This window comes from Bradyrhizobium sp. CAR08 (genome assembly GCF_052871955.1).
The window spans coordinates 675565-726822 of sequence record NZ_JBIXJX010000002.1 but is presented as its reverse complement, the minus strand read 5'-3'; the positions used below and the strand labels follow the sequence as shown (position 1 = coordinate 726822).

Below are 51258 nucleotides of genomic sequence, written 5' to 3'. Positions count from 1 at the left end.
GTCAGCGTTGCCTTCGGCGCGTTGCCTTCACTGGCAAGCGACACCAGCGCTGCGGCATCGCGGAGCTGCGAGCCGTAGTCGGTGCGGCCGAACTCCAGCACCGGCTTTGGGGCGAGACTGTCGAGGGCTGCGCCATAGACCCGCTCCGCGCGGTTGCGGTCACCGACCAGCGCGAGCGCCGCGGCGAGCTGCGATTTCGCGATGGGAGTGGCGAGGTTGCTCAGCTTGGTGTCGGCGAGATAGCGGAGGTCGCCGATCGGCGCCGCGCCGTTGCGCGCCAGCACATAGAGGCCGTAGGCGAGATCGCGGCCGCCGTCCTTCTCCGGCTCGTTGCCGTTGACGACCGAGTTGCGGATGCGGTCGAGCGCGGTCTTGAACAGCACATCCGGCACCACAAAGCCCTTTTCGCGGGCGCGAGTCAGGAAGTCCGTCACATACGCGTCCAGCCAGGAATCGTCACCGCCTGCCGACCACAGCCCGAACGAGCCGTTCGAGCCCTGGCGGGCCAGCAGCCGCTCGATGGCGTCGCGGATGCGCTGGTCGACCTCGGTGTCCATGGCCAGGTGCGCACCGGCCGCGAGCTCGTTGACATAGAGCAACGGCATGGCGCGGCTGGTGATCTGCTCCGAGCAGCCATAGGGATAGCGGTCAAGTGCTTTGAGGATCGTCGCCGCATCGAGCGCAGTGGACAGGCTGGCCGAGACCGAGACGCTACCGGTGCCCGGCACGAGATCGGCGAACATATCCGAGGTCAACGTCAGGCTCTCACCCTTCGCCAGCGTCCGGATCGAGCGCCGCGCCAGCACTTGCGTCGCCGCCTTGACGTCGAGCGCATAATGGCGCGCCAGCGCCAGGCCATTCGGCCCCTTGATGTCGACGTCGAGTGTCGCCTGCCCCGCCGCCGTCGCGTCGATGGCGAGCGTGAACGAATTCCGCTGCTTGGCGGCAAGCTTGACCGTGGTCGCGGGATTGCCGGTCATTCTCACCGGCCCGCCGGTCTTCACGTTGATGACGTAATCGCCGGCCTGCCCCTCGACATTGTCGATCTCGAGATTGACCGTGCCGTGGTCGCCGTTGAGCAGGAAGCGCGGCAAGGTCATGGTCAGCACGACAGGGTCGCGGATCACCACGTCCGTGTTGGCGCGACCGAGCTTGGTCGCGGTCCACGCCACCGCCATCACGCGCGCGGTGCCGGCGAACTCCGGAACGTCGAAGCTCACTTCGGCCGTGCCGTCGGCGGCAACGGTGACGATGCCCGAATAGAGCGCGAGCGGCTTTTGCGCGGGCGGCGAGCCCTGGAGCTCGGCGGCACCGGCGTCGCCGCCGGACTTGATCTGCCCGCGCGTGCCCGACATGCCGTCGATGAGTTGCCCATAGAGATCGCGGATCTCCGCGCTCAGGCGGCGCTGGCCGAGATAATAGTCGTCTGGCGCCGGCGGCTTGTAATTAGTGAGGTTGAGGATGCCGACGTCGACCGCGGCGATCACGATCTTGGCGTCCTCGCCCGGATTGAGCCCGTCGAGCTTGACGGGGATCTTCAGCAACCCATTCGGCCGGATCAGAGCCGGCGGCGTCAGCTTCACCTGCAATGTACGGGTCTGCTTGTCGATACCGAACCATTTGAGTCCGATCGCCCGGCCCGGCATGCGTTGCGCGGCCGCATCGAGCGGACGGCGCAGCGTTGCCACAACATAGGCGCCGGCGCCCCAGTCCTTGCCGACCGGGAGCTTCACCTGGGCGGTGCCTTCCTTGACGTCGATGGTCTGCGTCGTCAGCAGGCGATCGCCGAGCACGTTGACCGTCAGTTTGCCGGCGCTGCGGACGTTGACCGACACGGTCATCGTGTCGCCCGAGGCGTATTGCGGCTTGTCGATCGAGGTCTCCAGGAGGTCCGGCGTGTCGGCGCTCCCGTCGGAATACCAGCCGACGTCGAACTGTACCGAGGTCACGGGCCCGTCGGCGTCGTTCGACTTCACGTCCAACCGGTAGCGGCCGGGCTGTGGGGTCAGCGAAATCCGCGACGGCTTGTCCGCGGCAACTGTCACGTCGCCGTCGGAGACGCGCGAGGTCGATTTGACCGGCTCGTACTCCCAGTAATTGCTCTGGCGATACCATTGGTAGCGCGACTCCATCTTCAGGAGCTCGTAGCGCAGGCCGTCGCGGCGAAGCCTCTCACCCTCGGGCGAGACGAACACAACATCGAACTCGGCCTTGTCGCCCTCGGCGACGTTCTTGTCGCCGAATAGCGGCTTGATGCCGATCATCGCGGCAGCAGGCGCGACCGCCAGCACGATCTTGCGCTCGACGGCGCGGCCGCCGGTCTCGACCATGCGGACGAAGATCTGCGCCTCCTGCGGCCGCGTCGAGGCCGGCTGCTTGTCGAGCGTGACCGGGAAGGTCGCAACGCCGTTGGCGTCGGCTTCCGGCAGGTTCTCCAGCGGCGTGCGCTCGTTCGAGGTGGTCTCCTCGTCGGCGACGCCGAACTGGTAGCCGGCGAAGCCCGGCCGCTCGGACGCGGGCGCGACCAGCATGTCGCCTTCGAGCGCTAGCCCCGAGGCCGGCGCGCCATAGAGGAAATGACCGTCCGCCTTAAGCTCCACTGGAGCGTTAGCTTTGATCAGCTTGTCCTTGGCAGACAAGTCGAATTCGATCCGATCGGGGACGTAGTCCTCGACCATGAAAGTGGTCTCGCCGACCGAAGAGCCCTTCGGATCGGTGAAGGCGCGCACCCGCCAGGTCCCGGTCGGGACGGCCGAGTTGAGCGGCACCGACAAGGTGCGCCCGCCCGCGCCCTGGTCGGACAGCACGGCGCGGCGGAATTCGACGCCATCAGGACGCTCGATCACCAGGGTCATCGGCCCGCCGGTGACGGCGTTGCCCTGCCCGTCGCGCAACAGCGCGGTGAGATAGACGGTCTCGCTGGAGCGGTAGACGCCGCGCTCGGCATAGACGAAAGCGTCGGCGCCCGCAGGCACGGCCCTGCCCGAAACGCCGCGGTCCGACAGGTCGAAGGCGGAGGACTTGAGGCTGAGGAAGGCATAGTCAGCCTTCTCGCCGGTCACGGTGAGCATCGCCGGCGACAGGCCGCCCTCGCCGCGCGCAAGCCCCGCCTCGAACAGCACATGGCCGCTCTCATCGGTCTTGCGGGTGGCCAGGATCTCGTTGTTGCGCGCGACCAGCCGCACCTCGGCTTTGCCGACCGGATCGGTCGAGGCCAGCGAATTCACGAAGACATGGACGCCGTCATTGCCGGAATAGGCCGTGACGCCGAGATCGGAGACGATGAACCATTGGGTGGCGAGCTGATAGTCGTCGTCCGAGCCCGGCCCCTTGGCCGCGGCCGTCATCACATAGACGCCGGGCTGGAGTTCACCAAGCGCCTGGTCGACCGGGAATGCCGTGGTGACGTCCTGGTTGAGCGTCATCGCGGTGGCAAGCTCGCCGGTCCAGACTTTCACGCCGCGCTCGCCGCCGAGATCGCTGAGCTGGTATTTCGACAGGGTCTTCTGGAAATCGCTGTCGACCACCGTGTTGATCAAATTGCGGTCGCCGATCCGGAACACGTTGATGTTGACGGCTGGCGTGTTGACGCTGACGACGGGAATGCCGCGCTGGCCCGTCCTCGGCAGCACATAGGCGCGGCTGGTGAAGCGCACGAAGGGCTTGCGGTCGCGCACATAGACGTTGAACTCGGCCGATTTCGGAAGGCCTTCCTTCACGGTGGACGGCAGGCCGGCGCGCAAATTGATGTTGTAGCGCTCGCCATGCTTCAGCCCGTCGACGCAGAGCTGCTTGGCCTCGGCCGACAGGGCCGGCTTGTCCTGGCCGGCCAGTGCGAGGTACGGCGCGAAATCGGTGCGTTTTGCCAACTCCTCCGAGAACTGGAAGCAGGCGCGCGGACTGGCGGAGTCCGAGTCCACGGTGTAGTCGAGCAGCCGAAAACCGTGCTCGTCGCGCATCTTCTCATATTGGCCGCGGACGTCGGCGACCTCGCGCATGTCGAGCGACAGCCGCAGAGCATCCAGCGCCGGCCGCCACAGCTTGCGTTCGGAAAGAGACTTGCCGAGCACCGCGAGCGCGTCGGCCTCCTCGCCCGCATTCCCGGCGCGCTGGTAGGCGATGTAGGCGGCGGTCGAGGCGCGCTCCAGCAGGAACGTCTGCTCGCTCGAGCTCTTCGGCGATATCTGGAAGATGACCTTTGCCAGCCGCAACCAGTTGCCGGCGTCCTCCGGCGTGGTCGCCGCGATCTGGCCGAGCACCGACAGGCCGGTGCGATAGTCGTTGCGCCGGAAGGCAGCATCGGCGTCGGTGCGCAAGCTCGCGCCGGTCTTGGCGACCGGCCCCGCCTCGCCCTTGATCTGCGCCTCCAGCTTGATCGCGGAATCGGCGAGGTCGTCCCGCTTGAAGGCTTTGTCGGCGGCCTGCGCGACGCTAAGGCCGAACGCCAGCGTGGCGCAGAGTGTGACGGCGCGAACAAGACCGATCATGGATGGACTCCCGGAAATCACGGACGAACGCCGCTTGTCGCATGAAATGCGCGGAAAGGTGACGGACTCAAGGCGATGGAACCAAAGGTGCAAACCGTCGCATTCGCCATGACAAGGCACGCCCAGAGGAGACCGATCAAGCTACCGCCGCGCACGCCGTCCTGATGGCGCAGCAATATCCGACCAGTCGTCCGGCGGCCGTGTCCCGGAAGCTGATCAGCATTCCCGGCGATGTGATCCATCGTCCAGTCTGCTGCCGCTCAACCCGGCACCCTGACACCCCACCGTTCCGCTTTGTCGCGGCTTCGACGAAAACGGTTCGGTTCAGGCTTGGCGAAAGACGATATTTTTCATAATGGCATGGTAGATGAACAGCGGCCCCCAACCAGGGCGGCTCAAGACGGTCCCGTAGCTCAACTGGATAGAGCATCAGATTTCTACTCTGAGGGTTGCAGGTTCGATTCCTGCCGGGATCGCCAATTTCGGTCTCATCCGTTCATCGTGAGCCCGATCTACGGCGCGCACCTGCAGAATCCGTCCTTCACGAACGCGTGGGCCGCCTCGCTCCGGCCTTTGATCCGGGCAAACGAGCCCTATCTATTCGCCGAGCGACGTGCGCCCGATAAGGACTTCGATGCCACTATCCGACTTGACGAGAATGGCGATCGCGTCGGCGGTGGCGGTTGTAGCAATATCGTTTTTGGCAGTTGACGCGGGAGTCGTGAACTCCGGTGTGGTCACAAAGCCGATCGCGACGGCCCGGGCCACCATCGCGGACGCGGCAGCGAGTCAGCACCAACTCGCCTTCGCCGTTCAAGCGTGGGCGCGTCGCGGCCACCAGAAGCCGGCCGTGGAAGAATGCCTGGCGATCGATTGAAACAGCGCAGTTTGTCGCCCCTCTCGTCTGGCGGATGTATGCGCAACGTAACAATCATGTTTGTTATAGGCCGTTATTCCCCCGGATGAAGATCGTCCAAATCCAGCCGAACAGTGCGCTCAAGGCGGCGACCGATGCGGCGATTGCCGCGGTCCGAGTCCACCAGATCTGCCGCTCGTGCCGTTCGATATCCGCCTCGGATTTTTGATTATCTTTCCAGTTCAGCCATTCCTGGGCGAACCCGATCGTCATGACGGGCGCGGTTCCGATCGCGATCGCTCCTGCGGATGCCGCGTCGGTCTGGGCAAGGCGCGCTCGGACGTTGGCTGCACCCGTCTTTTCAAGCACCGCAAGCCATTGCCGGGACTGTTCGTCTGAAACATGCCACGTGCATTCCCTGTAAGGAAACGCTTTCGGTCGCTCTGTCATGGCCTTGCACCGCACTCACCCTTCAGTGTCGCCTTGATGTCGCGCCCACCACCCGGCAATCGCCGCTGCTAGATCCTTCCACAACTCAGTCGGCAAATCCGGCACCGCCACCCGGACGCTGTACCGATCCGTCGTCGCGTCGTGAAACCACTCGGTCGCCGCGAAATCGAAACCAAAACTGCCGGCGTGGCGAATGGGGAACCCTTTGCCGCTCAGGTCGCGGCTCATGTCCTCGGCGGCCTGCCGCGCGGTCGCCTCATCGAGGGCGCGCCTGCCGCGAAGCGTGACATAGAGGCCGTGGGTGAAATGCAGCTCGGCCGAGAGCGAAGCGAGCTCGGCGGCGAAATATCGCGCCGCGTGGCGACCGTTGCGCAGAATCGCAGCGACGCGCCTTTTCGTCAGGGCCCAATAGGCCACAGAGCCCACGAATGGCGGGAAGTGCGCCGGCAACGCCGCGCCACCGAGAAGCCGGACGGCATTGCGGGTTTCCGCCGCCAGGCTTTCGGACAGCAGCTGGCCCGCCTTGAGGTCCTTCCGGCTCCAATGCACGAACACGGCAGAGCCGAGCCGGCCGTATTCCACCCCGAGCGAATCCAGCTTGTTATGGCTTCGCACCAACACGACTGCAATGTCCCATCGCGCGGCCCATCTCAGGACGCGCCGGATGCGCCCCGATCTGCCAGCGAAACATGTCGTGTCGAAAATCAAGAGATCGAGCCCCGAACCGTCGCAACGCAGAGCCGCTTCGAACGCCCCGGCAGGGGCGCATGAATCGAGCAGGAGAAAGCGTGGCAAGGCTGCCGCAGCGAACGCTTCGCCCAGCGGGAGGCTGGCGGTGACAAGCCGCAAATGGGGAACGAGGCTCTCGATCAGCTCCAGTGTCTCGCCGTAAGTGCCCGGCAGCACCACGACGTCTGCTTTGCCGATGATCCGTGCGGACGCGAGCAGCAGCGCGGAGATCGCGGCCATGCCGGAGGCGGTATAGATCGCCTCGCCCCTGCAGCCCCGCTCGAGTTCATAGAACGAGGGACCACTCACCTTGAGGTCCGCGCGCTGATAGTCGTAGCTGAACACGAACGGACCGCTGCGGGGAGACGCCGCATGCGACCAGGCCGTCTCCGTCGCTCTCCAGTCCTGCAGCGCATGTTCCGCGCGTAGTGCGGCGGCGAGCTGAAACTTGGAGACCACAACCTCGTCGACCGATTGCGGCCGAGCCAAATGCAGCGGGCTCCTCAGGCAATCGTTCAGCAGCCCGATTTCCCTGTGCTTTCGATCGAGATAGGCCTCGGAGGTCTCCATGCGGATCTTGATGAGCGTCTTGATGCGGATCTTGGCAATTGCGACTGCCATTCAACGTTCGGCGAGCGCATTGGCTCCAACAGCCGGGCCCGCCTATCCTTGCAACGAAGACCGGTCCTCGCCGTTGACACGGCACAAGGAGAACATCATGAGCGAGATCAGAGAGCACATGAAGATCGTCGGCAAGGACGGCGCACATGTCGGCACCGTCGACCGCGTCGAGGGCAACCGTATCAAGCTGACGCGGAAGGACAACCCGGAAGGTCACAAGGACCATCATCATTACATCGACACGAAATATGTCGGTGCCGTCGAAGGCGATGTCGTCAAGCTTTCGGTCAATGCCGACGCGGTGCCGAAGTCGGAAGCTGCCTGACACAGTGCAGCCCTTCGGGGACTTTTTGTTTGTTCACGGTCCTGCTCCGCTTCGTTGCCCGAAACGAATCGCGATCGGAAAATCGTCGTCCGAACGAGTCTTAACGTAGCGTTTCGGCGGCTCGCGTCAGGCGTCGAGTGTCACGAGCATAGGCGCCGATGGCGGCGTTCTCGCGCGAAATGAATTGAAGGGGGCGCGGAACGAACTTGCGATCGGCGCGTTCGAAATCCAGTGGTGCCGATTTGCCAGCCCCGATCGGCTCTCGAGAACCCCGTGCTTGTCCCCCGAGCACGGGGTTTTTCTGTGAATACCAGTTCTCTCGTAACAGAGAGAGCTCAGTCCGTCCGCTCTTCGCGCCGGTCGCGGGCGAGTTGATGCCAGGCCAGGGCCAGCTCGATGAGACGTTGCCGGTCAGGACCTTCGGCCGCCACGGCGCGCTTCATCGCCGTCTCGGCTTCATGCTGTGGATCGTACTTGGTACACATGAAGCCAATTCTAGCCGGACGATCTGGACAAGCGCGTGGCAATTTCGTCCGTATGATTGCGGGGTAATGCCGTCCTCGCGGATTTGCGACGCAATCCAATTCACGCATCTGTCGAACGACCCGCCCCGATTGGGGGCTTGATGCGTACCGATCTGTGAAGTGCGTCACAGCCGGCGCACGGCGCCTCCGCTAAACAGTCCTCAGCGCTCCCAGAGAGCGAGAAGGCTTGGGAGATATTCCCGTCATGACGCAAGAAGCCGCAGCCGAAATTCCCGTCTCGACGCGAGGCGAAAGATCCGACCCGCTCGGCATCGCTTATCTTGCGACCATCGGCATCGTGATGCTGGCCTGGATCGCAGGCCTGGTCTGGGCCGCGATCGCGTTCTTCAGCTGGCTAGTGTCCTGACGCGCGGGGCGATCCCCTTGAATCAATTCCCGGCCAGCTGAGGGCCAGCGCCAAAACGAAAAGAGGCGGCTTTTCGCCGCCTCTTCGCTTCAGCCCTCGCCTGGCGTGCTCAGTAACAACCCCGTGGATCAGCCTGCACGTACTGGCCGCTCGGATAGCGGTAGTAGCAGTTGCCTTGGGCCAGATAGTAGCCCGGGCGCGAAGCAGCCGTCGCGCCGGCGATCGCGCCGGTGGCACCGCCGATCACCGCGCCGGCGGCCGCACCCGAGGCGTTGCCCGAGATCAGGCCGCCCAGCACGCCGCCGACGATAGCGCCGCCAAGCGCGCTCGCGCCGGGATCGGCCGGTGGCGGCGGCGGCGGCGGTTCGTAGGCGACGGGCGGAGCATAGGCCACGGGGACGTCGTCGTAATAATCCTCCGAGATATAGGCCGGAGGCCCGTCCATCCGCTGCGGATAATAATACCGCGCGCCGCCCACATCCCACCACCAGCCAGAGCGGCCGTTGTGGACTTCGTGGCGCCAGCGTCCGCCATCCCAGGCGAGATGGCCGCGATAGGTGTGTCCGCCCCAGTCGCGCGCCGGTGCGGGACCCCTGGCGTAATTGCGTCCGGGCGGCGGACCGCCGGCATTGCGAGGGCCAGGACCTGGACTCGCGAGAGCAGGATTTGGACCCGGACCAGCATGACCAAGACCGCCGGCGTAGGGCTGGACGCCGGCCTGTGGCGCCGGCCGGGCAGCCTGCTGCGGCGGCGGCCCCTTTCGCATGTTCTGCGGCGGCGCGCCGGCGCCTGGCCCGGCCGATGGCTGGGCGGCGTCTCTAGGCGGTCTGGCGTCCTGAGCCTGCGCCGGGACGGCGAGCAATGACATCGCCGAAACCAAGGGAATGATGATCTTGATGCGACTGGACACACTCATGCGTGCTTGCCCCCTACTCTTTCGATTGCCGTCAACCGCCGTGATGCCTGGCGCGATAGACGATTCGGCTCGCGCTGAGCTGATGCCGGCTGACATGACTGACCTGCTTTGGTCGGCTAAGTCCCGTTACAAATGATTAAGATCACGACATTTTTTCGTCCGCGCGGGTCGCTCTGGCATGCCTCTAGTGGGCCGGCTCGATCACATTGCAGTTGCTTCGCCCGGACATCAGGCAGTCCTGCATCTTGCTCGCGGAGGTGAGATCGCGGGCGAGCCACCAGCCGACGCCGAGGATCAGGATCGCGATGATCAAGCCAGCGATGGCGCCGCGGCGGTTGTCACCGGATTGAGGTTTTGGAGTGGATTTCGGCTTCGCGCCCGGTTCGGGCTTAGCTTCGGAGTTGGCTTCGGAACTGGCTTCGGGCTTGGACATGGCTGACCGATCACGGGGGCGAGCGGGCTTTATCACCTCTGCGGCGTGGCGTCACATCCCGTCCAGCTTCTCCCGGTTAGCCTCGGGTCGGCCGGATCGCTTCCTTGCGGGAGGTTTCGGCCGCCGGGATCGCCTGCTGGACGCGCGGAGCGCAGGTCGTAAGCACAAACGCGGTCTGGGTGCATTCCCAATCCGTGCCCAGGACGGCACTTTCGATTGGTTGCGGACGGGCGAGCAGCAGCGCGGCAGTGGTCAAGGCTGCCACCACAACGGCGATTGCGAGCGCCTTCAGGCTCAGTCGTGAGATCGTCATACCCGTGCTCCGCGTCTCATACCAGGCGGACGCTAGGCACCGCCCTGGTGCCCCCTTATGAGGGACATCACAATTCGGCAGTTTTTCCGGGCTACGAGAGATCGTCGGGGGCGGCGATTTTCGTCTACCTGATCGGCTGCGATTATAGGTGGCATCACGGCGCGCGCCGATGTACACGCATCTGCGTCGCGCGGCGCCCGCTATGCCCAGCCGACGTACCAACAGGCAGTGATGTAGGATCGAAAGCGAGGATGACAAGGTTCGCCGATGAGTGGATTTAGGGAACCAGGCTTCTCCGACCGGCAAAAGGCGGCACAGGAAGCACGCAAGAACCTTTTGAACAAATTCAAGTCGCAGCCGGGGCCGGATGATCCCGCGGTTGTGGCGAAGCGTGCGGAGCGCGAGGCCCTTGCGGCCAAGCGCGCCGAAGCAAAGGCTGCGCGCGACACGGAAAAGGCCGAGCAGAAGCGCCTTCAAGAAGAAGCTTCCGCGCTCGAGGCCGCGCGGATCGCCCGCGAGGCCGAAGAAGCCGTCGCGAAGGCGGCCGAAGCCGAGGCCGAGCAAAAAGCCAAGCGGGACGCCCGCTACGCCGCCCGCAAGGCGAAGCGCAAGTAACGTTTGCAAGTCTAACGCGCGCAAGTCACGTTCAATTGAATTTGGACTGAAACAAATGCTCTGGGGGCGGTCTACGTGACCGCCCCCGGATTTTTGGCGCGCGTCTGCCTGTCGCAAGCGCCTCCTCGACGTTGGAAGATCAGTGCTTCTTCATCACCCCGTCGTCTTTCTTCATCCCGTCCTTCGACATCGTGTCCTTCTTCATGCCGTCGTCCTTGGACATGGTGTCCTTCTTCATGCCGTCCTTGGACATCGTGTCCTTTTTCATCATGCCGTCATCCTTGCCCATCTTGTCCTGGGCAAAGGCGGCAGGCGACAGCGCGAGGCCGAGCGAGAGAACGGCCGCCGAAACGCCGAGCGCGATGCGGGTACGAATGGTCATGACTGGTCTTCCCTTCGAGATGGATGTTGGTCAGCGACGGACGCCGCTATCTGATCTCGACGGATTGCCACGGGGCGTTGTTACGCGGCCGCTGATAAATTTCCGCGAGCCCGCCGCCATCCTTGGTTCTGCGGATGTAGGAGATCAGGAGTGTGCAATGCAGCATCACCGACGCTTGCCGCGGCATTCGGTCTCGAACTATCAGACTAGAGAACATTGTCTGAAAGACCGGCTAGGATGGGCCTCAGCGCGGTCTCCAAGACCGGCCCAAAATCACGGCAAAGCAAACAAGACCTTCCAAGAACCGTCCAAGGGAATCACGCCATGTTCACGCGCCGCCACCTGATCGCGACCGCCGTCGCCGCACCCGCCATTCTCCGTTTCAGCACCGGCACCGCGCATGCCGCGACCACGCTGAAGATCTCGCATCAATTCCCGGGCGGCACCGTCGACAAGGGCGATTTCCGCGACCGGCTCTGTCGCGTGTTCGCCGCCGAAGTCAGCAAGCGCAGCAACGGCGACATCGCCGCCGAGATCTATCCGAACTCCTCGCTGATCAAGACCAACGCGCAGTTCTCCGCGATGCGCAAGGGCGCGCTCGACATCAGCCTCTATCCGATGCCCTATGCCGGCGGCGAATTGCCGGAAACCAATATCGGCCTGATGCCGGGCCTCGTCACCACCTACGACCAGGGCATGCGCTGGAAGAAGGAGCCGGTCGGCAAGGCCTTGACCGACTTCCTCGCCGACAAGGGCATCATCCTGCTCAGCTGGGTGTGGCAGGCCGGCGGCGTCGCCAGCCGCTCCAAGCCGATCGTGGCCCCCGAAGATGCCAAGGGTCTCAAGGTGCGCGGCGGCTCGCGCGAGATGGACATGGTGCTGCAGACTGCCGGCGCATCCGTGCTGTCGGTGCCCTCGAACGAAATCTACGCAGCGATGCAGACGGGGGCGTGTGATGCCGGCATCACCTCCTCGACCAGCCTGATCTCGTTCCGGCTTGAGGAGGTCGCGAAATCGCTGACCTCGGGCGCAGGCGCGTCCTATTGGTTCATGCTCGAGCCGCTGATGATGTCGAAGGCGATCTTCGACAAGCTGCCGAAGAACCAGCAGGACGTCCTGCTCGCGGTCGGCACCGAGCTCGAAGCCTTCGGCCGCAAGGGCGCGCAGGACGACGACGTCGAGGTCGCCAAGGTCTACGAGAAGGCCGGCGCCAAGGTCTCGGCGCTTGATGCCGCGACCGTCGGCAAGTGGCGTGACATCGCCCGCGACACCGCATGGAAGGACTACGGCGCCAAGACCGCGACATCTGCCAACCTGCTCAAGCTCGCGACCGACGTCGCCGCATGAGCCACGGTCCGCTTCCGGATCGTGACAGCCAGGTAAACGCTGCCGCAAGGACCGGCCTTGCGGCAGCGATCGATCGCGGTCTCGCCATCCTCAACAACATCATCGTCGTGTTCGCCGCGATTGCGCTGATCGCCGCCTGCGCCATCCTGAGCTACAGCGTGCTCAGCCGCGCCTTGTTCAAGGCTGCCAATTACTGGCAGGACGAGGCCGCGGTGTTCCTGCTGGTCGGAGCGACCTTCATGACGGCCGCCTACGTGCAGCAGAACCGCGGTCACATCGGCATCGAGGCCTTCGTCGGCCTGCTCTCACCACTGGCGAACCGGATCAGGCTCTGGCTGGTCGATGCCGTGACGCTTCTGTTCTGCGCTTTCTTCGCCTGGAAGTCCTGGACACTGGCGCATGAAGCCTATGTCGATGGCCAGGTCTCGAACTCGATGTGGTCGCCGCCGCTGGCCATCCCCTATTCGCTAATGGCGTTCGGCATGAGTCTGCTCTGCGTCCAGATCCTCGTGCAGCTTGCGCTGCCTTTCGCTGGAGCCAGGCGTTCATGAGCGTTTTCGGTATCGGCCTCGCCTACGGGATCGCGACGCTCGTCGTGATGTTTTCGGGCATGCCGATCGCGTTCGCGCTCGGCGCGGTCGCAGTCGTGTTCATGGGCATCTACATGCCCGCCGCCTCTCTCGACACGGTGACGCAGAATGTCTACGAGGAAATGGCCTCGATCACGCTGCTGTCGATCCCGCTCTTCATCCTGAAGGGCGCCGCGATCGGCAAGTCGCGCGCCGGCCAGGATCTCTACTCGGCCCTGCACGCCTGGCTGCACCGCGTCCCCGGCGGGCTCGGCGTCGCCAATGTGTTCGCCTGCGCGCTGTTTGCGGCGATGGCGGGGTCCTCGCCCGCGACCTGCTCGGCAATCGGCTCGGCCGGCATCCCCGAGATGCGCAAGCGCGGCTATTCCGGCGGCTTTGCCGCGGGGATCATCGCCGCCGGCGGCACGCTCGGCATTCTGCTACCGCCGTCGATCACCATGATCCTGTTTGCGGTCGCCGCCGAAAAATCGCTAGGACGGCTGTTCCTCGCCGGTATCGGGCCCGGCCTGCTGCTGGTCTCGCTGTTCGGCGTTTACGCCGTGATCCGCTTCCGCCAGGAATACGCCGCGGCCGAAGCGATCTACAAGAACGGCGGCCCGGAAGCTGCGATCCTCGCCCGCGACGAGTACACGCTCGCGGAACGCTTCAGCGTGCTGCCGCGCGTGATCCCCTTCGTGCTGCTGCTCACCGGCGTCATGATCGCGCTCTATGGCGGCTACGCCACGCCGTCGGAGACCGCCGGCCTCGGCGGCCTCTTGGCGCTGGCATTGATCGCGGCGATCTACAGCGTGTGGCGGCCGAGCGACCTTGCCCCGATCCTGAAATCGACGATCCGGGAATCGACCATGCTGATGATGATCATCGGCATGTCGCTGCTCTATTCCTACGTGATGAGCTATCTGCACATCTCGCAATCGGCCGCCGAATCCGTCGTCGCGATGCATTTGCCGCGCTGGGGGCTCTTGTTCGCGGTCCTCGTCATGGTCGTCGTGCTCGGTTTCTTCCTGCCGCCGGTCTCGATTATTCTCATGACCGCGCCGATCATCCTGCCGCCGCTCCGCGCCGCCAATTTCGACATCATCTGGTTCGGCGTCGTCATGACCATCGTGATGGAGATGGGACTGATCCATCCGCCTGTCGGCCTCAACATCTTCGTCATCCGCAACGTCGCGCCGGATATTCCCCTGCGCGAGGTGATCTGGGGCACGCTGCCGTTCGTGCTTTTGATGATGCTCGCGGTGCTGCTGCTCTGCTTCGTGCCGGGCATCTCGACCGCACTGCCGGACCTGGTGATGGGGCCGGACGGGAGCAGGTAGCTGCGTCCACCATCATTGCTCGCTGCGCTCGCAATAATGGAGAACTAGGAGCTGGCGCGCTTCCTCTTCGCGTTCAGTGCGGAGGCCACGCGGCTCACCGGCGGCTTGCCCAGCACGCCGCTCATCTCGTTGGTTGCCGCCAGCAACCGGTCCATATCGACACCCGTCCTAATCCCCATGCCCCCGAGCATATAGACGACGTCCTCGGTCGCGACGTTGCCGGTCGCGCCCGGCGCGTAGGGGCAGCCGCCGAGGCCGCCGGCGGCGGCGTCGATGACGCGGACGCCTTCCTCCAGCCCCGCATAGAGATTGGCGAGCCCCTGGCCGTAGGTGTCGTGAAAATGCATCGCGAGATTGGCGGGAGGGATGTTGGCGCTGACCGCCCGCAGCATCTCCTTGGCCTTATCAGGCGTACCGACACCGATCGTGTCGCCGAGCGAGATCTCGTAGCAGCCGAGATCCCACAGCGTGGTGGCGAGATCGGCAACTGCCTTCGGCTTGATCTCGCCGTCGAACGGACAGCCCAGCACGCAGGAGATATAGCCGCGGACCTTGACACCATCGACCCTGGCGCGCGCCAGCACCGGCTTAAACCGTTCGATGGACTCCGCGACCGTGCAATTGATGTTGGCCCGCGAAAAGCCCTCGGAGGCCGCGGCGAACACCGAGACGATCTTTGCGCCGGCCGCGCACGCGGCGTCATAGCCCTTCTCGTTCGGCACTAGCACGTGGAATTCGGCACTGGTCAAATGGCGAACGCCGCGCAGCACGGCGTCCGAGCTCGCCATCTGCGGGATCGCCTTGGGCGAGACGAAGGCGCCGACCTCGACTGTATTGAGGCCGGCCGCGACCAGCGCCTCGATGAAGGCGATCCGGGCCTCGACACTGACCGCCGTTTTCTCGTTCTGGAGGCCGTCACGCGGCCCCATTTCGATGATGCGGACCTTATCGCTCATCTCATTCTCCGGAAGGCTCGACCACGGCGAGCTCGACGCCCTCCTGGACGATGTCGCCGACCTTGCATTTGATGGATTTCAGCACGCCGGCATAGGGCGCACGCAGCGTCTGCTCCATCTTCATCACTTCCAGGGTGAGGATCGGCGCCCCCTTCTCGAGCTTGGCGCCCTCCTCCGCCAGCACGGCGACGACCGTGCCCGGCAAGGGCGCTGCGATCTTGTCCGCGCCGACCTGCTCCTCCATCTCGCCGCCGAACGGATCAACCCAATGCAGATCGAAGCGGCCGTTGCGCGTGCGCAAATACAGCTCATGGCCGTCGATCACGGCCGCGACCGACGTTTTGACGCCGTCGAGGGTCAGATCGAAGCCGCCGTCCTTCGCTACCATCGTAAACGCCAGCTCGCGCTCGCCGATCACGAGCGTCGACGGGCCGCTGCCATAGTTCAGCACAACCTTCTGCTCCGGCCCGTGTCCAACGCGGAAAGCAAAGCCGCGCTGACGGCGGCCGACCGGCATCCAGCCAAAGGTCTGCCAGGGCGAATTCGCGTCCGCCTGTGCAGCCTGCCGCTCGTTGTTGATCACAGCGGCGACCGCGGCACACAGCTCGAGCTCGCCTGGTGCCGGCGACGCCTGCGTCAGGACCGCCAGCTCGCGCTCGATGAAGCCGGTGTCGATCGCGTTCGCCCTCACCTTCGGATGCGTCATCAGCGCCGACAGGAACGGGATGTTGGTGACGATGCCGCGGACGTCGGACTCTTCCAGCCCGCGGTTCAGCCGCTCGATCGCGACATCCCGCGTCGGCGCCCATGCGATCATTTTTGCCAGCATCGCATCGTAGTATGGCGAGACCGTATCGCCTTCCCGATAGCCGGAGTCGATGCGCAGCCCCCCGGTTTCCGCGGGCAGACGCCAGGTTGATATCTTGCCCACCGACGGCATGAAGTTCTTGGTCGGGTTCTCCGCATAGACCCGCGCCTCCACGGCGTGGCCATGAAGCTTGATCTCGTCCTGCTTCAGCGGCAACGCCTCGCCGAAAGCGACGCGCAACTGCCACTCGACCAGGTCGATCCCCGTGATCAGCTCGGTCACGGGATGCTCGACCTGGAGACGAGTGTTCATCTCGATGAAGAACACGTCCTTGCCGTCGGAGACGAACTCGATGGTGCCGGCGCCGACATAGTTGACGGCCCCCGCGGCCTTTCGCGCGGCGGCACAGACCGCCTCGCGCTGGGCGGGATTGAGCGTCGGCGACGGTGCCTCCTCGATCACCTTCTGGTGGCGGCGCTGCAGGGTGCATTCGCGCTCGAACAGCGAGAGCAGATTGCCGTGGCTGTCGCCGATCACCTGCACCTCGATATGCCGGGGGTTATCGACATATTTTTCGATCAGCATGCGGTCGTCGCCGAACGCGGCCTTGGCCTCGCGCTTCGCGCTGACGATCGCAGGCGCAAGTTCATCCGCGGAGCGAACGATGCGCATACCACGGCCGCCGCCGCCGGCGGACGCCTTCACCAGAATCGGGAAACCGACCTTCTCGGCCGCCTTCGCCAACGTCGCATCGTCCTGCGCCTCGCCGTGATAGCCGGGCACCAGCGGGACGCCGGCCTTCTCCATCAGCGCCTTGGAGCCGGACTTCGAGCCCATGGCAGTCATCATTGCCGCTGTCGGGCCGACGAAGACCAGGCCGGCGTCGAAACACGCCTGGGCGAATTCGGCATTCTCCGACAGGAAGCCATAGCCGGGATGGATCGCCTCCGCGCCGGTCTTGCGCGCGGCCTCGATCAGCCGTTCGGGATTGAGATAGCTGTCGCGGGCACGCGCAGGCCCAAGCAGCACGGCCTCGTCGGCGAGCGCGACATGCATTGCGTCGCGATCCGCCTCGGAATAGACCGCGACCGTGCGCAGGCCCATGGCGCGCGCGGTGCGGATCACGCGGCAGGCGATCTCGCCGCGGTTGGCGATCAGGAGGGTGCGAAAACGGCGGTAGAGCTTTGAGCGGTCCATCGCATCACATCCTGAACAGGCCGAATTTCGTCGGCTCGATCGGCGCATTCGACGCCACCGAGAGGCCGAGGCCGAGCACCAGCCTTGTATCGGCCGGGTCGATCACGCCGTCGTCCCAAAGCCGCGCCGTCGCGTAATACGGGTGCCCCTGGCTCTCATATTGCGCGCGGATCGGCTCGCGGAATTTATCTTCGTCTTCTTTCGACCAGCTGTCGCCCTTGGCCTCGATATTGTCGCGGCGGACCTGGCTCAGCACCATCGAGGCCTGCTCGCCGCCCATCACCGAGATGCGCGCGTTAGGCCACATCCACAGGAAGCGCGGGGAGTAGGCGCGGCCGCACATGCCGTAATTGCCGGCGCCGTAGGACCCGCCGATCACCACGGTGAATTTCGGCACCGACGCGGTCGCGACCGCCGTCACCAGCTTGGCGCCGTCACGCGCAATGCCGCCGGCTTCGTATTTCTTGCCGACCATGAAGCCGGTGATGTTCTGCAGGAACACCAGCGGAATGCCGCGCTGGCAGCACAGCTCGATGAAATGCGCCCCCTTCAGCGAGCTCTCGCTGAACAGGATGCCGTTGTTGGCAATGATGCCGACCGGAAAACCCCAGATGTGGGCGAAGCCGCACACCAGCGTCGTGCCGTACAGCTTCTTGAACTCGTCGAACTCGGAACCATCAACCACGCGCGCAATGATGTCGCGCACGTCGAACGGCTTGCGCCCGTCGACGGGCACCACGCCATAGATCTCCTCGGCCGCAAACAAGGGATCACGCGGCGGATGCATGTTGAGGTTTGGCCGTACCGATGGCTTCAGCGTGCCGACGATGCGGCGGGCGATGCCGATCGCGTGCGCGTCGTTCTGGGCGTAATGATCGGTCACGCCTGATTGTCGCGAATGCACGTCGGCGCCACCGAGCTCCTCGGCGGTCACCACCTCGCCCGTCGCCGCCTTCACCAGCGGCGGCCCGCCCAGGAAGATGGTGCCTTGATTGCGCACGATGATGCTCTCGTCCGACATCGCGGGGACATAGGCGCCGCCGGCCGTGCAGGAGCCCATCACGATGGCGATCTGCGGGATGCCTTGCGACGACATCTGCGCCTGGTTGTAGAAGATGCGGCCGAAATGCCGCTCGTCCGGAAAGATCTCGTCCTGCAGCGGCAAAAAGGCGCCGCCGGAATCGACCATGTAGACGCAGGGAAGATTGTTCTGCCGCGCCACGTCCTGCGCGCGCAGATGCTTCTTCACGGTCATGGGATAATAGGTGCCGCCCTTGATGGTGGCGTCGTTGGCGACGATCACGCATTCGCGGCCCGCGATGCGCCCGACCCCGGTGACGACGCTCGCCGAATGGACGTCGCCGCCGTAAAGGCCATAGGCCGCGAGCGGCGACAGCTCCATGAACGCGGTGCCGGGATCGACCAGCAGGTCGACGCGCTCGCGCGCCAGCATCTTGCCACGCGAGGTGTGGCGGTTGCGCGAGACCTCGCCGCCGCCGCCCGCAACCTGGCTCAGCTTTTCGCGCAGATCCGCGACGAGGGTGCGCATGGCCTCGGAATTGCGCGCAAAGTCCGAAGAAGACGTATCGATGCTGGAATGGAGCGGCATGTTGGTTCCAATTGCGTGAAGGTTTTAAGCCGTCTCAGCCATCAATTCGCGACCGATCAGCATGCGCCGGACCTCCGAGGTGCCGGCGCCGATCTCGTAGAGCTTTGCATCGCGCCACAGGCGTCCGACCGGAAATTCGGAGGTGTAGCCGACCCCGCCAAGCGCCTGGATCGCCTCACCCGCCATCCACGTCGCTTTCTCGGCGGAATAGAGGATCGCAGCGGCGGCGTCCTTGCGCAAGCTGCGCGCGTGATCGGCGCGGTCGCAGGCACGCCCCACCGCATAGACATAGGCGCGCGTGGCCTGCCAGGTCGCGTACATGTCGGCGAGCTTGCCCTGCATGAGCTGGAAGTCGCCGATCGGCTGCCCGAACTGCTTGCGCTCGTGCATATAGGGCACCACCGCGTCCATGCAGGCCGCCATGATCCCGAGTGGTCCACCCGAGAGGACCGTACGCTCATAGTCGAGGCCGGACATCAGCACCTTGACGCCCTCCCCGACCTTCCCAAGCACGTTCTCCTCCGGCACCTCGCATTCGTCGAAGAACAGCGGATACGTGTTGGAGCCGCGCATGCCGAGCTTGTCGAGATGCTGGCCGTGGCTGAAGCCCTTCGTGCCCTTCTCGACCAGGAAGGCGGTCATGCCGCGCGGGCCCGCTTCCGGATCGGTCTTGGCATAGACCACCAGCACGTCGGCATCGCCGCCATTGGTGATCCACATCTTCGAGCCGTTGAGCACGTAGCGGTCGCCGCGTTTGTCGGCGCGCAGTTTCATCGAGACGACGTCTGAGCCGGCGCCGGGCTCGGACATCGCGAGCGCGCCGACATACTCGCCGGAGATCAACTTTGGCAGATAGCGCTCGCGCTGCGCATCATTGCCGTTGCGGCGGATCTGGTTGACGCAGAGATTTGAGTGGGCGCCATAGGAGAGCCCGACCGCGGCCGAGCCGCGCGAAATCTCCTCCATCGCGACGATATGGGCGAGATAGCCCATGTTGGAGCCGCCATATTGCTCCGGCGCGGTCATGCCGAGCAGGCCGAGGTCGCCAAGGCGCTTCCAGAGGTCCGCCGGGAATAGATTGGCCTTCTCGATATCGGCGGCACGCGGGGCGATCTCCGCCTCCACGAAGGCGCGCAGCGTGTCGCGCAGCATGCTGATGTCTTCGCCCAGATCGAAATCGATGCTCGGGATATTCAAGGCGATTCCTCCCTATTTTGGGGACCGAACCTAGCGGCATCGGGGCCCTTCTGCGGTCGAAAAGGTTGCATTTTCCGCCAAACTTGGCGAGGATTTTCCCAGAGGATTTTCCGATGCCTTTTCAAGTCGCAACCGCGATCCCGCGCCGTGCCGTGACCCCTGCCGCCTTCGTCCGCGGCGTCGTTGCCGCTTACGACCGCTACGGCCGCGATCCGACCGAGGCGCTGAGCCGGGGTCAGGTAACGCCGGACCTTGTCAATTCTCCGGATGGGCGGGTCACGGCCGGCCAGTTCGAGGCGCTGGCGGGCCATGCCATGCGCGAACTCGATGACGAGGCGCTCGGCTGGTTCTCGCGGCGGCTGCCCTTTGGCACCTACGGCATGCTGTGCCGCGCCTCGATCACCGCCCCGACGCTGGAGGTCGCGCTCAAGCGCTGGTGCCGGCACCATCGTCTGCTCACCGAGGACGTGCTGCTCGATCTCGCCGTCGGCGAGGAGACCGCGGTCGTGTCCATCCGCGAACTGGCCGACCTCGGACCTCTACGCGAATTCTGCCTGGTCACCCTGCTCCGCTATGTTCTCGGCTTCTCCTGCTGGGCGGTGGATTCGCAAATCGCGCTCCGCGCCGCGGAATTTCCGTACCCCGAGCCCGGCCACGTCTCGGTCTATCCGACCATCTTTTGCCGAAACATCCGCTTCGGTGCGGACCGCGCTTCCATCACCTTCGACAAGCATTACCTGTTGCTGCCGCTCACCCGGAGCGCGGCGGACCTCGACAACATGCTCAAGGGCGCGCTGCGGCTGACCGTACTGCCCTATCGGCGCGACCGGCTGCTGGTCGAGCGCGTTCGCCGCGTACTCCGCAATGCGCGCGGACGCAGTCTCGGCGCCGAGGATGTCGCAAGCGAGCTGGCACTCTCCACCCGCACCATGCATCGGCGCCTGCGCGATGAAGCGACCTCACTGCGGGATCTCAAGGAAGAGGCCAAATTCGAGCTCGCCAAGCAGGAGTTGATGCGCGGTCGCAGCCCGATCAAGCGGATCGCGGAGATCGCCGGCTTCCGCAACGAGAAGAGCTTTTCTCGCGCCTTCCGCACCTGGGCCGGCGCCTCCCCGCGCGAGTTTCGCGGCAGGTATCGCTGAAGCGCGGGTTGTCATGCTGTTGCGGCCTCCGAGATCCAACTCGGAGGCCGCAACATTTCCAAACGGTCTCGCTCAGTTCGAGTTGGTCTGCCCGCCCGGGCGCAGCTTGGTGCGCGAGTGCGTCTGCTTCGGCTGGAAGGCCAGCGCGTCGGCCGACGTCTTCGCGCCGCCGCTCTGTGAGCACGAGCCGCCGATGCCGCCGGCCGCGGCCCGGCAGGCCTCCATCGTCGGATAGCCGCAGCCATGCGCGGCCTGGGCACCATTGGTGATGCAGTAGTCTTCTGCCTGGGCAGCCGGCGCGGTCATCATGAGAAACGCAGATGCAAACAGCGTCGCAGCGGATGCGACGAACGTCTTCGAGATCGAGGTCATGTTGTCTTTTCCTGCTTCAGGGTCCCACAAAAGAGGCCTCGGCATGCGAGGCAGGCTGAGGTTCACACCTCGCATGTAGGCCAGCACCAGGAACCGGCAATCACGCTTCGGCGCATTGCAGAACTTCGCAAATCACATGTCACAGTTAGGTGAGTTACTTATGTTTATATCCGCCTTATCCGAACCTGTATCCCGGTAAGGGAGTCACTCCCGCGCCTTCGGATGTCTGGACGTCGTTACGCGAGCTACGTTTTGGGACCCGTCGCCGCCGAACTATCCTGCCGCCGCGATCTCCTGCAATGGCAGCGGCACGTCCTTTGCCACGCCCAGCACCGGAAAGCTGCGGACGTTCTTCACGTTCGGCATCGCGGCGAAATGCAGGAGCTGCTGGCGCATGCTCTCGACGCTCGGCGCCACGCATTTGAGAAGATAGTCGGTGTCTCCCGAAATCCGCCAGCACTGCTGGATGCGCGGGATCGCGGCGATCGAGCTCTCGAATGCCGCCAGCACCGGCTGGGCTTGGCTGCCGAGCTGGATCGAGACGAACGACACCACCTCGTAGCCGAGCAGCCGCTCGTCGATAACGGCGCGCACCGCCCGGATCACGCCGCGGCTGAACAGCGATTTCAGCCGCCTCACGCAGTTGGGCCCGGACACCCCGACGCGCAGCGCCAGCTCGTTATTGCGAACCCGCCCGTCCTGCTGCAACTCGGAGAGTATTTTCAGATCGACGCCGTCGAGCTGGTCACGCCCCGCCATAGCCCACCTCGTCATGGTCGCATCATGCGAGACAGCGAAGCACGGGGCGGAATGGCTGCCAAGGGCAGGACGATGGGAAGAACCGGCGTGGTTGGCCGAGCTTGTCCCGGCAAACCGCGGGCTTTTTACGTGGACGCTAAAACGTGGATGCCCGGGACAAGCCCGGGCATGACGAGAGTTTCGTTGCCCGCCCTCAATGCGTCCACGGCTCGCCGCGGCGGAACGAGAAATTGTCCGCATAGGCGACCGGACGGCGCACCGATTCCTTTGGCTCGATCACCTGGTAGGCGATGCCCTTGCGCTCGCAATAGGCGACCGCCTCTTCCTTGCTGTGGAAGTGCAGCGTGATCTGCTGCTTCATGTCGCCGGACGAGGTCCAGCCCATCAGCGGCTCGACCGCGCGCGGCTGCTCGGGCTCGTAGTCGAGCTGCCATTCCTTGGTCTTCGACCGGCCGGATTGCATCGCGTTCTTGGCGGGCTTGAAAATGCGTGCGGTCATGGACGGTCCGGGCCTCTTGTTCGTCTTTTCGTTCGATTTCGATGCGTCACGGTAGCAGTTGGTGGAAACCGCGGGCATAGTATAGAGACACCTTTAGGGAACTGATCGGTGATTCCGGCCCCCCGGGATGGCTCGCCGATGGGTATAATCATTATGCTGCATCGTGACAATTGCGTACCCGCCTTCCGCGCCGGGGTCTCGCCCGGTGGCCCTGCTTCGTTGACATCTACCTGTCCGTCCCCTCCGAAAGCTCCCGTCGCATGTCCTTCCTGAACATCAACGCCACGCTCCCCGAGAAGGGCCGTGACCTCAGGCTCGACCTGTTTCGCGGCATTGCGAACTGGGCGATCTTCCTCGACCATATCCCCGACAACGTGGTGAACTGGATCACCACCCGCAACTACGGCTTTTCCGACGCCGCGGATTTGTTCGTCTTCATCTCCGGCTACACCGCCTCCTTCGTCTATGCGCGGATGATGCTCGAGCGCGGCTTCCTGGTCGGTGCTACGAGGCTGACCAAGCGGGTCTGGCAGCTCTACGTCGCCCACATCATCCTGTTCGTGATCTACATCGCCTCGATCAGCTATCTGGCGCTGCGCTTCGGCGATTCCGAGATGATCAACGAGTTCAACGTCGCCGGCCTGGTGGACAACGCCACCGAGACGCTGCGCCAGGGCCTGTTCCTGCGCTTCAAGCCGCTCAATCTCGACGTGCTGCCGCTCTACATCGTGCTGATGGGGCTGTTTCCGCCCGTGCTCTGGTTCATGCTGCGCAAGCCGGACCTGACGATGGCATTGTCCATCGTGCTGTGGCTGACCGCGCGCCATTTCGGCCTGAACCTGAACGCCTATCCGGCCGGACAGTGGTACTTCAACCCGTATTGCTGGCAGGTGCTGTTCGTGTTCGGCGCCTGGTGCGCCATGGGCGGCGCGCGGCGCTCGATGACGCTGATCAACGCACCGGTCACGCTGTGGCTCTGTCTTGGTTACATGCTGTTTGCGCTGGTCATGACCATGGCCGGCCGCTTCCCGACCCTCGGCGGCATGTTCCCGGAATGGCTGTTCTCGGCGTTCAACCCGAACGACAAGACCAACCTCGCGCCCTACCGCTTTATCCACTTCGTCGTGATCGTGATCCTGGTGATCCGCTTCGTGCCCAAGGACTGGCCGGGCCTGGAATGGAAAGGGTTCGACCCCATCATCGTGTGCGGCCAGCAGTCGCTCGCCGTGTTCTGCGTCGGCGTGTTCCTGTCCTTCGTCGGTCATTTCGAGCTGTCGATGAGCTCGGGCTCGCTGTTCGCGCAGATCTTCGTCAGCGTCGCCGGGATCGCGATCATGACGACGGTGGCCTATTACATCTCCTGGTCGAAGAAGCAGGACAAGCCGCTGAAGCCGCCGCCGCCCAAGACTGCGGCCGCAAAGGCCGCTTGAACGGGCAGCTCCGATCCCGCCGGACGACAGCGCCGCCGCTTCAGGCCGCCGCTTCGCTGTCGTACTCGGTAAACTTCTTGTAGATCCAGTCACGGCCGTCGTGGCGGCGCCAGACCTTGCCGTAAACGAGCTGCCCGTTGATCGAGCGGCGCGGCACGAACACGGTCCAGAGGTGCCAGATCTCGGTCCAGCTCGCCTGCGGACCGACGGTTCGGACGTTGCGATCGAGAGACATGATACAGAACTCACAGGATACGAGCGCTGCGACGAACTGTGATGTCGTGTGAGCACGAATTTCAGGCAGACCGTCGCAAGCCGAACCGATCTGATAACAGTCGCGAAGGCGCCCGCAACAACCGCTCGCTCTTAACCTAACCGATCAACCTTACCTCCTGTGAGCGCGTGGCGAGACCGGTTGAAAGCGGCCGCCGATTTTCCTAGACTGTGTGCGATTTGAGAATGAGCGCGTCGTTTTGAGGACGCGCATTGATTTCCAGGCTGACGCGAATTTTTGAAAACGATTGATGGGCGGGGGCCACCACGATGAATTTGCAATGTGCATGTCTGCGCTTGGCGCTGCATTCGACGCCGCCTGCTCTGCCCGCGAAGACGCCGGAGCAGGAGCCGCGGAAGGTCGCCAACGACAATCAGCTGGCCTGGCCATTCCTGCCGTTTCCGTTCGGCTGGTACGCGACGAACTGATGGTTTGGAAAAGCGTAACGCCGCGCAAGCGGAATATCATCGCTTGGTGGCGTCCGCTAGGCATTGGGCGCTGAAATCCCCAACACCAATATGTCTAGGACGACGCCTAAAGGTTCGACAAAGTTTTACGCATTCCGCGCCACCCGACCCGCCCCAATGCCTTGAAATGTCGCGCGGAAAGTCGCGTTGCGCAGGGAATGAGCGCCGAGGGTTAGGAAGGCTTTGGCGGCTGCGGGCATCGGCATCGAACGCGCGCCATGCACGGCTGGAGCTGCGCTCGCCTGGCGCCTCGCCGATTGGCTATTGTTCTGAGGCGCGGGTCTGGCCCACCTCGGACTGGTCGGGGCAGCTGGATTCGAACCAACGACCTGCAGTACCCAAAACTGCCGCGCTACCAGGCTGCGCTATACCCCGAATGTCCGGCGAGCCCCGTCGATACACGCTTCCCAAAGCGCCAGCAAGCCTTCCAAAGGCGCGAGCAAGCTTCCCAAAAGACCGCCAGGACGGGGCAATAAGCCCTCCCGCCTACTTGCTGCCGAACAGCGGGTGGCCCACGCGGTCGCCGGCGCGGATGCCATATTTCTGCGCCGTGCCTGCCACCACCTCCAGAACAGCCCGCGCGGGCCCCCTGGATGAGATGATCTTTGTCGACATCGGCTCGGTATTTTCGGCGATGCGCAGAATTCGGCCGTCGGCGCGAATGAAGATCATGTCGAGCGAGACGTAGGTGTTCTTCATCCACATCGACACCTCCTGCTCGGGATTAAAGTCGAACAGCATGCCTTTGCCGTCCGCCAGTTCCTTACGGTACATCAGGCCAGTCTGCTTCTCTTCCTCCGTCGTCGCGACCTCGACCGAGAACACCTGCACGCCGTTCCTGGTGACGATCTCGAGGGGCTGGAAGCTGGCGGCGCGCACGGGTGCGCTCGCGACGGCACAGCCGGCGATGACAAGGATGGCGGCAAGCCAGCCCTTCGCAAGGGCGAAGACGGCCTTTCGATCGAAATTCATGGATGGCTCTCGAGGCGTGGGACTGGACCAGTCCTTACGTGGCGGTCACCGGAAAAGCCAGAGGCGCGCCGGCCAGCCAGCGCGCCTCTGCTCACGATCGCGGGAATGGAATTAGTGGGACGAAACCGGCGATCCCGTCTCGGGATGGATCTCGGCCGCCATCATGCCCTTGGAGCCGGGCCCGAACCGGACCAGGACATACTGGCCGGGCCGCAACTCGGTCATGCCGAAGCGGCGCAGCGTCTCCATGTGCACGAAGATGTCGGGGGTGCCCTCGCCGCAGGTCAGGAAACCGAAACCGCGCAGCCGGTTGAACCATTTGACCTGAGCCCGCTCCAGCCCGCTGGTCGCCGTCACCGTGACATGGGTGCGCGGCGGCAGCATCTGCGCCGGATGGATCGCAGTCGACTCGTCCATCGAGACCACGCGGAACGCCTGGTAGCCCTTGGCGCGCTGGATGCACTCGACGACGATGCGGGCGCCCTCGTAGGCGGTCTGGAAGCCGTCGCGCCTAAGCACGGTGACGTGCAGGAGCACGTCGGGCCAGCCATTGTCGGGAACGATGAAGCCGTAGCCTTTTGAGGCGTCGAACCATTTGATGACGCCGTGAACCTCGACGAGGTTGGCGCTGCTCTCACCAAGTCCGGTGAACGGACTGAGTGCACTGTCGCGACCGCCACCGCCGTGTTCGCCCACCGCGGGAACTCCGACCTTCTTGGACTCAAATCCGTCCGACGACCCCATAACCCCGGACCCCACACATGCCATGCAACCCGCCTGAATGGCGGCGCCGAATCACGCGTCTTTAGAGAATCTTCTCAACTCGACGCGACGCGAATCTTTCGACTCAAAAGATAACACTCCCGGTTGCGACGCATAGACAAAAAAGAGATTCGGCGGAACCTATGAACAGCTTGCACAGCCGCGAATCAAATTGCTGCCTCAATTACCGACAAAGGGCCCCAGCGTTTCGCCGATGTCGTGGCGGATCACAAGGTCGGCGATGTCGTCCTGCTCGGTTGGCTCGCGATTGACGATCACCAGGCGTGCACCTGATTCCTTCGCCATCATCGGAAAGCCCGCGGCCGGCCATACCACCAGCGAGGAACCGATCGCGATGAAGAGATCGCAGGCTTGCGACAGCGCCGTCGCGCGCTGCATCTCGTCCTCGGGCATTGTCTGGCCGAAGGAGATCGTGGCGGTCTTCACCGGCTCGTCGCACACGGTACAGTTGGGCGCGGCGCCCTCCTCGTCGAAGCGGCGCTTCACCCAATCAAGCGGATAGGCCTGCCCGCATCCAATGCAGCGCGCATACGTGGTGTTGCCGTGAAGTTCGATCACGTGATCGCTTGCGACGCCGGAGGCCTGATGCAGATTGTCGATGTTCTGGGTGATGATCGCGGGAACCTTGCCGGCGCGGTAGAGTGAGGCGAGCGCGCGATGGCCGCGGCCGGGCTTGGCCGCCGCAAAGACCTCCTTCATGGCGAAGCGCCGGCGCCAAGATTCGTCGCGCGCCTCCTGGCTGGCGACGAACTCGTCGAACGGGATCGGGCGGTTGCGCGTCCAAATTCCGCCCGGCGAGCGAAAGTCGGGGATGCCGCATTCGGTCGAGATGCCGGCGCCGGTGAACGGCACGATCCGTTTGGCTTCGGCGATCATGTCGCCAAGACGCTCGACGCCGCTGCGAAGATCCGATGCAATCAACGCCGCCTCCCGTTTTGCTTTTGTTTTACTGATTTGTTTTTGCGCTAGCTGCAACATGCGCAAGCGACAAGATTATTGACGCTGTTCTCCACCGCCACGCAAGACATGGTCGGCAATTTTTTCCGACCCTCGCTTATCACAATCCTGCAATGCCTCCTCCCCATTGACGCCCCAATCAGAAGCGCCAATGCATATGTTGACGCGACTCAACGTGATTGCGGCGGCAGTGCTTGGGTTCAGTAGGACACATACTCACGTGCAGAGGGGATTTAACATGACCGAGGACGAACAACGCAAAATCCGCGAACGCGAAGAGATCGCCGCCCGTGTCGCCGCCTTCCGTGCCACCCAGGAAAAATTCAAGCGCGAACGTGAAGAGTATTTCGTGTCGACGCTCGACAACGCGCGCAAGGCGGAACGGCCCTCGCTCTGGCCGTAACGACACCGGATCACCGAGCATGAAAAAAGCCCGGAGCATTGCTCCGGGCTTTTCGTTTGTTCAGCCGTTACCAGTGACGGTAATAATGGTGGCGGCGGTAGTATGGTCCATCACCGTAATAAGCGTAGGGACCAGGGCCGTAGGCATAAGCGGGGCCGCCATAGTAGCCATACCGCGGGCCGTAGCCATAGCCGTAAGGATGCGACGCGGCGACGGCGCCCGCGGTGATGGCGCCGGCGGCAAGACCGAACGCGAGGCCCGGACCGATGCCGCGGCCGCGCGCCTCGGCAGGCGAAGGCGCCGCGACCGCGGTCACGCCAACGGCCGCGACGGTAGCCAGAACTGCCAGTGTCTTCCTCATCATGAATCTCCTCCTTCGTATCTCGCACAGAAAACGCCGGCGCGTTGCTATGGTTGCGCGCAAGCCTGTGGAACCGAGTTCGGAATAAATCCGGCCACGCATGGAACGGGCACGCGTTCCGCGAATTGTTTGCTCAAGTGCGGAAGCCTCCGCCGTCCGGTTGAGGCAACAGCACGAAGACCCCGTCAGCATCACCGATGCTGGCGGGGTTTTCAGTTCCACGCACAGCATTGGCAATGCGCCACAATTGCTGCCAGCGGGGAGCCGAGGAGGATAAAGTGCCGATATCCACGTTGCTGGCCCGTATCCGCAGGCTCGTTCCCAGATCCGGAGATCAGCATTACGACGAGATCGTCCGCAGTTTCGGTGTCGGTACGCTGCGCCCGCCGCCGACCCCGATGAGCGACGGCGAACTGGCGCGGGCGATTGCCGAGTTCCTTAAGGAACAGCCGTCGAGCGAGTCCGTAGGCGCCCTCGGCCGGCGGCTCGACCCCACCACCCCACTTTGAGGCGCCGGTCCGCCTTTGTCCGGGAACATGCGCTTCGCGCGCACGTTGGCGTAGCCTTCAAGGAGAAAGGAGGCCGACATGCCCGTTTGGCTCGAAATCCTGCTCAACCTGTCCGGCTATGCCGGCTTCGTGGCGCTCGCCTCACACGGCACCGCGTGCCCAAGCAATTGCGCCGACCATCAGACCTCCACCGACGACCGTTAATTCGTGTGCGGTAGCTGGCCCGCCGTACGCATCAGCCTGTCGGCTTTGACCGCGACACGCGTGTCCTCGAGCTGTGGCCGCAGCGAGACGCTGATCACCACGAAAGCCAGACAAAAGAGCGTGCCGACGATGGCGATGCGCCGGTAGGTGTGGCGGTCGCCCTGATAAAAGGACGGTTCTGAAAAAGGTGTCATGAATTCGTTCTTGGCAAAATTGCTTGTTGGCCAAAGTCGCTTGTTGGCCAAAGTCGGATCGCGTCTTCGCCAGACACCTATCGCAAGTGGCGGCAAGTGCAACGCGATTGCGCTTTTAACCTAACCGAATAGGGTTATCGGCTTCGCGGCAAGCTTCCGTTAGGAGTTCGCCAAGCCTCTTCAGAACAAGCGTCTTCAGAACACGCGTCTTCAGAACTCGGCGAGCCGCTTCAGGCTCGCGCGAAAACCGAGGCTGCGATGGCCTGCGACCAGCACGGTGCCGAACACCTCGGCCGTGTCGTCGCTGAACGTCCCGGAGAAGCCGCTCGTTGCCTCCACTCCGCCGAACAGCGGCCGGGCGAAGCCATCCGCAAACGGCGTGTGCTGGTTGGTGACAAGCTCGCCCTTCCAGGTCCCGTGTTTCGAAGGGCCGTTGTTCGAATTGCCGTTCCGGATCGTGTAGGCGCCGCGCGACCAGAAATACGGCCCGCCGCCGAGCAGAACGCCGTCACGCAGAATCAGCACGCCGCTGTCGCGGCCCTTCACGCCGTCGAGCATGTGGATGTGGATGGAATAAAGCCCGTTCTTCATGTTGCGTCCGCCGGGGCAACGATAGCGCCGGAGACGGAGAGCGTCGAGAGAGTGAAGCGAAGGTGTGGTGATCCGTCGTCCGGCATTGTTCCAGCTTCGCCTGCCTTTCGTTCTAGGAGAACGAATCGGAATCGCAGAAATCGGCAGGAAGCAAGTCTTAATATATTGTTCGCATGCAAACGAGCGCCGTCGCCAACGATCGCGCGCTCACATGGCGTCTTCGGACTTCGACCGCGGTGGCACCTGCGACACCGAGGGCCTGTCGTTGCGCAAGCGCGGGTGCCGGTCGTACCAAAACACTTTTGCGATCTCGGCGAACATCTCGAGCAACAGCACGCATCCATGTCGCGTCTCCCTCGCCTCACTCGTAGCGAGGACAGGCGAACGGGACTGTGCGAAGCATCACGCCGGCTTGGTCAGGAAAGGCGTGTCTCGGATCGACACAGAAGCCACGACTTGTTCTGCATCCGACTCCATTTCGTTCGCAAGGAACGAATCGGAGTCGAGAAATCCAGCGCAAAACGATCCCTAACGATCGGTGAAGGCGCGCGCGATTGCATCGAGATAGTGCGATGCTCATCACGCCGCTCGCTTCGCCGTATCCTTCGATAGAGCCTTCTCCGAAAAGCATTCGAGGATCTGGATGCGGAGTTCTTCCGCGGCCGGACCATCAAGCTTCCTGAGCTGATTCCAGAGCCTGATCACTTCGCGTTGTTTCTCGACAGTCATGGGCACCTCCAAAGAATGTCGCTGCCAAAAGAGATGCCTCACTAGAACAAAATGGGAACAACAAGTCCAGCCCCTCCCGTGAAATTCGCCGGGCACATCGCCTTGAGCCTTCCGCGCGCCGACGGTTGCTTTTTAGGTTTTCAACCTTAAGTTCGAGCCACGGCGCGGCGGCTAGGCGCTGAAATCCCTTCCCCGCCAGCCAAGAAGGCCCCGTGCGAAAGCGCGGGGTTTTTCTTTTGGGGAACGCGCCACCGCCCTCCCCGTTAGTCATTCCGGAGCTAGGGATCGTGACCAGAAAATACTACGCCGTCGAAGTGGTGCGTCAGATCGAAGAGACCGTGGAGATCATGGTCGAAGCGCCGGATCAGACCGCCGCACATGATGCAGCGCTCGCGCACCTGAAGGCGCGCGGCTCCGAATATCAGTGGCTCAATCCCAAATGCGATCTCATCGTCTGGCGCGAGCGCCAGGTCGATACGCCGGCGATCATCGACGTGTCCGTATCGCCGGACTAGCGGCCGGAACGAGTTTTCCCGCCCCGCGTTGTCAGGTCGAATTCGGTGGTGCTGGCGGCATGTCGCAACGCGGCCGACCAGCTTGAAGAGCCCCGGTCCCCAAGACCGGGGTTTTTCTTTGAGGCGGCCGCACGGAGGCGACTCGATTCGAACGAGGGCCCGAACAGCAAAGCAGCCACCCGGGTGTTATGCCGGGTGGCTGCTTTGAGAACTGTCGACGCTCGCCCCTGTCCGCCTGTTAGACCAGCAAAGTCAGACCGACAAATTGTCGGTCATGCCGGGTGGGACTTCGCCTTGCTTGGTCCGCTCGGCGAGAAGCTCCTTTTCGGCCTCATACCAGAAGGTGTCCATCGTGCCTGCGGGCTCGCCAGCCTCCTTCCAGAGGTGATAGGCCCGATTTCGAATCTCTTCTTCGCTGAGACCAGTCATGTGATTTCTCCCTTTCGGAAGCAAAGCCTGACGACGCCCTAGAGTTCCTTAAGAGAGTTCCTTATTGGTTCAGCACAAGCAAGCAATCATTGCAGCGCTCCGCGAAAAGAAGCCTCCGCAACGAAAACGCGAGCCCTTAGACGGAGTCTTTGGCCACCTTCAGCGGCGAGGCCTTCACCGACTTGCTCGCCGGCTTCGCGGCGAACTGCATCGGCTCCTTGGTGAAGGGATTGACGCCCATGCGGGCTTCGGTCGCCGGCTTGTTCACCACCGACATCTTCACGAAGCCGGGAATGACGAACTCGCCGGACTCGTTGAGCTCCTTGTAGCCGACCGTCGCCATGTACTCGATGACCGACTTCACGTCGTTCTTCGACAGCTGCGTGCCCTCGGCAATTGCATCGATCAACTGAGTCTTGGTCATCTTCGCCATGTCTGAATTTCCTTCTGTGCGCGCGAGCAGGCTTTGCTCAAGACGCGATCCGACCGCGCAACGCGCTTCTGTTTCATGCCAACTTTCATGAAGTGACGGGGCTTAGAACCCATCGACGCCCAAAACGCAAGCAGGGGTTCTGCGGAGGGCCGGACGCCCCGGCAAAGATGCCGCAGCTTGCGCCGTTTTCGCGTTGAACCATTTTCTCCCTGAGCCGTCTAACTCTTTGAAGTCCCCAAGCTTCACCCCCATCAGAGAGCCCCGCTTCCCCCAGGCGGGGCTTTCGTCTTTGCCTGGACCCGGCCCCGCACTGCCGATCAGGCTGGCCCCCGAGGTCTGCGCCCGGCCACCCCGGTGACCGTCACAAGGCAGGTTCTCTTTTTCGGCCATCTCCTGCATAATGCGGCATGGCAAAAACAAAAGTGACCTTCAAAACCGTCCGCATTGCAGACAACGACTGGAAAATCCTGGCGGATTACCCGGACAGCGAACAGCGCGAAATCAAGGGCTTCACCAGCAAGGCAGACGCCGACGACTGGATCAATGGCGACCGCAAGATCGCGTGGCTCCGCTCCCAGGGATACGCCAAGTAAACCGCACATGAGTCACGCGCGTATCGCGTGACGCCCGTATGGGTATGAGGCGCGCTTCGTCCCTCCCGCTCCATAGGTTCTTTCCGTGCCGGCGCCTTGCCGAGCAAGCGGCAACGCCCGCGCGTCCTATCGGCTGGACGGGAGCGCCTGGTCGATAAACCTTTGGCTGGGCATGCGCCGTTGAGACTTCAGTAACCTAACGCCTCCAAACTCCTCTTAGTATCGTTGCGTTGGAGTACCCCACAGTGCTGGATTTTAACGAGCTGCGTGAACTCGCGGCCGATGTTCGCGTGTTCGTCGACATTGCCGAAGACAAGGCCGAAGCGCTTCGCGCCGTCATCACAGCCTATGACGTGGTGCTCGCGATCTTCCCGTCGGGAGAGGGCATGGGTCTCCACGTCATCAAGGGCGGCGAGATCCTGGACAGGATTGCAAACTCACGAACCAATACGAGCTACAGCCACACGGCCATTGCGGTTCCCGACCTGGAGCACGCGGAAGTGCTCAAGCACCTGACGGGCCCGGCCGATCAGCGGCTTGCGGCTTAGAGCGTTTTCAAGTTCGCGCGACGAAAACGCGTCACAACAATCTGGAGCGGTTCTGATTCAAGCAGAACCGACAACGCCTCGTTGCAGACGAGAATTTTTGCACTCCGGAACGCCTTGTTTTAGGAACACGGTTTCTGCGCTCCCGTTGGCCCACACAACCAACCAGGAGTTTGAGATGAAGAAGCTCGTCATTGCGACCGCCGCCCTCGGCCTCATGTGCGGCTCTGCCTTGGCCCAGACCCAGACCGGCCCCGCCGCGCAGTCCGACAACATGCAGAAGCCCGGCATGACCAACACGGACAAGGGCACGATGAGCAGCGGCACGACCGGCGTGAGCCATGACGGCATGAGCAAGGGCGGAATGGTGAGGCCCGACGCCTCCGGCCAGGGCGGCTCCGGCCCGGGCAGCGACCAGGGCGGTACCAAGACCCGCAGCAACAAGAAGTAAGCCGGTTTCCTGTACGGCTCGCTTCCCGGCCGCGTCGCTTCCACAAGCGGCGCGGCCATTTCATGAGAAGGGTCTTTGGAACCTGTCGAATGCACTCCTCACAATCGTGCGCGCACCGGAACGGTCAGGTCTTGCCGCGAGTTGCCCATCTCCAGCAAGGAGATCGTCATGAGCGTTGAAGGTAAAGTGAAGGAAGGCGCCGGATTCATCAAAGAAGAGATGAACGAACACGGCAAGTCCCCCGAGAGCCAGAAGAAGGCCCAGGAAGGTCGCGACTTGCGCAACGAAGGCCGGATCGAAGACGGCAAGCCGCCGAAGACGACGAAGCCGGGCACCGGTCACTAGATCGCGTTCGAAACCCCGTTTGGTGAAAGCCGCCCCTGGTCATGTCAGGGGCGGTTTTTCACGTTCATGACCAGCCGATACGTGCCCATGCGATCTTCCGAAGCTGTGATCCTCCGAAGGTGCAGTCCTACAAAAATAGCCGGAGGCTCGAAGCATGCAGGGCGATGGCTGGTAGAACGCTCCGGCTGTTGTATGGTCGAACGTTTCTTGTGAGGGGCTGATGAAGATTGCCATTGTTGTCGCCGGCTTGATCGTTGTTGTTGCCGCCGTTCTCGTGGCGGTACAGCCCGGCTTTCTAAAGCCTGCGTCTATGGCGCTCGTGAAGAAGTCCGACATCCTCGGCTTTTCGCCATGGATGACATTCGACGAAACCAACAAGCTCGTCACGCAACGTCGCTACCGCTGCCGTCAGATTCGCGATTCCTACGTCCTGGAGTGCGCAGTCGACGGCGCCAAGGTCACGATCTTTGCCGACGACGTTGACCCTGGGAATCCCGATCCCAAACATCCCATCTGGCGCGTCATTGCGGAGTTGAACAATCCGGGTCCCCAAGACGCTGCCGTCAAATCGATCTCCGACCAGTTCAACGCCCAGCCAACCAGGGACGCCCGGGACGGATGGATATGGACTGTCGGCCGTGGGCTCAAGCTGAGCTACGACGGCGCCGCCTTGAAGCTGGTGGACGAGGCTGAGGAAATCAGGCGTGGCAAGCAGGAAGGAAAGCGCTAGGGAGCGCGACGCCGGGTGCCCTTCAGTGACGAAACCGGTTGACGGCCAACAGCGGCAGCCATGATCCCAGCACCATGCAGATCGCAATGGCTGCGACTAGGACGTATTTCAGGGGATGTTGCGAGGACGCGAGCGAACCTTCGAGGTGAAGGTATGGCAGCATCGCCTCCACGGCCATCCCGATCAGGGCAACCGCAACCAGCCCGCCAACCGCCGAAGCGAACAGGTTGACGATCCATCCGATCGCGCCGCGCTCGTTCGACCAAGCCTCGTAGATCGCGACAGCCAGCATCACGAGCACAAAGACCAGCATGAAGCTCATCGAGCCGCCGACGCTCGCCTTCGACCCGAAGATTTCCACCAGCAGCATGGCCGCCACCGCGAGCAGTGTGATCGCCTTCACGACTTTCCTCTTTGGTGTCTCAGCACATAGGCCGCGAAGCCAATTCCGATGCCGAGCAGGCTTTGCAGCATGGCGGTTGGTCGCGCCGGGCTTCGCCGGGGTTCAACAAATTGCACTCGGAGAACTGCAGGACCGCCGCGCAGTGACGACCGAAGGCCGGGGACCGATCTATGCAGCTTGCCTATTGGAAAGCCGCTCGAACGCCGTGATGGCCCGGTTGGCCAGCATGAGGCGTCTGTGCTCGCCCTTGCGGACCATCTCTTCGACGGCGGCCGAGAGAAAGCGGCTGGTGAACGGCGCGTCGCTGACTTGTCCGGTGCGCTCCAGATAATCCCAGGCGATCTGCACGGAATGTTCGATGAGATGGGACAGGTTCTCGCTCATGCAGAACCTACGCTTGGCGGGAGCGCTTGTTCCGCGCTGGCCAGTAGGTCGGTTCTTCATGGCAGATCTCGAGACGTTCAATTTCCGCACGTTTTCGACTGACGAACAAATGAGGAACGACAAGCGCGCGCCGACGTTAGGTGGAAAAGGAGAGATCGCGATGGCTGACAAGACAGCTGACAACACCGGGGACAACACACAAAAGGATCCGAAGGATTGGGTTTCCGGCGACGACCCGATGACCGGCGCCCAGGAATCCTACCTCAAGACCCTCGCCGAGCAGGCGCACAAGCCCCTCCCCAAGAAGGATCTGACCAAGGCAGAGGCGTCAGAGCTGATCGACACGATGCGGCAAAAGGCCGGGCTCGAGAAGTAGACAGCGGGCATGTACGCCCCGCCCCTGCGAGACGGAAGAACATGACTCACCGATGATCAGAAGTGTCGCGGGAAGGTTGCAGGCGTTCGGCCAACGCTGCATTCACAAACGTTGAGCGCGCTGCATTTCGTCGGGCACAGACAGCGTCGATTGAGCGCACGATCCCGCAATGTCGATTCCACAACTTCAATGCCGGGATCGCGGCCTGTCGCTTTGCGAGCCGGGCACTCATCCTGCTTTGCCTTGCTTCCCGTCATGTACGATGTCACCGATGGTGCTTCCCACGACAATCGCGGCAACAACAGGCCAACCGGCGGCTACCATAAGGATGGCCCCGTAGCGCATGTCTTCGCCGGGCCGTTTGTAACTGTCTCGGCCCGAGAACAGGAGCACCGCGATCAGGCAGCCAACTGCGTATCGTCTAAACCATTTCACGACGAGAGACCTTCGTTTACGGGCATTCGTCGCCTCGAACTCCGTCGTGGTTCATGATGTCGGCCGTCCGGCCGCTCGCCGGCAGGCGAAATTTCAGACGATCATGCAAGGCGCGTCAGGCGCCTTGCATGACCTGCTGCCGCTCATTTTCTTGAGCGCGCTGAGCATCGGCTCCGCGCCGAGCTCAGTTCTGTCACTTCGGCAGATCGCGGATTGCCAGCTTGATGACTGTAAGGACAACGAAAGCGGGCGCCCCGTAAACGATGGCGTTCACGGCCCAAGTGATGGCGACGCCCAAGAAAACGGAACTGCCGACAGCTCCCCAGAAAAGGTAAGCTGCGGATATACCCGGCATCTCCCATGCCATCACAGGGGTGGAGTAGTCGGTTAGCTGCTCCATGACGAGCAGCACCGTCGAGACGAGGGCCCCGATTGCCAGTGCGACGGTGAGAACGGATTTCATTGTCTTCAAAGGCCCAACAGCGCCATCACGATCGGAATCATAAAAAAGGCTGCCAGGCCGAGGAGGCCTCCTACGGCAATCTTCACCCAACGCCGTTGAATTTTCGGCTCGAGCCATGTCGCCAGTTTGACCCAGAGCGCATACGCCCATCCGGCAACAATCGAGCGGATAAGTGCAAACAGAAGCTCGCCTAGAATATTGGCCATAGCGGTTAGTCGCGTCAGTTCCGCGGGGAGTTCATCTGCCAACGGCTAAACAACCCCGTGTCCCCCGTGAGTGAGGTGGCCCAGTTCTGCGATTTGCGTCACGTTCTGAGGACCCGGTTAGCGCTGTGGGGCTTCGTGAAGGGCTCGTTTTCTAGCGCTTGAGCAATGCCATCGCCATTCACGGCGCGCTCGGCGCGGCATCGTGACTGCTGACATCAGGGTGGCAGCAGCGGTGTGCGACGAGCCCCGCGATGCCGCTCAAATCTGCGGTCAACCAAAGGACATGCCATGAAGTTCGCCTCCACTCGCCTGATCGCTACTGACATCAAAATCATGGTTTCGTTCTACGAAATGGTGACCGGATGTTCCGCCGAATGGCTCGCGCCGGTGTTCGCCAAGATCGTGACGCCGGGCGCCAACCTCGCAATCGGCGCAGCCGAGACGGTCACGCTCTGGAAAGAAAACAGTGCCGAGCCCGGCGCGAACCGCACCGCCGTGATCGAGTTTCAGGTTGAAGACATCGATGCGGATTATCAGCGCCTGAAAGACAAGGTTACGCTGGTGCACGAGTTGAAAACGATGCCATGGGGCAACAGGACGTTCCAGTTTCGCGACCCCGAAGGCACGGCGGTATCGCTCCTCATGCCGCCGATCGAGCAGGCCGGACACCGCCTCGCGGCGCAATAGGTCGCGGCAGCAGACCGCCCCGCACACACAGCCAATGGCGCGTGTGCGGCACTGGATTTTCGGTGAGAGTGCATTGAAATTTCGCCGGCTGATTTACTTCATCAGCCGGCTTCACCCTCATGCACATGTGCACCCGCCCCCTGCCCCTCCCCGGATTTTCCTGCTATCTCCTACTCCCTTCGGCTCGGCCGAACCAAAAACCCTCCATCCACCCAGGGAGCAACAACCATGCGATACCTCCACACCATGCTGCGCGTGCGCAATCTCGATGTCGCGCTGAAGTTTTACCAGGATGCGCTGGGGCTGAAGGAGGTTCGGCGGATCGAGAACGACAAGGGGCGTTTCACGCTGGTGTTCCTGTGCTCGTCGGACGATCTCGAGGCGCTGAAGAAGCAGCCGCAGACGCGCGGCGCGCCGCTGGTCGAGCTCACCTGGAATTGGGACGAGGAAAAATACGGCGAGGATCGCTTCTTCGGCCATCTCGCCTATGAAGTCGACGACATCTACGCGACCTGCGAGAAGCTGATGAAGGCCGACGTCACCATCAACCGTCCGCCGCGCGACGGCAACATGGCCTTCGTCCGCTCGCCGGATTTGCACTCGATCGAGCTGTTGCAGAAGGGCGATCCGAAGCCGCCGCAGGAGCCGTGGTCGTCGATGCCCAACATCGGCCATTGGTAGGCCTTTTTGCCGGAACCAGCCCCTCTCCTAAGCGTTCTCTCTTCGACAATGCAATTGGAGGAGGACGCGATGGGACGCGGAATTCTGTTGTGGATGCTGGGCGTGCCGATCCCGGTGATCATCTTGCTGTGGCTGTTCTTCGGCCGCTGATCGCCTGACCAGGCTTTGCCTTGCAATGAAAGCTCCGCCTCGGGCGGAGCTTTTTGCATGCGGACCTTTTGCATGCGGACCTTTTGCATGAGAGGATCGGCGCAATCGCCCGTCGCTCGCCGCAGTGAATTCCGCTATTACCCGCGCCGAAAGAAGCGCCGCGGGAGGATGATGTGCCGGACCAAAAACTGACGATCTGGGGCCGCGCCAATTCGGTCAACGTGCAAAAGGTGCTGTGGTGCCTCACCGAGCTCGGCTTGGCTTACGAGCGCATCGACGCCGGCATGGCGTTCGGCAAGACCCGCGACGCCGACTATCTCGCGATGAATCCCAATGCGCGGATCCCGACGCTGGTTGAGGGCGACTTCACGCTGTGGGAATCCAATTCGATCATGCGCTATCTCTGCCTCGCGCATGGGCGCGGCACGCCGATCTATCCCGAGGCGCCGAGGCTGCGCGCCAGCGTCGACCGCTGGCTCGACTGGACGCTGTCGATGGTGCAGCCGGTCGACCGCCCGGTGTTCTGGGGCATCGTGCGCACGCCGCCCGCCGAGCGCGAGATGATCCAGGTGCAAAAGGATGCCGATGCCGCCGCCGAGGTCTGGGCCATCGCGGACCGCCTGCTCTCCACGCGTCCGTTCATGGACGGCGATGCGTTCACGCTCGCCGACATCGCGGTTGGCGCCTATGCGCGGCGCTGGCTCGGCGTCGAGGGCATCACCCGGCCCGCGCAGCCGCATCTGACGCGCTGGCTCGCCGAACTCGGCAAACGGCCCGGTTTTGCGCAATTTGTGGCACCGCCGATGTCGTGAGCGGTGGCGCGGCTTAAAGTCCGTTACGAGCACGATGAATCGGCATTTTGCCGCGCGGCGCCGGGAGATGGCGGCTACTGTGCATGGGGTTGTTTTCGCGTCTTTTTGTTTAGGGCCAGCCGCGCTCGAACAGCAGCACGCAGAAAATCAGCACGAGCGTGACCGCCGCGGTGGCCAGCCGCGCAGTCCAGCTCAGGCCGCGGCCGACCCACCACAGCAGCGCGCAATACATCACGAACGGGACGATGATCTCGGGCCGCATGATGTCCGGCGGCATGGGGGCTCAGCGCCTGACCGTGGTCTCGACGCTGATCGAGCCGCCGATCTTGACGCAGGTGCCGGTGCTCTCGACCAGATGGAAGCCGCGGCCATAGGCGGCGCAGGAGCCCGCTTTCGCGCTCCCGCCGGCACCCTTCAGCGGCAAGGCCTTGCCAGCCTGTGGGCGCTCCGGAGGCGGCAGACGCAAGGCTTCCGCCGCGGCCGCGGACGTCGTCAGCAACGAGATCAGGATGAGGAGCGGCGCACGCATGCAGGCCGTTCTAGCCCGGACCGGCGTCGCGCGCCATCGGGGTCGCTTTGCCCGGGGATCAGATGAACTTGATGCCGGCCGATTTGCCGCGGCGCCACACCACCTGGCAGCTCCGCCCGGTCCGCGCATCGCGCGCGAACGCCATCCGGATCACGCCCGGGAGCTGGCTCGCATCCTCGTCCAGCGTGATCTTGGCGCCCGTGGCGGAGATGTCCTGGACCAGGCATTGCCGCGCTGCGAATCCGCCGTCGAGCGTGATCCAGGCATGCTGCGACAGCGACTTGCGGGCTGCGCGCTTCTTGGGCGGTGGCATCGGCTTAAATTCTCCCAGTCCAGCGCTAGCTCAGGGAACCTAAGAAACCGTTGAATTCGGCCGACCGATCCTTGGGTGGGATGCTATCCACCGGTGCCAAAAGACCGTTCCCGAACCGCTTGCCCAGGGCGCCAAAGGCCATTATAGGTTCGCCCGCTGCAGCCGCCGGGCATGACTCGGGCGGCCAGCGGCCGTGCCGCGAAAAGCGGCGGGGCCCTGGGTTTGCTCCCTTCGTCTATCGGTTAGGACGCCACCCTTTCACGGTGGAGAGAGCGGTTCGATTCCGCTAGGGAGCGCCATCATCCGGCGTTAGATGACAGGGCGAATCTGCCGCCCCGCATGAACCTCCCTGCCCCTCGCCTCCGACCAATGTCCAGACTGAACCGGATGCAGGCCGATGGCGCAGCACAAATCTCCCTCGGATGACCAGGCCGGGATTGCCTCGCCGGCGCTGCCGCCATGGATCCACCGCACGGCAGCCTACGTGCCGGAGCGGCGCGCCAGAATGCTGGAGCACATGGCGCGCGCCAGGTCGCTGCCTCGGGCAACGCCTGCGTCGGAGCCGTCGCATACGGCCGGCACGAACATTCTCGGGGACGCCTGCGGCTACGCCGTCCTGTTCGGCATCATCGCGCTGCTGTTTCAGTCGCGCGTTCCTCTCTACCTCGGCGCCTTTCTCTTCTTCACCGATGGCGAGCGCATCGAACTCGCTCTTGCAAAGATCGGCATCCGTCTCGAGCTTGGTACGATCGGGCCCGACATCATCAAGGGCTTCGTATCCCTGTTCGGATGGTTCGCGCTGCTGGCATCGCTGAAAGCGTCCGTCCCCGCCTGGCTCGCGACATGGATGCTTCCAGACACATCGTGGTCCTTGCTCGCCGGAATCGCTCTTTTGTTCGCCATCGTCGAAGCATTCGCAACGCGCGCGATGCAGCATGCATTGCCGTGGTTCGGATTTGAGAGGCGACCGAGCGGCCTGGCCTGCGCGACGATCAAGCTCGCTATGGCCCTTGGCGTGCTGGCTCTGCTGGTGCTGCTCGGATGACGCGATCGTGAGGTCACGGGCCTGACAATCGCGGCGCTATGCCGCCCGCCCCGATCTGCGCATTTACCGGAAATTTACCCCTGCTCGTGAGCGCCGGTATCATTTGCTTAGAATTTGATTGCTACCGTGGAATTACGGAAAACCTCCGAAACACGATTGGCGCCCATGTCCGTCGCAGAGTTCCTCAGACAGCGTGCCGTGCATGTCACCGTGAGTGGCAGCTACTCGCTGCCGCGTTGGTACGATTGCGAGGGCAAGCTCCGTACCTTCGCCTGCCGCACCAGCCGCGTTTCACCGTTCCGCATGATGGTCGACGTTCCCGTAGTCGGAAAGGTCGGCGAGCGCGTGACCTCCTACTTCCAGGATTTTGGCGAATTCCAATGCACCATCAGCGCGACGCTGAAATCGGGCTTCCTGATGGAGCTCGACATGACGCGGGCCCGGCGCGCCTGGATGTCGGAAAAGCTGACCTGGCTCGAGAAGAAGCAAAAGGACGCCAGCGTCCAGGAGCTGCGGAATGACGCGCGCTTCGTTCCGCAGGTCGCGCACACCTTCCTGACGCTCGCCGACGGCAGCACCCATGCCTGCTTCATCATCGACGTCTCCACGGCCGGTGTCGCGATATCCTGCGAATACGATCCGCCAGTGGGAACCCCGCTTGCGGTCGGCGCTTGCGTCGGGCGCGTGATCCGCAAATTCGAAAACGGCTTTGCTGTCAAATTCGCCGAAAAGCAGTCGCGGGACGACGTCGTCCGGCTGATCGTCCGCACGGCCATGCTGCAATCGGCCTGATCCTCCGGCCGCGCTGCCCTATCGCAGCCCTATTTCGAGATAAGCTTTTGAAGGTCCGCGCCTCGTTCCGGACGTCATTTGCAGACTTGCGATCGGGGGACCGAATGGCAGTCGAGAAAATTACAGTCGATAAAGTCAGAGTCGACAAGATCACCTGGGACAGGGTCGGCCGGGTCACCGAGCCCGGACGCTACATGTACACGTTCGGCTGGCTCACCATCACCGCCGACGATCTCGATATCTGGAAGCAATACCCGCAGGCCGCGTTCACGCTGATGGCGCAGCATTCCGAGCCGGACGCGTCCACCGGCGAGGAGTTCCATCTCGGCGCCTTCGACGTCGCGCCCGACGCGCCGCCGCCGCTCACCACGCATTGAGACAGTCAAAGCGGGCTACGATCGGCAGCCAGCCGCCGCGGCAGGGCGCGTGGCGGGAACGCGTGGCACGCCCGTTGCTTTATCATTGCCATGACTCACATCCCCGCCTTCGATCAGGCCTTTCTGCTGTTGCTCATCGTGCTCTGCCTTGGTACGTGCCTTATCCGCGCCTTCTGGGAGGTGGAGCAACTCCGGGGCCGCCGCACCGCGTCCCCATCCCGCGCGATCAAGCGTGACTAGACCGGCTCGGCCGGCCGTGCGTAGCCCGGACGGGGCAATCCCGGCTCTGGACTTGCCGCGGCGACACGTGCATCGTCAATCGAAGAAACCTGCACATTGCCTTGATCTGACTTACCGATCGCGATCCGATGACGGGCGCGCGACCGTTGTCATGGGATGACGAGGTGGTTCTGTCATGCAATTGATTGCGCTCGTTATTCTGCACCTCGGCGACTGTCCTGATGAACGCAGGCTGTCACGCTTGTTAAGAGACGCGACAGCAAGCGCATGACACAAGGTCGCATCAGGGAATGTAGATAAGCGGATCAAGGGAACCTATTTTCGGCGCCGATGTACCTGATTGAAGCGTTACCCACCGTCATCGGAACGGCCGCCATTGCCCCGGCGCTGCTGATGCTGTGGCTCGTCATTGCCGCCGAGGAACGCCCCGGACCGCCGGCCCAGGTCTGGACCGCTTTCCTGCTCGGCGCGGCCAGCATTTCGCTGCTGGGCCTGGCCCGCGCCCCTTTCGCCAAGATGGTTGCGGCCCCGGACAACCCGTGGGCGGCACTGGCCATGCATTCGATCTTCGGCGTCGCGCTGCCGGAGGAAGCGGTCAAGGTGATCGCGATCGTGCTGGTCGCCTCGACCAAGCGGCGGACCTTCGCCAATCCGATGGACACCGTGGTCTATGGCGCCGCGGTTGGCCTGGGCTTCGCCGCCTACGAGAACCTCGCCTATCTCGTCCAGCACGCCGAGATGTGGCGCTCGCTGGCCGCCTTGCGCAGCGTGCTGACCGTGCCGTTCCACGGCGCGCTCGGCATCATCGCCGGCGCCTATCTGACCATCGCGCGCGCCGGCACGGCGCTGGGTGCCAACCGCCATCATCGCGACTGGGCTCGTCTCTCCAGCCGGCTGCTGATCTTCGCAGGTCCGCTCGCCCTGCATTCGGCCTTCGACTTCCCCCTGCTCACGCTTCAGCGCATGCCGGATCTCGATCCGGCGCTGCGGATGTGGTTGGGCGGCGCGAGCCTGCTGATCGGCTTCAGCTCGATCGCCTTCGCTATCCGCCTGGTACGGCGCGTCGCGCGCCATCACGCGCCCCGAACCGACGTCGCGCGCGAGCGCCTCAGCCAGCTCCGCCGGATGTGGGCGCTGCTGCTTGCCGGTGGCGGCGTCGGCTTTCTCGGGCTCGCCTTCGTGCTGACCTCGATCCATCACTGGCTCATCAATCCCGAGCGCAATCTGACGCTGGCCCTGATCCCGATCGGCCTGGTCTCGATCCTGCTCGGCCTCGCACTTCTGATCGTCACGACCGCGATCTATGTTCTCGGCCGCAACCGCATCCGCACCAGCGGCGAAGGTTTTTCGTCGGCGCACGGCGGCGGCTGAGCCGCGGGATGGCAAGCGCGGTGTGCACGTACTAGACTAGATTGAGGACACACCTCTCGATCCGGAGCCTGCCCATGACATCGCCTGAGGATTTTTCCCGGCTGCAATCCGCCATGAGCGGGACGGTCAAGGCACATTGGAAGGCCTTTCTGTTCGAAGGCATCCTGCTTGCGGTGCTTGGCGTCGCCGCGCTGATCCTGCCGCCGCTCGCAAGCCTTGCGATTGCGATCTTCCTCGGCTGGATGTTCCTGATCAGCGGCATCGGCGGATTGATCGCCACCTATTGGGCGCGCAGCACGCCGGGCTTCTGGTGGTCGCTGATCTCGGCCGCGCTGGCCGTGCTTGCAGGCATGCTGCTGCTGGCGCGGCCGATCCAGGCCGTGCTGACGCTGACCATCGTGCTCGGCGCCTATTTCCTCGCCGAGGGCGTCGCCACCATCATGTACGCGCTGGAGCATCGCCGCGAGCCGGGCGGCCGCTGGTCGTGGCTCCTGATCTCGGGCCTCGTCGACATCGCGATCTCGTTCATGGTGATCACGGGACTGCCGAGCTCGGCGGAATGGGCGATCGGTATCCTCGTCGGCATCAACCTGCTGTTCGGCGGCGCCACCCTGATCGGCATGGCGCTGGCGGCACGCAAAAGCAACAGTTGAGGCGCCGCGTGGCCGTCACGTCTATTGGGGGGTGACAAGCCGCCGATCGCACGCTATATGACGGGCGATGATCACCCTCGTCACCAGCTATATTTGGTACTTTAGCTACGACAGCTCGCTGGCGGCAGGAGGATCGCGCTCAATCTGAAACATTGCAGCAAACGTCCGAACAAGCCGCCAGACCTGGCGGCTTTTTTATTGGCCGGCAGGGTCTCAAAATGACAGGAGCCCGCCGTGCTGAGCACGACCGACGATCTTCGTATCCGCGAACTGAAAGAGCTGAGCACGCCCGAAGAGGTGATGCGGGAAGTCCCGCACACGCTCACCGCGACGCGCGTGGTGATGGCCGCACGCAACGCCATCCATGCGATTCTCAATGGCCAGGACGACCGGCTTCTGGTCGTGGTCGGCCCCTGCTCGGTGCATGATCCCAGGGCCGCGCTCGAATACGCCGAGCGCCTCGCGAGCTTGCGCGAAGAGCTTGCCGACCAACTCGAGATCGTGATGCGGGTCTATTTCGAGAAGCCGCGCACCACGGTCGGCTGGAAGGGCCTGATCAACGATCCTGATCTGGACGGCAGCTTCGACATCAACAAGGGCCTGCGGCTGGCGCGCAACGTGCTCTCGGCGGTAAATAATCTCGGCCTGCCCGCCGGCACCGAATTCCTCGACATGACGACGCCGCAATACATTGCGGACCTCGTGTCCTGGGCCGCGATCGGCGCGCGCACGACCGAAAGCCAGATCCATCGCGAGCTGGCTTCGGGGCTGTCCTGCCCGGTCGGCTTCAAGAACGGCACCGACGGCAATGTGCGGATTGCGGCGGACGCGGTGAAGTCGGCCTCGAATCCGCATCATTTCATGGCGGTGACCAAGCTCGGCCGCTCGGCGATCGCCTCAACCGCGGGCAACGAGGATTGTCACATCATCCTGCGCGGCGGCAGCACGCCGAACTACGATGCGGCAAGCGTCGCGGCGGCCTGCAACGATCTGGCGAAAGCAAGCGTCGCACCGCTCGTGATGGTCGATGCGAGCCACGCTAATTCGAGCAAGAAGCCGGAAAACCAGCCGCTCGTGACGGCCGACATCGCCCGGCAGATTTCCGGCGGCGAGAACCGCATCATGGGGGTGATGGTCGAGAGCAATCTCGTCGCCGGACGCCAGGACGTGGTGCCGGGCAAGCCGCTCACCTATGGCCAGAGCATCACGGACGGCTGCATCGACTGGGCGACCACGGCAACCGTGCTCAAGCAGCTCGCTGACGCGGTCGAGATCCGGCGCAACATCAAGCGCGCAGGGCTGCACGAGCGCTCCGCCTGACCAAACGATTGCGGGCGGGGTGAGGCTGTCGCACCCTGCCCGCTTTCCCGGCGCCTAGCAGCCGCGGCAGATGCTCTTGATCTTCTTGTCGAGCGCCTGATTTTCCTTGCTGAGGGGATCGTTCGGGTCGCTCAGGTTCTTCTCACTTGGCACGTCGCCAGCGCGCGGCTGCCGATGACCGACGGGCGCAGGCGGCAAAGAACCCGCCGATTGTCCCGAGGTCGTCGATCCCTTGCTTCCCGTTTGCGCGAAGCCGGCGCTGCCGAACACCGTCAGAAGCGACAGTGCTAGGATGATGCTTCTCATTTTGCTTCTCCATTCCTCGAGCCAGCATCTCCATCACGACCAATCAGGTCTCGGGCGGATAGAGGTGAACGTCGCCGCAATAATCCACGATACGATAGCGCGTTTCCGATGCCGCATCACCCGCATCAGGTGCGGTATTTTGCATCGGCAACACGTAATTCGGTCCCACCGGCGACTTGCCGGCGCCGCCGGGAATGTCGATGACATAGTCGGGCTGACACAGTCCTGACAGCCGTCCGCGCAGCTGCCGCATCAAACTCTGCCCCTCGGCGAGTGTCGTTCGCAGATGCGCAGTGCCCGGCGCGAGATCACCGTGATGCAGATAATAGGGCTTGATCCGGCATTCGACGAAAGCTCGCATCAAATCCGACAGAGCGGTCGCGTTGTCATTGACCCCGCGCAAAAGCACGGACTGGCTTACCATGGGAATTCCGGCATCGATCAGCCGCGCGCAGGCGGCACGCGCCGGCCCCGTCAGTTCGCGCGCATGGTTGGCATGCAGCGCCACCCAGGTGGTGGCGCCTTCGGCCTTGAGCGCAGCCACCATCTCGTCGCTGATGCGCGCGGGATCGGCCGCCGGCACGCGGGTGTGAAGGCGGATGATCTTGACGTGATCGATTCCGGCCAGATCGGCCATGATCTCGCCCATCCGCCGCGGCGACAACATCAGGGGATCCCCCCCGGTCAGGATCACCTCCCAGATCTCGCTGTGCGCGCGGATGTAGTCGATCGCCGCGCGATAGGCGGCGTCCGAGAGCGCGTTCTCCTTGCCGGGTCCGACCATCTCGCGGCGGAAGCAGAAGCGGCAATAGACCGCGCAGACGTGAACGAGCTTGAACAGCACACGGTCGGGATAGCGATGCACGATCCCGGGAACCGGCGAGTGCGCATGATCGCCGATCGGATCTGCGTTCTCGCCCGGCTGCATTTCCAACTCTGCGGCAGTCGGAACGAATTGGCGCGCAATGGGATCGTCGGGATCGGACCTGTCGATCAGATCGACCAGCGCCGGCGTGATCGCAACCGCATAGCGTGCGGCAATGCGATCGAGCACCGGCAGCGCTGTGGCTGACACCAGCTGCTCGGCCACAAGTTCGGCCGGCTCGCGCAATGTGCGCGCAAGATTGCTCTTCATCATGTCTCGCTCAACGTTTCATCTGCAGGCGGCGTCCACACCACCTGATCAATTCGCGACGCGCCGCTCGCCAGCATCACCAGCCTGTCGTATCCGAGCGCGACGCCGCTTGCCTCCGGCATCGCCGCGACCGCGACCAGAAAGTCCTCGTCCAGCGGATAGGCTTCGCCGTAGCGGCGTTGCTTCTCCGCCATGGATTGCGTGAAGCGCTTGCGCTGCTCCTCGGCGTCGGTCAGTTCGCCAAAACCGTTGGCGAGCTCGACACCGCAGGCATAGACCTCGAACCGCTCGGCGACTCGGGGATCGCCCGCCTTCGCGCGCGCCAGTGCCGCCTCTGGAGATGGGTATTCGAACAGGATGGTCAAACGGCCCTGCCCCAGATGCGGCTCGACATGCTCGACCAGAACCTTGCTGAAGATGTCGGACCAGGTGTCGTCCTCGGCCACGCGGACCTTGCCGGCAGCTGACCGCGCGAGCGCGGCGCGGTCGCCCTCGCCGCCGGAAATGGTCGCAAGCAGGTCGATTCCCGCAAGCTGCTCGAAGGCGCCGGCCACCGTTACAAGTTCCGGCTCGGCGAAGGGATCGGCGGTCCGGCCGCGGAAGGCGAACGTGCCGATACCGGTCGCCTGGGCCGCGCGGGCGATGAGGACGACGCAGTCGGCCATGATGGCGTCATAGGGCGCGCCTGCCCGGTACCATTCCAGCATGGTGAATTCGGGCAAATGCAGGTCGCCGCGCTCACGGTCCCGGAACACCCGGGCGAACTCGAAAATCCGGGTCTCCCCGGCCGCCAGCAGCTTCTTGCAGGCGAATTCCGGCGAGGTCCGCAAATATCGGCTCACACGGCTGCCGTCGGGCCGCATGATCTCGGTCCGGGGGGCGTGCAGGTGGGTCTCGTTGCCCGGGGAGACCTGGAGAACGGAGGTTTCGACCTCGACGAAGCCCTGCTCGACGAAAAATCCCCGTAGAGCCCCAGTGATGGCTCCCCTGGCCTGCAAGAAGGGCCGGCGGTCGAGATGCCGCGAGGGGGACCAGAACGGCGACATCGGCTTGTCCCCAGCCATTAACCGGCTGTCCCGCAAGCCAGCAAAATGCTGGCATCCAACGGCAAAACCAGTATGTTGCGGCCCGAAACGGGTGCCGCGGTCTGATTTGGGGCCCCAGGTCCCCCATCAATTTGACCACGTCCTGGCCCGAGCCGGGCCAAGCAAGCAGGAAATACAGCTTTGAGAGTCATCGCCAGTTCTATTCGCAAGGGCAACGTGATCGAGCAAGACGGCAAGCTATATGTCGTCGTGACCGCCGAGAACATCCATCCCGGCAAGGGCACCCCGGTCAGCCAGATCGAAATGCGCCGAATCTCGGACGGGGTAAAGATCTCCGAGCGCTACAAGACCACCGATCAGGTCGAGAAGGCCACAATCGAAGAGCGCAACTACACCTTCCTGTATGAAGATGGTGACGGCTATCACTTCATGAACCCGGAGACCTATGACCAGGTCCAGGTGTCCAAGGATGTGATCGGCGATGCGGCGGCCTATCTTCAGGAGAGCATGACGGTCAAGCTATCGCTGCACGGTTCCAACCCGGTATCGATCGCCCTGCCGCAGCGCGTGACGCTGGAAGTGATCGAGACCGAGCCCGTGACCAAGGGGCAGACCGCCTCCTCGTCCTACAAGCCCGCCGTGCTCTCGAATGGCGTTCGCACCACGGTGCCGCCGCACATCGCCGTCGGCACCCGAATCGTCGTGATGACCGAAGACGGCTCCTACTCCGAGCGTGCCAAGGACTGACGGGACCAAAGCGAGCGCAACAGGTGCCGCCGGGGGGCGAGACAGTGGTTGGGAAAAGTTTCCGCTTCGTCTCGCAACTTCTGGCGTCGCTTTCGCTCCTCATTGCCTCTCCACTTGCTGCGGATGAGTTCCGCAGCCCCTCACTCACGGCGCTGCGCGTCGATTGGCGCGCGGCGCTTGACCAGCTCCGCACCGAAATCAACGTCCATCCCCGGGCCGCGGAAGACTTCATCTTCGCACCCCGTCGTTCGGTGCCGCGCTACGATCCGCGCGCGATGCCGGCGCTGGTGCAGCTCAACGCGATCTCCTCGCAATTCTTCACCGGCATCGCCCGCAGCTCCGTGCCCGTGCTGCTGCCGTTCGACGCTGCCGCGTATCTCGAAGCTCGGCGCAATGGCGCGCCGGCGACCGTCGCGCTGTCGCGCTACCAGGCTGACTTCAATTCCGTCGACCTGTTCGATGCAGGTCCCGCCGGCTACAGCGCGACCTTTTCGTTCGAGCCTGGTACCGGAGACGGCATGCCGAGCCGGGTCTTCGCAAGGCCGGTCGAGGTGCAGATCACGGGCTCGGCGCTGGTCTATGACATTGCCGATCCCTCGGGCGGTAAGGGCGAGCCGGTCAAACCGCTCGCGGCGCTCTACCCGGACCTGCGCAAGTTCATCCGGGAAGGCTATATGCGCTACGCTTTCACCCGTTTCGGCGTCGCCTATGTGGTGTCGATCCAATGCCTCGACAGCGTTGCCAAGCCGCGGCGGCTTGCCTGCAAGGAGGCCTATCCGATCGCCGAGCGCTTCCTGAAGGCGCTGCGCGTGGCGGGCGGCCAGCGCATGCGGCCGCTCACGGACATCGCTTCCAACATTCTCGATCGTCCCACGGTACGCTCCCCGGACTTCACCTACAGGCCGAGCGGCGACATCATCCCGAACACCGGCTATCGCAAGCAGGGCGGCCATCCCGACGTGATGGCCTACGCACAGATCCGGTTTCCTCTCGAGAAGGCGCCCGCGTTCGTGCACTCGCAATCCTATGCCAAGCGCGACAAGATCGAGAGCACGACCGCCTATCCCTGGCGCGACAATTTCTGCGAATCCCGGAGTTTCGAGGTCTGGCAATGCGGCGGCGGCTATGGCCATCAGGGCGAGGACATCCGCGCGGCCGAGTGCCCACCGCCTGGTGAAGGCCGCCAAGCCTGTGATCCCAAGCAGCGCGCCGTCGTCGCCGTGCGGGATGCGAGGGTTATACGCGCTTCCAAGGACCAGGCTGTGACGCTGCAAATCAACAGCCGGAGCGAGCACATTCGCTTCCGCTACATGCATATGAACCCGCAGGCGCTGAATGCCGATGGCCTGCTCAATGGCCGCATCGTATCGGAGGGCGAGAAGATCGGCGTGGTCTCGAACTATCTCGACCATCCCGCCGGCACCTCGATGCACCTGCATTTCGACGTGCAAGTGTTCACCCGCGACGGCTGGATCTGGGTCAGTCCTTACGTCACGCTGGTCTCCGCCTATGAGCGCCTGATCCACGCCCGCGGCCGCGAGGTCGGCCCGGAGATCGCCGGCACGCCACAGCCTGTGGCGCATGCGCTGCCGGAGGACGTGCTCAAGCCGGACCTGCGCGAGGGATCGGGCGGCGACGAGAACTAACGGCTTGCTCCTTCCATTGCCAGGCAGTGCAAAAGCGTGTTGTCGCACACACCGCCCGATGGAAGGCCGAAGGAACTGGGTTGATGAGTGTCGGACTGATTGGTCTTCTCGACGATATCGCAGCGATCGCAAAGGTGGCGGCAGCCTCGCTCGACGATGTCGCGGGCCAAACGGCCAAGGCGGGAGCAAAGGCGGCTGGCGTGGTCATCGATGACGCAGCCGTCACGCCGAACTACGTGATCGGCTTTGCCTCGAAACGCGAACTGCCGATCGTAGGCAAGATTGCGGTTGGGTCGCTGCGCAATAAATTGCTGATCCTGCTGCCCATTGCCCTGTTGCTTGGTTATTTCCTTCCCGCCGCGGTCACGCCGCTGCTCATGCTGGGCGGCGCCTTTCTGTGCTATGAGGGCACCGAG

The 51258-nt window shown here is 63.5% G+C and carries 68 protein-coding genes and 3 tRNA genes (2 of these 71 cut by a window edge); 33 read left to right on the top strand and 38 right to left on the bottom strand.

Annotated elements, in window-relative coordinates:
* Positions 1–4487 carry the 5' portion of an alpha-2-macroglobulin family protein gene (locus tag ACIPUD_RS07360; protein ID WP_446480316.1) on the bottom strand. 718 nt of this gene lie to the left of the window's left edge, so the window shows 4487 of its 5205 coding nt (coding positions 1–4487); the start codon lies at positions 4485–4487; the stop codon falls past the left edge of the window.
* Between the two features lie 402 nt (positions 4488–4889).
* On the opposite strand from ACIPUD_RS07360, the gene ACIPUD_RS07355 reads away from it, so the two are divergent.
* Positions 4890–4966 (top strand) — tRNA-Arg (locus ACIPUD_RS07355).
* Positions 4967–5084: 118 nt separating this feature from the next.
* On the opposite strand, the gene ACIPUD_RS07350 is transcribed toward ACIPUD_RS07355, so the two are convergent.
* The 3 genes from ACIPUD_RS07350 to ACIPUD_RS07340 form a co-directional block, all read right to left on the bottom strand.
* The gene (locus tag ACIPUD_RS07350; RefSeq protein ID WP_198957645.1) at positions 5085–5258 is read right to left on the bottom strand and encodes a hypothetical protein; all 174 of its coding nucleotides are present in this window, start codon (positions 5256–5258) and stop codon (positions 5085–5087) included.
* Positions 5259–5427: 169 nt separating this feature from the next.
* Complete coding sequence (locus tag ACIPUD_RS07345) at positions 5428–5793, bottom strand: hypothetical protein (RefSeq protein ID WP_204511151.1); 366 nt, start codon at positions 5791–5793, stop codon at positions 5428–5430.
* A gap of 15 nt (positions 5794–5808) precedes the next feature.
* A complete protein-coding gene (locus ACIPUD_RS07340) occupies positions 5809–7092 on the bottom strand; it encodes a hypothetical protein (protein WP_446480327.1) in 1284 nt (427 codons plus the stop codon).
* Positions 7093–7240: 148 nt separating this feature from the next.
* Here ACIPUD_RS07340 and ACIPUD_RS07335 point away from each other — a divergent pair, with 148 nt between their 5' ends.
* Positions 7241–7468, top strand: a complete 228-nt coding sequence (locus ACIPUD_RS07335; protein ID WP_018457777.1) for a DUF2171 domain-containing protein — start codon at positions 7241–7243, stop codon at positions 7466–7468.
* A 335-nt stretch (positions 7469–7803) separates the two neighbouring features.
* Here the strand turns inward: ACIPUD_RS07335 and ACIPUD_RS07330 are convergent, their stop codons facing one another.
* Entirely contained in the window at positions 7804–7953 is a 150-nt protein-coding gene (locus ACIPUD_RS07330) for a hypothetical protein (RefSeq protein WP_018457776.1), read from the bottom strand.
* Positions 7954–8197: 244 nt separating this feature from the next.
* Between ACIPUD_RS07330 and ACIPUD_RS07325 the strand changes: the two genes are divergently transcribed.
* Positions 8198–8359, top strand: a complete 162-nt coding sequence (locus ACIPUD_RS07325; protein WP_446480315.1) for a hypothetical protein — start codon at positions 8198–8200, stop codon at positions 8357–8359.
* A gap of 109 nt (positions 8360–8468) precedes the next feature.
* Here the strand turns inward: ACIPUD_RS07325 and ACIPUD_RS07320 are convergent, their stop codons facing one another.
* From ACIPUD_RS07320 to ACIPUD_RS07310, 3 genes are all read right to left on the bottom strand, one after another.
* Entirely contained in the window at positions 8469–9275 is an 807-nt protein-coding gene (locus ACIPUD_RS07320) for a hypothetical protein (protein WP_446480314.1), read from the bottom strand.
* Between the two features lie 184 nt (positions 9276–9459).
* A complete protein-coding gene (locus ACIPUD_RS07315) occupies positions 9460–9708 on the bottom strand; it encodes a hypothetical protein (protein WP_085385255.1) in 249 nt (82 codons plus the stop codon).
* Positions 9709–9784: 76 nt separating this feature from the next.
* A complete protein-coding gene (locus ACIPUD_RS07310; RefSeq protein ID WP_446480313.1) occupies positions 9785–10021 on the bottom strand; it encodes a hypothetical protein in 237 nt (78 codons plus the stop codon).
* Between the two features lie 267 nt (positions 10022–10288).
* On the opposite strand from ACIPUD_RS07310, the gene ACIPUD_RS07305 reads away from it, so the two are divergent.
* Complete coding sequence (locus ACIPUD_RS07305) at positions 10289–10636, top strand: DUF6481 family protein (RefSeq protein ID WP_446480312.1); 348 nt, start codon at positions 10289–10291, stop codon at positions 10634–10636.
* Between the two features lie 139 nt (positions 10637–10775).
* Here the strand turns inward: ACIPUD_RS07305 and ACIPUD_RS07300 are convergent, their stop codons facing one another.
* The gene (locus ACIPUD_RS07300; RefSeq protein WP_368508054.1) at positions 10776–11018 is read right to left on the bottom strand and encodes a pentapeptide MXKDX repeat protein; all 243 of its coding nucleotides are present in this window, start codon (positions 11016–11018) and stop codon (positions 10776–10778) included.
* Between the two features lie 324 nt (positions 11019–11342).
* On the opposite strand from ACIPUD_RS07300, the gene ACIPUD_RS07295 reads away from it, so the two are divergent.
* Genes ACIPUD_RS07295 through ACIPUD_RS07285 form a run of 3 tightly spaced genes read left to right on the top strand, consistent with a single transcriptional unit; the run spans position 11343 to position 14271 of the window.
* A complete protein-coding gene (locus ACIPUD_RS07295) occupies positions 11343–12365 on the top strand; it encodes a TRAP transporter substrate-binding protein (protein WP_085349845.1) in 1023 nt (340 codons plus the stop codon).
* Positions 12362–12916: a TRAP transporter small permease gene (locus tag ACIPUD_RS07290; protein ID WP_085349846.1), complete on the top strand. Its 555-nt coding sequence runs from the start codon at positions 12362–12364 to the stop codon at positions 12914–12916. The genes ACIPUD_RS07295 and ACIPUD_RS07290 overlap by 4 nt, the downstream gene beginning before the upstream one ends.
* On the top strand, positions 12913–14271 hold the full coding sequence (locus ACIPUD_RS07285) for a TRAP transporter large permease (RefSeq protein ID WP_204511138.1): 1359 nt from the start codon (positions 12913–12915) through the stop codon (positions 14269–14271). The genes ACIPUD_RS07290 and ACIPUD_RS07285 overlap by 4 nt, the downstream gene beginning before the upstream one ends.
* A 44-nt stretch (positions 14272–14315) precedes the next feature.
* On the opposite strand, the gene ACIPUD_RS07280 is transcribed toward ACIPUD_RS07285, so the two are convergent.
* Genes ACIPUD_RS07280 through ACIPUD_RS07265 form a run of 4 tightly spaced genes read right to left on the bottom strand, consistent with a single transcriptional unit; the run spans position 14316 to position 19993 of the window.
* On the bottom strand, positions 14316–15227 hold the full coding sequence (locus ACIPUD_RS07280; protein ID WP_446480311.1) for a hydroxymethylglutaryl-CoA lyase: 912 nt from the start codon (positions 15225–15227) through the stop codon (positions 14316–14318).
* A 1-nt stretch (position 15228) separates the two neighbouring features.
* A complete protein-coding gene (locus ACIPUD_RS07275; protein ID WP_446480310.1) occupies positions 15229–17232 on the bottom strand; it encodes an acetyl/propionyl/methylcrotonyl-CoA carboxylase subunit alpha in 2004 nt (667 codons plus the stop codon).
* 4 nt (positions 17233–17236) lie between these two features.
* Positions 17237–18841: a carboxyl transferase domain-containing protein gene (locus ACIPUD_RS07270; RefSeq protein WP_247296820.1), complete on the bottom strand. Its 1605-nt coding sequence runs from the start codon at positions 18839–18841 to the stop codon at positions 17237–17239.
* A gap of 24 nt (positions 18842–18865) precedes the next feature.
* A complete protein-coding gene (locus tag ACIPUD_RS07265; RefSeq protein ID WP_085349863.1) occupies positions 18866–19993 on the bottom strand; it encodes an isovaleryl-CoA dehydrogenase in 1128 nt (375 codons plus the stop codon).
* Between the two features lie 158 nt (positions 19994–20151).
* On the opposite strand from ACIPUD_RS07265, the gene ACIPUD_RS07260 reads away from it, so the two are divergent.
* The gene (locus ACIPUD_RS07260) at positions 20152–21180 is read left to right on the top strand and encodes an AraC family transcriptional regulator (protein WP_247296823.1); all 1029 of its coding nucleotides are present in this window, start codon (positions 20152–20154) and stop codon (positions 21178–21180) included.
* A 72-nt stretch (positions 21181–21252) separates the two neighbouring features.
* On the opposite strand, the gene ACIPUD_RS07255 is transcribed toward ACIPUD_RS07260, so the two are convergent.
* The 3 genes from ACIPUD_RS07255 to ACIPUD_RS07245 form a co-directional block, all read right to left on the bottom strand.
* Complete coding sequence (locus ACIPUD_RS07255) at positions 21253–21552, bottom strand: DUF3551 domain-containing protein (protein ID WP_018457763.1); 300 nt, start codon at positions 21550–21552, stop codon at positions 21253–21255.
* Between the two features lie 273 nt (positions 21553–21825).
* On the bottom strand, positions 21826–22311 hold the full coding sequence (locus ACIPUD_RS07250; RefSeq protein ID WP_007591345.1) for an Lrp/AsnC family transcriptional regulator: 486 nt from the start codon (positions 22309–22311) through the stop codon (positions 21826–21828).
* A gap of 193 nt (positions 22312–22504) precedes the next feature.
* Positions 22505–22810 (bottom strand): ETC complex I subunit, encoded by a 306-nt coding sequence (locus tag ACIPUD_RS07245; protein ID WP_007591346.1) that lies wholly within the window; start codon positions 22808–22810, stop codon positions 22505–22507.
* Between the two features lie 260 nt (positions 22811–23070).
* Between ACIPUD_RS07245 and ACIPUD_RS07240 the strand changes: the two genes are divergently transcribed.
* On the top strand, positions 23071–24240 hold the full coding sequence (locus tag ACIPUD_RS07240; protein WP_018457761.1) for an OpgC domain-containing protein: 1170 nt from the start codon (positions 23071–23073) through the stop codon (positions 24238–24240).
* Positions 24241–24280: 40 nt separating this feature from the next.
* On the opposite strand, the gene ACIPUD_RS07235 is transcribed toward ACIPUD_RS07240, so the two are convergent.
* Positions 24281–24475 (bottom strand): hypothetical protein, encoded by a 195-nt coding sequence (locus ACIPUD_RS07235; RefSeq protein WP_018457760.1) that lies wholly within the window; start codon positions 24473–24475, stop codon positions 24281–24283.
* Positions 24476–24810: 335 nt separating this feature from the next.
* Here ACIPUD_RS07235 and ACIPUD_RS07230 point away from each other — a divergent pair, with 335 nt between their 5' ends.
* Complete coding sequence (locus ACIPUD_RS07230; protein ID WP_256374433.1) at positions 24811–24942, top strand: hypothetical protein; 132 nt, start codon at positions 24811–24813, stop codon at positions 24940–24942.
* 337 nt (positions 24943–25279) lie between these two features.
* On the opposite strand, the gene ACIPUD_RS07225 is transcribed toward ACIPUD_RS07230, so the two are convergent.
* The 4 genes from ACIPUD_RS07225 to ACIPUD_RS07210 all read right to left on the bottom strand — a co-directional run bounded on the left by ACIPUD_RS07225 (position 25280) and on the right by ACIPUD_RS07210 (position 27657).
* A tRNA-Pro gene (locus tag ACIPUD_RS07225) sits at positions 25280–25356 on the bottom strand.
* 111 nt (positions 25357–25467) lie between these two features.
* A complete protein-coding gene (locus ACIPUD_RS07220; protein WP_018457758.1) occupies positions 25468–25953 on the bottom strand; it encodes a DUF192 domain-containing protein in 486 nt (161 codons plus the stop codon).
* Between the two features lie 111 nt (positions 25954–26064).
* On the bottom strand, positions 26065–26697 hold the full coding sequence (locus ACIPUD_RS07215; RefSeq protein ID WP_018457757.1) for a cold-shock protein: 633 nt from the start codon (positions 26695–26697) through the stop codon (positions 26065–26067).
* A 198-nt stretch (positions 26698–26895) separates the two neighbouring features.
* On the bottom strand, positions 26896–27657 hold the full coding sequence (locus ACIPUD_RS07210; RefSeq protein ID WP_018457756.1) for an SIR2 family NAD-dependent protein deacylase: 762 nt from the start codon (positions 27655–27657) through the stop codon (positions 26896–26898).
* A gap of 274 nt (positions 27658–27931) precedes the next feature.
* On the opposite strand from ACIPUD_RS07210, the gene ACIPUD_RS07205 reads away from it, so the two are divergent.
* The gene (locus tag ACIPUD_RS07205; RefSeq protein ID WP_018457755.1) at positions 27932–28096 is read left to right on the top strand and encodes a hypothetical protein; all 165 of its coding nucleotides are present in this window, start codon (positions 27932–27934) and stop codon (positions 28094–28096) included.
* 67 nt (positions 28097–28163) lie between these two features.
* Here ACIPUD_RS07205 and ACIPUD_RS07200 read toward each other — a convergent pair whose 3' ends face one another.
* A complete protein-coding gene (locus ACIPUD_RS07200) occupies positions 28164–28457 on the bottom strand; it encodes a hypothetical protein (RefSeq protein ID WP_026233439.1) in 294 nt (97 codons plus the stop codon).
* A 278-nt stretch (positions 28458–28735) separates the two neighbouring features.
* Here ACIPUD_RS07200 and ACIPUD_RS07195 point away from each other — a divergent pair, with 278 nt between their 5' ends.
* Together ACIPUD_RS07195 and ACIPUD_RS07190 are read left to right on the top strand one after the other, a co-directional pair.
* Complete coding sequence (locus ACIPUD_RS07195; protein ID WP_026233438.1) at positions 28736–28966, top strand: hypothetical protein; 231 nt, start codon at positions 28736–28738, stop codon at positions 28964–28966.
* A 78-nt stretch (positions 28967–29044) separates the two neighbouring features.
* Positions 29045–29170 (top strand): hypothetical protein, encoded by a 126-nt coding sequence (locus tag ACIPUD_RS07190; RefSeq protein ID WP_256464728.1) that lies wholly within the window; start codon positions 29045–29047, stop codon positions 29168–29170.
* Here ACIPUD_RS07190 and ACIPUD_RS07185 read toward each other — a convergent pair.
* The 4 genes from ACIPUD_RS07185 to ACIPUD_RS07170 all read right to left on the bottom strand — a co-directional run bounded on the left by ACIPUD_RS07185 (position 29167) and on the right by ACIPUD_RS07170 (position 30684).
* A complete protein-coding gene (locus ACIPUD_RS07185) occupies positions 29167–29364 on the bottom strand; it encodes a hypothetical protein (protein ID WP_247296834.1) in 198 nt (65 codons plus the stop codon). The two genes, ACIPUD_RS07190 and ACIPUD_RS07185, sit on opposite strands and share 4 nt — an antisense overlap.
* A 210-nt stretch (positions 29365–29574) precedes the next feature.
* Positions 29575–29955, bottom strand: coding sequence for a GrlR family regulatory protein (locus tag ACIPUD_RS07180; protein WP_368508061.1), 381 nt, complete (start codon positions 29953–29955; stop codon positions 29575–29577).
* Positions 29956–30162: 207 nt separating this feature from the next.
* A complete protein-coding gene (locus ACIPUD_RS07175) occupies positions 30163–30291 on the bottom strand; it encodes a hypothetical protein (RefSeq protein WP_446480309.1) in 129 nt (42 codons plus the stop codon).
* Positions 30292–30534: 243 nt separating this feature from the next.
* Positions 30535–30684, bottom strand: coding sequence for a hypothetical protein (locus ACIPUD_RS07170; RefSeq protein ID WP_018454370.1), 150 nt, complete (start codon positions 30682–30684; stop codon positions 30535–30537).
* Between the two features lie 287 nt (positions 30685–30971).
* Here ACIPUD_RS07170 and ACIPUD_RS07165 point away from each other — a divergent pair, with 287 nt between their 5' ends.
* Positions 30972–31199 (top strand): hypothetical protein, encoded by a 228-nt coding sequence (locus ACIPUD_RS07165; RefSeq protein WP_018454371.1) that lies wholly within the window; start codon positions 30972–30974, stop codon positions 31197–31199.
* A gap of 252 nt (positions 31200–31451) precedes the next feature.
* On the opposite strand, the gene ACIPUD_RS07160 is transcribed toward ACIPUD_RS07165, so the two are convergent.
* A complete protein-coding gene (locus ACIPUD_RS07160) occupies positions 31452–31628 on the bottom strand; it encodes a DUF2934 domain-containing protein (protein WP_018454372.1) in 177 nt (58 codons plus the stop codon).
* A gap of 136 nt (positions 31629–31764) precedes the next feature.
* Complete coding sequence (locus ACIPUD_RS07155; RefSeq protein WP_007591377.1) at positions 31765–32061, bottom strand: HU family DNA-binding protein; 297 nt, start codon at positions 32059–32061, stop codon at positions 31765–31767.
* Between the two features lie 407 nt (positions 32062–32468).
* On the opposite strand from ACIPUD_RS07155, the gene ACIPUD_RS07150 reads away from it, so the two are divergent.
* The 5 genes from ACIPUD_RS07150 (at position 32469) to ACIPUD_RS07130 (ending at position 34725) form a co-directional block, all read left to right on the top strand.
* A complete protein-coding gene (locus ACIPUD_RS07150; RefSeq protein ID WP_007591378.1) occupies positions 32469–32654 on the top strand; it encodes a hypothetical protein in 186 nt (61 codons plus the stop codon).
* 245 nt (positions 32655–32899) lie between these two features.
* A complete protein-coding gene (locus ACIPUD_RS07145; RefSeq protein WP_018454373.1) occupies positions 32900–33202 on the top strand; it encodes a hypothetical protein in 303 nt (100 codons plus the stop codon).
* A 175-nt stretch (positions 33203–33377) separates the two neighbouring features.
* Entirely contained in the window at positions 33378–33650 is a 273-nt protein-coding gene (locus tag ACIPUD_RS07140; RefSeq protein ID WP_247368482.1) for a hypothetical protein, read from the top strand.
* A gap of 168 nt (positions 33651–33818) precedes the next feature.
* A complete protein-coding gene (locus ACIPUD_RS07135) occupies positions 33819–33995 on the top strand; it encodes a hypothetical protein (protein WP_007610124.1) in 177 nt (58 codons plus the stop codon).
* A 220-nt stretch (positions 33996–34215) separates the two neighbouring features.
* Entirely contained in the window at positions 34216–34725 is a 510-nt protein-coding gene (locus ACIPUD_RS07130; protein ID WP_446480308.1) for a hypothetical protein, read from the top strand.
* A 22-nt stretch (positions 34726–34747) separates the two neighbouring features.
* On the opposite strand, the gene ACIPUD_RS07125 is transcribed toward ACIPUD_RS07130, so the two are convergent.
* Together ACIPUD_RS07125 and ACIPUD_RS07120 are read right to left on the bottom strand one after the other, a co-directional pair.
* Positions 34748–35128 (bottom strand): hypothetical protein, encoded by a 381-nt coding sequence (locus tag ACIPUD_RS07125; RefSeq protein WP_018454376.1) that lies wholly within the window; start codon positions 35126–35128, stop codon positions 34748–34750.
* A gap of 168 nt (positions 35129–35296) precedes the next feature.
* Positions 35297–35512 (bottom strand): hypothetical protein, encoded by a 216-nt coding sequence (locus tag ACIPUD_RS07120; RefSeq protein WP_018454377.1) that lies wholly within the window; start codon positions 35510–35512, stop codon positions 35297–35299.
* A 160-nt stretch (positions 35513–35672) separates the two neighbouring features.
* Between ACIPUD_RS07120 and ACIPUD_RS07115 the strand changes: the two genes are divergently transcribed.
* Positions 35673–35888: a DUF3072 domain-containing protein gene (locus ACIPUD_RS07115; RefSeq protein ID WP_026232720.1), complete on the top strand. Its 216-nt coding sequence runs from the start codon at positions 35673–35675 to the stop codon at positions 35886–35888.
* A gap of 628 nt (positions 35889–36516) precedes the next feature.
* Here ACIPUD_RS07115 and ACIPUD_RS07110 read toward each other — a convergent pair.
* Entirely contained in the window at positions 36517–36786 is a 270-nt protein-coding gene (locus ACIPUD_RS07110; RefSeq protein ID WP_018454380.1) for a hypothetical protein, read from the bottom strand.
* A 5-nt stretch (positions 36787–36791) separates the two neighbouring features.
* Complete coding sequence (locus tag ACIPUD_RS07105; RefSeq protein WP_018454381.1) at positions 36792–36992, bottom strand: hypothetical protein; 201 nt, start codon at positions 36990–36992, stop codon at positions 36792–36794.
* Between the two features lie 288 nt (positions 36993–37280).
* Here ACIPUD_RS07105 and ACIPUD_RS07100 point away from each other — a divergent pair, with 288 nt between their 5' ends.
* The 3 genes from ACIPUD_RS07100 (at position 37281) to ACIPUD_RS07090 (ending at position 39322) form a co-directional block, all read left to right on the top strand.
* Positions 37281–37679 carry a VOC family protein gene (locus ACIPUD_RS07100; protein ID WP_446480307.1) on the top strand — a complete coding sequence of 133 codons (399 nt, stop codon included), beginning with the start codon at positions 37281–37283 and terminating at the stop codon, positions 37677–37679.
* A 228-nt stretch (positions 37680–37907) separates the two neighbouring features.
* Positions 37908–38360, top strand: coding sequence for a VOC family protein (locus ACIPUD_RS07095; protein ID WP_247338024.1), 453 nt, complete (start codon positions 37908–37910; stop codon positions 38358–38360).
* A 323-nt stretch (positions 38361–38683) separates the two neighbouring features.
* A complete protein-coding gene (locus ACIPUD_RS07090) occupies positions 38684–39322 on the top strand; it encodes a glutathione S-transferase family protein (RefSeq protein ID WP_085353458.1) in 639 nt (212 codons plus the stop codon).
* Positions 39323–39431: 109 nt separating this feature from the next.
* Here ACIPUD_RS07090 and ACIPUD_RS07085 read toward each other — a convergent pair whose 3' ends face one another.
* From ACIPUD_RS07085 to ACIPUD_RS07075, 3 genes are read right to left on the bottom strand one after another with little or no spacing between them, the layout of a single operon-like run.
* On the bottom strand, positions 39432–39599 hold the full coding sequence (locus tag ACIPUD_RS07085) for a hypothetical protein (protein ID WP_007591410.1): 168 nt from the start codon (positions 39597–39599) through the stop codon (positions 39432–39434).
* A 6-nt stretch (positions 39600–39605) separates the two neighbouring features.
* Positions 39606–39851: a hypothetical protein gene (locus ACIPUD_RS07080; protein WP_204511122.1), complete on the bottom strand. Its 246-nt coding sequence runs from the start codon at positions 39849–39851 to the stop codon at positions 39606–39608.
* A gap of 58 nt (positions 39852–39909) precedes the next feature.
* A complete protein-coding gene (locus ACIPUD_RS07075; protein WP_007591415.1) occupies positions 39910–40164 on the bottom strand; it encodes a PilZ domain-containing protein in 255 nt (84 codons plus the stop codon).
* A 224-nt stretch (positions 40165–40388) separates the two neighbouring features.
* Here ACIPUD_RS07075 and ACIPUD_RS07070 point away from each other — a divergent pair.
* From ACIPUD_RS07070 to ACIPUD_RS07040, 7 genes are all read left to right on the top strand, one after another.
* Positions 40389–40463, top strand: a tRNA-Glu gene (locus tag ACIPUD_RS07070).
* 98 nt (positions 40464–40561) lie between these two features.
* Positions 40562–41209 carry a hypothetical protein gene (locus ACIPUD_RS07065; protein ID WP_446480306.1) on the top strand — a complete coding sequence of 216 codons (648 nt, stop codon included), beginning with the start codon at positions 40562–40564 and terminating at the stop codon, positions 41207–41209.
* Between the two features lie 165 nt (positions 41210–41374).
* Complete coding sequence (locus ACIPUD_RS07060; RefSeq protein ID WP_018454388.1) at positions 41375–42001, top strand: pilus assembly protein PilZ; 627 nt, start codon at positions 41375–41377, stop codon at positions 41999–42001.
* A 104-nt stretch (positions 42002–42105) separates the two neighbouring features.
* Positions 42106–42378 carry a hypothetical protein gene (locus ACIPUD_RS07055; RefSeq protein WP_018454389.1) on the top strand — a complete coding sequence of 91 codons (273 nt, stop codon included), beginning with the start codon at positions 42106–42108 and terminating at the stop codon, positions 42376–42378.
* 570 nt (positions 42379–42948) lie between these two features.
* Complete coding sequence (locus ACIPUD_RS07050; protein ID WP_018454391.1) at positions 42949–43989, top strand: PrsW family glutamic-type intramembrane protease; 1041 nt, start codon at positions 42949–42951, stop codon at positions 43987–43989.
* Between the two features lie 74 nt (positions 43990–44063).
* Positions 44064–44642: an HdeD family acid-resistance protein gene (locus tag ACIPUD_RS07045; protein WP_026232724.1), complete on the top strand. Its 579-nt coding sequence runs from the start codon at positions 44064–44066 to the stop codon at positions 44640–44642.
* 234 nt (positions 44643–44876) lie between these two features.
* Entirely contained in the window at positions 44877–45962 is a 1086-nt protein-coding gene (locus ACIPUD_RS07040) for a 3-deoxy-7-phosphoheptulonate synthase (protein ID WP_446480305.1), read from the top strand.
* 54 nt (positions 45963–46016) lie between these two features.
* Here ACIPUD_RS07040 and ACIPUD_RS07035 read toward each other — a convergent pair whose 3' ends face one another.
* From ACIPUD_RS07035 to epmA, 3 genes are read right to left on the bottom strand one after another with little or no spacing between them, the layout of a single operon-like run.
* A complete protein-coding gene (locus ACIPUD_RS07035; protein WP_018454394.1) occupies positions 46017–46268 on the bottom strand; it encodes a hypothetical protein in 252 nt (83 codons plus the stop codon).
* A gap of 43 nt (positions 46269–46311) precedes the next feature.
* The gene (locus tag ACIPUD_RS07030) at positions 46312–47406 is read right to left on the bottom strand and encodes a lysine-2,3-aminomutase-like protein (protein ID WP_085353463.1); all 1095 of its coding nucleotides are present in this window, start codon (positions 47404–47406) and stop codon (positions 46312–46314) included.
* On the bottom strand, positions 47403–48467 hold the full coding sequence (gene epmA / locus ACIPUD_RS07025; protein WP_085353464.1) for an EF-P lysine aminoacylase EpmA: 1065 nt from the start codon (positions 48465–48467) through the stop codon (positions 47403–47405). The genes ACIPUD_RS07030 and epmA overlap by 4 nt, the downstream gene beginning before the upstream one ends.
* A gap of 162 nt (positions 48468–48629) precedes the next feature.
* Between epmA and efp the strand changes: the two genes are divergently transcribed.
* The 3 genes from efp to ACIPUD_RS07010 all read left to right on the top strand — a co-directional run.
* Positions 48630–49196, top strand: a complete 567-nt coding sequence (gene efp / locus ACIPUD_RS07020; RefSeq protein WP_026232726.1) for an elongation factor P — start codon at positions 48630–48632, stop codon at positions 49194–49196.
* 23 nt (positions 49197–49219) lie between these two features.
* Positions 49220–50842, top strand: coding sequence for a peptidoglycan DD-metalloendopeptidase family protein (locus ACIPUD_RS07015; protein ID WP_085353465.1), 1623 nt, complete (start codon positions 49220–49222; stop codon positions 50840–50842).
* Positions 50843–50925: 83 nt separating this feature from the next.
* On the top strand, positions 50926–51258 hold the 5' end (the start) of the coding sequence (locus ACIPUD_RS07010) for a DUF808 domain-containing protein (RefSeq protein ID WP_018454399.1). 654 nt of this gene lie beyond the right edge of the window; only the first 333 of its 987 coding nucleotides appear in the window; it begins with the start codon at positions 50926–50928; its stop codon lies off the right edge, out of view.

Bases quoted from the DNA above. Each gene is read 5' to 3' on its own strand.
- ACIPUD_RS07280 (WP_446480311.1), bottom strand. From the start codon at position 15,227: ATGAGCGATAAGGTCCGCATCATCGAAATGGGGCCGCGTGACGGCCTC.
- ACIPUD_RS07315 (WP_085385255.1), bottom strand. From the start codon at position 9,708: ATGTCCAAGCCCGAAGCCAGTTCCGAAGCCAACTCCGAAGCTAAGCCC.
- ACIPUD_RS07030 (WP_085353463.1), bottom strand. From the start codon at position 47,406: ATGATGAAGAGCAATCTTGCGCGCACATTGCGCGAGCCGGCCGAACTT.
- ACIPUD_RS07330 (WP_018457776.1), bottom strand. From the start codon at position 7,953: ATGTGTACCAAGTACGATCCACAGCATGAAGCCGAGACGGCGATGAAG.
- ACIPUD_RS07160 (WP_018454372.1), bottom strand. From the start codon at position 31,628: ATGACTGGTCTCAGCGAAGAAGAGATTCGAAATCGGGCCTATCACCTC.
- ACIPUD_RS07345 (WP_204511151.1), bottom strand. From the start codon at position 5,793: ATGACAGAGCGACCGAAAGCGTTTCCTTACAGGGAATGCACGTGGCAT.
- ACIPUD_RS07245 (WP_007591346.1), bottom strand. From the start codon at position 22,810: ATGACCGCACGCATTTTCAAGCCCGCCAAGAACGCGATGCAATCCGGC.
- ACIPUD_RS07055 (WP_018454389.1), top strand. From the start codon at position 42,106: ATGGCAGTCGAGAAAATTACAGTCGATAAAGTCAGAGTCGACAAGATC.
- ACIPUD_RS07110 (WP_018454380.1), bottom strand. From the start codon at position 36,786: ATGAAATCCGTTCTCACCGTCGCACTGGCAATCGGGGCCCTCGTCTCG.
- ACIPUD_RS07075 (WP_007591415.1), bottom strand. From the start codon at position 40,164: ATGCCACCGCCCAAGAAGCGCGCAGCCCGCAAGTCGCTGTCGCAGCAT.
- ACIPUD_RS07150 (WP_007591378.1), top strand. From the start codon at position 32,469: ATGGCAAAAACAAAAGTGACCTTCAAAACCGTCCGCATTGCAGACAAC.
- ACIPUD_RS07285 (WP_204511138.1), top strand. From the start codon at position 12,913: ATGAGCGTTTTCGGTATCGGCCTCGCCTACGGGATCGCGACGCTCGTC.
- ACIPUD_RS07095 (WP_247338024.1), top strand. From the start codon at position 37,908: ATGCGATACCTCCACACCATGCTGCGCGTGCGCAATCTCGATGTCGCG.
- ACIPUD_RS07320 (WP_446480314.1), bottom strand. From the start codon at position 9,275: ATGAGTGTGTCCAGTCGCATCAAGATCATCATTCCCTTGGTTTCGGCG.
- ACIPUD_RS07300 (WP_368508054.1), bottom strand. From the start codon at position 11,018: ATGACCATTCGTACCCGCATCGCGCTCGGCGTTTCGGCGGCCGTTCTC.
- ACIPUD_RS07275 (WP_446480310.1), bottom strand. From the start codon at position 17,232: ATGGACCGCTCAAAGCTCTACCGCCGTTTTCGCACCCTCCTGATCGCC.
- ACIPUD_RS07120 (WP_018454377.1), bottom strand. From the start codon at position 35,512: ATGAGCGAGAACCTGTCCCATCTCATCGAACATTCCGTGCAGATCGCC.
- ACIPUD_RS07240 (WP_018457761.1), top strand. From the start codon at position 23,071: ATGTCCTTCCTGAACATCAACGCCACGCTCCCCGAGAAGGGCCGTGAC.
- ACIPUD_RS07080 (WP_204511122.1), bottom strand. From the start codon at position 39,851: ATGCGTGCGCCGCTCCTCATCCTGATCTCGTTGCTGACGACGTCCGCG.
- ACIPUD_RS07155 (WP_007591377.1), bottom strand. From the start codon at position 32,061: ATGGCGAAGATGACCAAGACTCAGTTGATCGATGCAATTGCCGAGGGC.
- ACIPUD_RS07270 (WP_247296820.1), bottom strand. From the start codon at position 18,841: ATGCCGCTCCATTCCAGCATCGATACGTCTTCTTCGGACTTTGCGCGC.
- ACIPUD_RS07115 (WP_026232720.1), top strand. From the start codon at position 35,673: ATGGCTGACAAGACAGCTGACAACACCGGGGACAACACACAAAAGGAT.
- ACIPUD_RS07135 (WP_007610124.1), top strand. From the start codon at position 33,819: ATGAGCGTTGAAGGTAAAGTGAAGGAAGGCGCCGGATTCATCAAAGAA.
- ACIPUD_RS07050 (WP_018454391.1), top strand. From the start codon at position 42,949: ATGTACCTGATTGAAGCGTTACCCACCGTCATCGGAACGGCCGCCATT.
- ACIPUD_RS07035 (WP_018454394.1), bottom strand. From the start codon at position 46,268: ATGAGAAGCATCATCCTAGCACTGTCGCTTCTGACGGTGTTCGGCAGC.
- ACIPUD_RS07085 (WP_007591410.1), bottom strand. From the start codon at position 39,599: ATGCCGCCGGACATCATGCGGCCCGAGATCATCGTCCCGTTCGTGATG.
- ACIPUD_RS07180 (WP_368508061.1), bottom strand. From the start codon at position 29,955: ATGAAGAACGGGCTTTATTCCATCCACATCCACATGCTCGACGGCGTG.
- ACIPUD_RS07140 (WP_247368482.1), top strand. From the start codon at position 33,378: ATGAAGAAGCTCGTCATTGCGACCGCCGCCCTCGGCCTCATGTGCGGC.
- ACIPUD_RS07170 (WP_018454370.1), bottom strand. From the start codon at position 30,684: ATGACTGTCGAGAAACAACGCGAAGTGATCAGGCTCTGGAATCAGCTC.
- ACIPUD_RS07100 (WP_446480307.1), top strand. From the start codon at position 37,281: ATGAAGTTCGCCTCCACTCGCCTGATCGCTACTGACATCAAAATCATG.
- ACIPUD_RS07235 (WP_018457760.1), bottom strand. From the start codon at position 24,475: ATGTCTCTCGATCGCAACGTCCGAACCGTCGGTCCGCAGGCGAGCTGG.
- ACIPUD_RS07220 (WP_018457758.1), bottom strand. From the start codon at position 25,953: ATGAATTTCGATCGAAAGGCCGTCTTCGCCCTTGCGAAGGGCTGGCTT.
- ACIPUD_RS07325 (WP_446480315.1), top strand. From the start codon at position 8,198: ATGACGCAAGAAGCCGCAGCCGAAATTCCCGTCTCGACGCGAGGCGAA.
- ACIPUD_RS07335 (WP_018457777.1), top strand. From the start codon at position 7,241: ATGAGCGAGATCAGAGAGCACATGAAGATCGTCGGCAAGGACGGCGCA.
- ACIPUD_RS07190 (WP_256464728.1), top strand. From the start codon at position 29,045: ATGCCCGTTTGGCTCGAAATCCTGCTCAACCTGTCCGGCTATGCCGGC.
- ACIPUD_RS07200 (WP_026233439.1), bottom strand. From the start codon at position 28,457: ATGAGGAAGACACTGGCAGTTCTGGCTACCGTCGCGGCCGTTGGCGTG.
- ACIPUD_RS07205 (WP_018457755.1), top strand. From the start codon at position 27,932: ATGACCGAGGACGAACAACGCAAAATCCGCGAACGCGAAGAGATCGCC.
- ACIPUD_RS07045 (WP_026232724.1), top strand. From the start codon at position 44,064: ATGACATCGCCTGAGGATTTTTCCCGGCTGCAATCCGCCATGAGCGGG.
- ACIPUD_RS07290 (WP_085349846.1), top strand. From the start codon at position 12,362: ATGAGCCACGGTCCGCTTCCGGATCGTGACAGCCAGGTAAACGCTGCC.
- ACIPUD_RS07215 (WP_018457757.1), bottom strand. From the start codon at position 26,697: ATGGGGTCGTCGGACGGATTTGAGTCCAAGAAGGTCGGAGTTCCCGCG.
- ACIPUD_RS07295 (WP_085349845.1), top strand. From the start codon at position 11,343: ATGTTCACGCGCCGCCACCTGATCGCGACCGCCGTCGCCGCACCCGCC.
- ACIPUD_RS07185 (WP_247296834.1), bottom strand. From the start codon at position 29,364: ATGACACCTTTTTCAGAACCGTCCTTTTATCAGGGCGACCGCCACACC.
- ACIPUD_RS07340 (WP_446480327.1), bottom strand. From the start codon at position 7,092: ATGGAGACCTCCGAGGCCTATCTCGATCGAAAGCACAGGGAAATCGGG.
- ACIPUD_RS07255 (WP_018457763.1), bottom strand. From the start codon at position 21,552: ATGACCTCGATCTCGAAGACGTTCGTCGCATCCGCTGCGACGCTGTTT.
- ACIPUD_RS07310 (WP_446480313.1), bottom strand. From the start codon at position 10,021: ATGACGATCTCACGACTGAGCCTGAAGGCGCTCGCAATCGCCGTTGTG.
- epmA (WP_085353464.1), bottom strand. From the start codon at position 48,467: ATGGCTGGGGACAAGCCGATGTCGCCGTTCTGGTCCCCCTCGCGGCAT.
- ACIPUD_RS07350 (WP_198957645.1), bottom strand. From the start codon at position 5,258: ATGGTGGCCCGGGCCGTCGCGATCGGCTTTGTGACCACACCGGAGTTC.
- ACIPUD_RS07265 (WP_085349863.1), bottom strand. From the start codon at position 19,993: ATGCTGCGCGACACGCTGCGCGCCTTCGTGGAGGCGGAGATCGCCCCG.
- ACIPUD_RS07305 (WP_446480312.1), top strand. From the start codon at position 10,289: ATGAGTGGATTTAGGGAACCAGGCTTCTCCGACCGGCAAAAGGCGGCA.
- ACIPUD_RS07065 (WP_446480306.1), top strand. From the start codon at position 40,562: ATGGCGCAGCACAAATCTCCCTCGGATGACCAGGCCGGGATTGCCTCG.
- ACIPUD_RS07105 (WP_018454381.1), bottom strand. From the start codon at position 36,992: ATGGCCAATATTCTAGGCGAGCTTCTGTTTGCACTTATCCGCTCGATT.
- ACIPUD_RS07260 (WP_247296823.1), top strand. From the start codon at position 20,152: ATGCCTTTTCAAGTCGCAACCGCGATCCCGCGCCGTGCCGTGACCCCT.
- ACIPUD_RS07250 (WP_007591345.1), bottom strand. From the start codon at position 22,311: ATGGCGGGGCGTGACCAGCTCGACGGCGTCGATCTGAAAATACTCTCC.
- ACIPUD_RS07060 (WP_018454388.1), top strand. From the start codon at position 41,375: ATGTCCGTCGCAGAGTTCCTCAGACAGCGTGCCGTGCATGTCACCGTG.
- ACIPUD_RS07130 (WP_446480308.1), top strand. From the start codon at position 34,216: ATGAAGATTGCCATTGTTGTCGCCGGCTTGATCGTTGTTGTTGCCGCC.